Origin of the sequence: Lewinella sp. W8 (assembly GCF_004375085.3) — a bacterium.
Classification (GTDB): domain Bacteria; phylum Bacteroidota; class Bacteroidia; order Chitinophagales; family Saprospiraceae; genus Neolewinella.
Window position 1 is genome coordinate 115343 of record NZ_SNAQ03000003.1, and the last position, 57671, is coordinate 173013.

Genomic DNA, 57671 nt, shown 5'->3' on the forward strand with positions numbered 1-57671 from the left:
GCAGATCGCGGAGCACGTTTTCCCTCCGCTCGGCAATGTCGCTGAAGATGTCGTGGTCATTCTTGAGGATGGTTTCACTCGACCGGATTTTCAGGTCAATGACCTTGACCATCTGTTGAATGGTCTCCGCCAGGTCCACCACGTTGTCGTTCAGTCTGGCCTTCAGCTTGGTGTTCAGTTCCTCTTCCAGGGAAGAGGCCAGTCCCTCCAGCCAGTCTTTGGCCCCGGGCGTACTGCCAAAAGTGCTGGCAATGCTGCGGCGCATCAGCCCCAGAATGCTCAGTCCATTCCGGACTTCATTGACCCGTTCACGGGTGATGCCGTCGTAGGTGAGCAGTAGGTTTTCTACCATCAGGTCAACCTGCTTGTTGCTCTGGCCAACCTGTTCTTCCAGGGTTTCCTGGATGTCCTTGCGAAAATGAGTATCCGCCTCAAACTGCGTCCTTCTGATCATGAGGCCGTCGGCGATCCTGCCGTTGATGGTTTGGGCGGTGGTCACACTGTTGATGAGCTTCAGGCGGGGGGCACGCCCCCCGGTAATGTTCTGGCTGATGTAGTCCCGCAGCGGCGCAAAACCGGTATCCGCTCCTCCCTCCTGTTCCGCCTTGGCGCTGACGGCGAATACCTGCGGGGTCTCAATACCTTCCTTACGGGCCTTCTCGGCCACCCCTTCCAGGTTGACGCGCAGTTCCTCTGCGGTGGCCAGGTCCTTCTGTTGCAGCACGAAGACGATTTTCTTCCGCCAGTCGCCGTGAATAAACTGAAAGAAATCCCAGGCCGACTGCCGGTAAGGGTTCTTGGCCTCAAAGACGAAGACGATCAGGTCACTGGCGGGAATGAATTGTTCGGTGATCTCCTGGTGCTTTTCGACGATCGTATTGGTGCCCGGCGTATCGACGATGGCAATTTCACGCAGAATGTCGACGGGGAGGAAGATCTTTTTGAGGAAGGGATTGACCATCACTTCCCGCTTTTCCTCTCCGTAGATGATTTGCTGGATGGTGTCCGTCATGGGCTGAGGGGCCGCCTTGGCAATTTCCTCCCCAGTTGCGAGCAGGGCGTTGACGAAGCTGGATTTTCCCGCTTTCACCTCCCCGACGATGACGAACATAAAGGGCTCAAAGATGCGGTTTCGCAGCTCGCTGACCGTCTGGGCCATCTCTTCGTGTCCGATCCGGATGGTGAGCTCGTGGAGATTTTTGATGATCTCCTCTAATCTGGCCCGTGTGGCCTGAAGTTTCGCGTCGATTAATTGCGACATGGTGCTGTTTTATCTACCGCCCGAATTAGGGTGGTGACTCGGTATTTCCTTCGCCGTAAGGTAAGCATTTGCCCAACGACCTTCGCGAAGGTAGGCGGTTACGGAAGCTAGGACGATGAAATGAGCGCGGAGTAACATCGAAGTGTTTGCCGGTGACTTCAACGGAATAGCCGTTTATCTTTGACCACAAATTATTCCCGCATGTCACTCGTCCATCATTTTGTCATTAATACCAGGAACATAGCCTTATTGGTGTTCCTTTTCGTGCTCTTCCTCCCCCTCACCGCACAAGACGCCGAGCAGTTCCGGGAAGGCGCCCGCCAGGCTCTCGAGGCTTTTGACGCCCCCGGTTTTGCGGTGGGTATCATTAAGGATGGGGAGGTCGTCCTCTCCGAGGGCTTCGGCACCAGAACGATCCGCAAGGAGGAGCCGGTGGACGGCCAGACTCTATTCGCCATTGCCTCCAATACCAAGGCCTTCATCGCTACGGCCATCACTAAGTTGCACGAGGAAGGGCAGTTGGACCTGGATGCACCAGTGCAGACCTACTTGCCCTATTTTCAATTGTACGACGAGTACGTAAGTCAGCACACTACCGTCCGGGATTTACTCTGTCACCGGGTCGGTCTGGGTACCTTCAGCGGTGACGCCATCTGGTATAAATCCGAGAAGAGCGCCGAGGAAATCGTGCGCCAGATCCGTCATTTGCCGCAGGCCTACGAATGGCGGGGCGGCTACGGATACACAAATCTGATGTTCATCACGGCCGGTGAGGTGATTCGGGCGGTGACGGGCAAAAGTTGGGCGGAATACGTGCGCGATAATTTCCTCGATCCGCTCGAGATGGCACGTACCCAAACCAGTGTCTTGCCGTTGAGCAACATGGACAACGTCGCCACTCCGCACATCACCCAACGAAACAATTTGCCGATCAACATGGCTCCCTGGGAAGCCTCCGGAGCGGCGGGCGGCCTCATCTCGTGTACCGACGACATGCTGAAGTGGCTGGGTGCTCAGTTGGACCCTCTGCGGTCCGAGGCTGAGGGTATTTTTCCCGCCGAAGCGCGCCATACCTGCATGCGGCCCCACAATCCGACCGGAAGGGATAATTTTTACAGTGCTGGCCTGGGGTGGTTCCTCTACGTCCATGGCGGCGAAATCATCGTGACCCACGGCGGGGGATACGACGGGATGTATTCCAACGTGATCATGATCCCGAGTCGTAAAATCGGCATCGTGGTGTTGTCCAACAGCATGACGGGGGTTGCCTCGACCCTGGCCCGCTACATTCGGGATAGCTACCTCGGCCTGGACACAGAAGGCTGGTTGGAGACCGCCGTGAAACGCGAAGCGAGGGGCCGCGAAGCCTGGCAAAAGAAGGTCAGCGCCCCCGCTGAACATCGCGTGATGGGCACCAGGCCGAGCCTTGCCCCGGAAGAACTCGTGGGCATTTATCAAGACCCGCTCTACGGCGAAATCTTGATCGGTACCGGTGAGGATGGCCGCTTGACGCTGTCTTTCCAAGGCGCACCTGCGCTGAGCGCACGGCTCGATCACTGGCATTACGACACCTACTGGCTAGACTGGGAGGAAGAACACGCCTGGTTCAAGGAGGGCACCGTGCGCTTTGACGTTGACAATAATCGGCAAGTAACGGGCATCCGGTTCGACGTGCCAAACGACGACATCTTTTTCGAGGAGATTAAGATGGAGAAGGTGGGGGAGGAGTAGATGCCAAATGATGCATCGTAGGAAGTCGAACATTCTTTTATCAAGCAATAGAGCATTCTCCTCCTAGGCGTCGAGTCAAGGGGCGGACGCAGTCGCCTATTGACGAGCTCCTCGGAGGTGTAATGCAGGATCAAGGATCAATTTTATTTGGGCGCGCAGCGCAGGTGCAAAGAAGTTGCTATTGGCGCATTATTTATTTCGGTTTGTTAAGCGATATGCTGTCCATCCGGTTGATCGTTCCCATAATGAGTCAACGACTCGTAAATAAGATAACCATACACCTTAAGCGTAGATATGTTCCAGATGGGTTCCTCCCAATTTATTTTCGGTGCCCTCACCGTAATCATTATGGGAATATTTTTAAGGTCGCCTACTTCTACGACCTCTATGTGTTACACCGTAAAGGGCTTCAATCTTTACGCATACGATACAACCCCCAATATTTTCGAGGCAAAGGTCCTCGCGGAAGGAAAGGAAGTATACCAACTGGTGGACACTACGGGAACTAAAAATCTTGTGGAAGAAAATGTGGTTTATTTGTGCCAGGTTGAGCGTGTCTTCAAGGGGAAATCCATCCGTGACACCATAGTGCTTTACTGGAAAATTGATTTTCAAGTGTGGTGGATACCAAGAGTAGGTAAAGAATATATCCTTTACCTGGATTTCGCTCGGGAAATTACCAACGGGGGGAAGAGCATTTACGAATTTGGCTCTTGCCACCCCGATTTGTTGGCGGGAACTGATGAATACGCAGAGTACGTGATGGCGCTTAACCATTTGAGCAGGAAGGAATCGACTCGGTTTACTTCAAGAACATCTTTTGTAGAATACTATGATGACCCTTCGGCCCCAAATATCAGGACCCTGACCGGCGGATTCAGGAACGGGCGGCGACACGGAACGTGGATATTTTACAAACCCTACATCAATTTTTTGAGCGATTCTATCCCGGAGCCGAAGGAGGCGCTAACCCTTACTTACGAACGGGGGCGATTATTGGACGTAAAGGCCCAGATTGACGATGACCTTACCGCGCCTTTTGTGTCGGGTTGGTATAACCATTATCGGAGTAAGTTAAACAAGGAATGATTTTATTTGGGCGCGTAGCGCAGGTGCCAGGTACGCCCGAATTACATCCTTTTACATTCATTTACGGTGGAAAGTAGGACACCCGGTGACCCCAGGTGACTTTAGCGAAAAATCTGACCACCCATGATCATTTCGCTTTCCCGTAGATGCCTTACCCTGACCCTGCTCTGCTTTTCTTTCCTGTTCTCGGCTTGCCACGGACAGGAAGTGCCCGACCCCGGTGCTGCGGACGCCCCCCAGCTCCAGCAAATCCGCGAGCTGGTGAGCACCTACGCCGACTACGGCGAATTTAACGGCGCGGTGCTGGTTGCCCACCGGGGTAAAGTAGTATTTCAAGAGGCCTACGGCCAGGCCAACATGGAATGGGATATTCCCAATACCACCGATACCCGATTCCGGATTGGCTCCATTTCCAAGCAATTTGCGGCGGTGGTGGTCCTGCAACTGGCCGCAGAAGGAAAACTCGATTTGCACGTTCCAATCAACACCTACCTGCCGGACTATCCGGCGAACAACGGCCAGCAAGTAACCCTACACCACCTGTTGACGCATACGGCCGGTATTCCCAATAACTACCCCTCCACTAAGCCAGCCATGAATCGACCGGATGCCTACACGGCCCACATGCTAGTGGAGGAATTCGCCGCCCTTCCGCTGGAGTTCACCCCCGGCGAGCGCTTCGAGTATTCCAACGCAGGATACAACCTGATCGGTTACCTGCTGGAAATCGTGAGCGGTTCGTCCTACGAAGAGCTTCTCCAGGAGCGGATCTTCACTCCGCTGGGTATGAAAAACTCTGGCTTCGAGCGGCACCGCGCACTGTCCGATCGCCGGGCTTCGGGATACTTTCAGGCGTGGGGAGAATACTACAACGCCAACCACGTGGATATGTCCACCGTCTTTGCGGCCGGTGCCCTGTATTCGACCGTGGAGGATTTATTCCTCTGGGATCGGGCACTGTACTCCGGGGACCTGCTCCCCGAAGCCTACCGTGACCTCATGTTTGAGCGCCACGTCCCGGACCCGAGTTACGATGCGCACTACGGCTACGGCTGGAGCGTCAAAGAAAAACCCCTCGGCGATTCGGGGGAGGAGGTGCTGACCCTCAGTCATGATGGCGTGATTGACGGATTTTGTGCCCTTCTCACCAGGATTCCCTCCCGGGAGGCCATCGTAATCCTGCTCAGCAACGTGCGGCGGGCACCCCTGAATACCATGACCAAAGGGCTCATGGGCATTCTCTACGATCAGCCCTACAGTTTCCCCCGTCGGTCCGTGGCCTATTCCACCCTGGAGGTAATCAATGCGGAGGGAATAGAGGCAGGAATTCGGTATTTCCATTCGGTTAAGGACGACGAAGGCCACTACCTGATCGAAGACGAGCTCAACATCATCAGCTACCGGCTGCTGAACGCGGACCGGGCGGACCTGGCCGCCCGGGTCCTGGAACTCGGCATCGAGCAGTACCCCGAGGCCTTTAACCTGTACGATAGCTACGGGGAAGTCCTCCGTAAACTGGGCCGGATCGATGGCTCGATTGCCAACTACCGGAAGTCACTAGAGCTCAATCCAGAGAATACGAATGCGGTGGAGATGCTAAAGGAAATGGGTGTTACTCCAGATTAGGATGTTTAGATGGTCGAGGAAGGTTATTTACTTAAATAGTTGCCGCCATCGGCCCCAAACAAAACAGCGCATCCAGCACCGACAAACCCCCCAGAAAACCGTGCCGCTCGGTGAAGACCTGGGGGTATTCCGGCGGCTGAAACTCCCGGAGGCGTTGCGCTGATTCCCGCAGGAGCGTAAGCGAGAATGCTTCACTGGGCTCCGGGACGACCGGCCACTGGAGGAGGCGACAAACGGTGGCCGTCAGGCTTTCGTTGAGCGCCCACAGGGTGGGGGGGCGCTGGCGGGCGGCGGCGAATACCTCCTCGGCGTAGTACTCGAAGTAAGGGGCGCGGCCGTAGGCCGTGCGGATGGACTGCTCGTGCTCCCGCCACCAGTCGCGGCGGTAGCTGATGCGGACCTCCCGGATGGGCATCTTCTGGTGCTTTCCCTTCTCCAGGGGGACGCTCAGTGGCATCCGGCCGTTGGGGCCGGCGATGTGGCACCGGTTGCGGAGGCCGCCCTTCTGGTAATTTTCTTGCGCTTCCCAGGTCCAGGCACCTGCGCTTGCGCCCAAAAGAAACCACGAAAATGGGGGAAAGTACGCCGTGGTGGTGTGAAGTGAATTTGACATAACAAAATGGCCGCTATCGTGTTAGAAGGCAAAGCTAACGCAATGGACGAGTCCTCCACCTCAATATTCGAACGCAACGTTGATCCCATTCACCAGGCACTCTTTACCCTGGGGGCGGTGTTGGTGGTGGACATCCTCGGTTCCGGGGTGGCGGCGGCCACGGAAGACGTCGAGACTAACCTTTTTCCCTGGCTCTGTGCGGCGAGCTTCCTCCTGTTTTTTGCCCTGTTTAACGCCATTCTCTCGGCCTCCGCGCCCAATATGCTGCGCTACTGGCAGCGAAGCATTTACTCCTTCATGGGACTGGCCCTGGGATCGGGCCTCCTGGCCTGGGCCTTCAGCTCCCTGACCATTTCCGAAGCGGGCTCCTACCGGTGGATTTTCATTGTGGTTACAGTGGGCTACTTGGTGTTTCTCTCCATGATTGCCTTCCTGAAAAAGATCGTCACTTTCGCGCAAAAGGAGGAGTGGAACAAACCCAAATTCCGGCAGAAGAAGCGGCGGTAAGGTTGTTGACCACGCAGCGACGGATGAACGGTGATAAACTTCCCGTTCCCCGGGGGCGTTAGCTTGCCATTCAAGTTACCCCCTAATTACCTCCGACCATGATCGTGAATTTGCGCCGCATTGACGATGACTACAATATTGAAGCCACCAATGAAGACGGCCTGACCGTGCAGACCGACGGATCACCGGACATCGGTGGCCACAACGCCGCTTTTCGCCCCATGCAAATGCTGCTGGCCTCCCTGGGGGGCTGTTCCTCCATTGACGTCATTTACCTGCTACGCAAGCAACGGCAGCAGCTGGACGACCTCCAGGTTCAGGTAAGCGCCCAACGCCGGGACGAAGAACCGCGGATTTTTACCGACATCCACGTTGCCTACAAACTGTACGGCGACCTGGACGATAAGAAAGCCGAACGCGCCTGCCGCTTGAGTATGGAAAAGATGTGCTCGGTCAGCCTCATGCTTAAGGCCGGTGGGGTGAAGTTTACCTGGGACTACGAAGTCCTCCCCGCCGAGAAATAGTAGTCCATGTTGGTGCGGGAATTAAGGACCGAGCGTTTGATTCTCCGGCCGTTCCGGCCGGAAGACGCCGAGGCGCTGTACCGCCTGAATGGCGACCCCGAAGTCATGCGCTGGCTACCCAAAGACGAAATATTCGCTTCCCTAGAGGAGGCGGAAAATTTCCTCCGGGATTACCTGCGGGCCGCGGAGACCTGGCCCTTTGCCCGCTGGGCCGTAACCGCGAAAGTTTCCGGTGATTTTCTGGGCTGGTGCGGTCTGCGGGAGCAGGCTAACGGACGGGTGGACCTGGGCTACCGCTTGCTGCGGGAACACTGGGGGAAGGGCTACGCCACGGAATCCAGTCAGGCTTGGCTGGCCTACGGTTTCGACCAGGGAGGGCTTACGTCTATCATCGCGCGTACGGCTGCCGGCAACGCCCGCAGTCAGCGCACCCTGGAGAAGCTGGGCTTCCGCCTGGAGGGATCGTTTACGGACGAGGACGAGGGTTGGGAAGGATTGCTTTACCGGTGTGATCGATTGATCAACCCCTAGCGTAATGCGATTCCTTGGGAATCGCAGCCGATAAAGATGATGCACCGTAGGGACAAGGCATGTGTTGGTTAGCACAAAGTTGTAACCCATGTAGTGGCGTTGAGTTACGACTGTATATTGCATTGTACTCTGTGCTCCATGAAGTATTTCCTTTGCTACCTTCAGGTGTGTCGGATCGTCAGTGAACCGTAGCCATTAGTCTAATGAGTTAATCACCTATTCTGAATTATTCCTCTTGAGGAAATTAGCAAATAATTGAGGTTAAATGGTGTTTCCTTTCCCCGAAAGGAAACCGAATCAGACTGGGATAACTAAAGGACCTTCCGCAAAAGAATGTGACAAATCGATCTTGTCTAATCTTACTTTCTTTGCTGGTGTGGTCGCCTTTCGGGGAAAGGCGACCACACCAAGATTTTCCAAAGGGTGGGTGATTTCGACCTTCAGATGATCATACCTATCAAGACGCCCGGAACCTAAAAATTTAGACTACAATATTACTGGACACAATTTAGCCTCTAGAAGGTGTATAACTCTACGCCATCCCACACATACCTTGTCCCTACTGTGGCGGAAGATGTGCCTTGTCCCGATTGTGGCGGAAGATATGCCTTGTCCCGATTATAGTGAAAGGCCCTGCAAAAAAGAATATCGATCTAAGATCACCAGAAGCAGGACCAAAGGTGCTGCGTACCCTTTGAAGAACGTAGGAGTGATCCCTACTTCCCCAACCGGTCTACCGCGGCGGACAGTCGATTGATCAGCTTGGTCTGGGCCGCAATGGTTTCCTTGAGGTCCTTCATTTCGTCCTGCACGTAGCGCTGGATGTTCTGGGGGGAGGGGAGGAAGGGCGTGATTCTTGCCCGGACGTACCAGATTTCGCGGAGGTCAGACAGCGATACCCGGTAGGGTTCGTAGAAGTTGTTGTCCGCAAACAGCTCCAGCTCCTTGCTTTCGGCGATGAAGTTGTGCACCCGCCGGATGGCCACGTCGCTGCGCGTAACGATGATGTAGGCGTAGTTATCCTTGATTCCGCTTTCCCACAGGGTCGGTTCCAGGAAGGAGCACACCACTTTGTCGCCCTCGAAGAGCGTGGGCTCCATACTGTCTCCCGGAACGTCAAAGCTCCGGTGGGTGCCGACCTTATACTTATAGTCGGGCAGGCTGTAGGTGGGCAGATCCTGAACGAAGGAAGGATCCCCTAATTCAGAAGCGTAGACGGACTGGGCGGGCAGTGGCACGTGCACGATGAGTTCGTCGTCGTTGGGGGTCTGGATGGTGGTCAGAACCCGGAAACTCTGGTTGGTTTCCTCGGTCATGAACATGGGGCCATCACCGGTCATGATGTAGACCGGGTTCATTTTGTAGGTGGCGATGGCCTTGCGGAGGAGCTCGATGGTAACGTCGCGCCGCCCCTTGAGGATTTCCGAAAGGGACTGGGGGAGGTAATCCAACGAGAGGGCAAACTGCCGACTGGAACGAACGCGTTTCTCTTCCCGCAGCTTGTTGTGGCACTTGATGAATCGCTGCGAGACGACGTTATTCATAATCGGTGAGTAGTTGGTTAGCCCTGAGTGTGATTCAAATATAAACGCAAAGAACGTTACTCCAATAGTGACGAAAGAAAAAAATCGCACTTTTTTGCGAATAAGATGAAAACAATGATTTTTCTTTTCCCAATTCCCGAATTCCGGCTGGGTTTTATCTTGCCCTCATGACCATCCGTTCCAAACTTCCTACCGTCGGGACCACCATTTTCACCGTCATGAGCAGACTGGCGGCGGAACACGGTGCCATCAACCTGTCTCAGGGCTTCCCGAACTATGAAGTAGATCAGCGACTGAAGGATCTGGTCAACCACTACGTACAACGGGGCTTCAATCAGTACGCCCCCATGACCGGGGTACCCGAACTGCGGGAGGCCATTGCCCGTAAAAAAGAAATCGTCTACGGCGCCTCCTTGGACCCCGACCGGGAAATCACGGTGACCAACGGCGCCACGGAGGCCATCTACGGTGCGATTGCGGCCCTGATCCATCCCGGTGACGAGGTCATCATCTTCGAGCCGGCCTACGACAGCTATGGCCCGGCCATCCGCCTCAGTGGGGGGAAGGTGGTACCCTTTCGGTTGCTCAGTCCGGATTACCGCATCGACTGGGCGGCCGTACGCCAAAGGGTAACCGACCGCACCCGGATGATCATCATCAATTCCCCCCATAATCCGACCGGAACCACCCTAAAGTCCGCCGATCTGGAAGCCCTGCGGACAATCGTGGCGGGAACCGATATACTGATTTTGTCCGACGAGGTCTACCAGCACCTGATTTTCGACGGCGAACGGCACGAGAGCATTCTGCGGTATCCGGATTTGTACCAACGGGCCATCGTAACGATGTCGTTCGGGAAAACCTTCCACGCTACGGGATGGCGGATTGGCTACGCCATCGCCCCGCCGGTCCTGACGGAGGAGATACGAAAGGTCCATCAGTTCAATACCTTCAGCATCAACCGACCGCTCCAACACGCCCTGGCGGATTACCTGGCGGAGCCCGATCACTACCTCCAACTGGCGGACTTCTTCCAGCGCAAACGCGACCTGTTTGCGGCCGCCATGCAGGACACCCCCTTTGAGATGCTGCATTCGTCCGGAACCTACTTCATGCTGGCCCGTTACCGCGACCTGCCCGCGCTGGATGATCAGGCCTTTGCCCGGTGGCTGACCCGGGAACGAGGCGTGGCCGTGATTCCGATGTCTTCTTTTTACTCTGATGAAACCGACGAAAAAATCATCCGTTTCTGTTTCGCCAAGACGGATGACTTACTCCTGGAGGCGGCCAATCAACTGAAGCGTCGCTCATAACTTCCTCCCACAAAAAACGTTGCCCTTCCATGAAAGACCTCACGGTAAGCCTCCTACAATCTAAACTCGTATGGCACGACCCGGCCGCCAATCGCGCTCGTTTTGATGCACTCATTGGCCGGATTGCGGTCCCCACTGATTTGATCATCTTGCCCGAGATGTTCACTACCGGCTTTACCATGGACGCAGCGGCGAATGCGGAACCCATGGACGGGCCGTCGATGCAGTGGATGCGGGAAAAGGCCGGGGAAACCAGGGCGGTGGTCACGGGTAGCCTGATCATTAGCGAGAACGGTAAGTATTTCAACCGCCTCGTGTGGATGACGCCCTCGGGAGCCTACCAAACCTACGATAAACGCCATCTGTTCGCCATGGCGGGGGAACACGAGCACTACGAGATGGGGCAGAAGCGGTTAACCGTCGAATTATCGGGTTGGAAAATTTGCCCCCTCATCTGCTACGATCTGCGCTTTCCCGTCTGGGCGCGGAATACGGACGCTTACGACCTGCTGATCTATACGGCAAACTGGCCCGACCGTCGGGCCTACGACTGGCGCACGCTGTTGCGCGCGCGGGCCATCGAAAATCAATGCTATGTGGTCGGAGTTAATCGGGTAGGGGAAGACGACAGTGGTCATCACTACCGGGGAGACAGCTGTATTGTGGACCCGGGGTGGCGTCACGTTCTCTTTCAGGCGGCAGAGGAGGAAGTCGTGCATACGCAAACCCTGTCCGCAGCTCACCTGCAGGATGTGAGGGCAAAGTTGCCCTTTCTGATTGATCGGGACGACTTCACGATTAGCTGATCGTATCAGCCTACGAGTAAAGTAGCGGTTTCCCCGCGCTGCCCGAGGCGCATCTTGTGTTCCGCCTCTTGTTTCTCCTCTTCCTGCACGGAAGACTTAATGGGAGCAACGTCTTTTTCCAAAAGCCCCAATTCAATGAGGATTGGGAAATGATCGGACCCAATAGACTCTAGCCGCTGCAGGCGGCCCACGCCCAGGTCGTGAGAATGAAAAATATGGTCGAGCGGCCAGCGGGCCCACCAGTGATCAGCGTGGAAGGTGGAATATAATCCCCGACCCAGTCGCGGGTCGGAAAGACCACTGATTTTACGGAACAGTCGGGTGCTGTGTGACCAGGCAACGTCGTTCAGGTCACCGGCGACGATGGCCGTCCGCCCCGCTTCCTTTACTTTCTTGCCTACCATGATGAGTTCGGCGTCCCGACTCGTGCTGGCGTAGGCTTCCGTGGGGCTGGGCGGCATCGGGTGGACGAAATAAAGATCAATTTCTTTACCACTTGCGAGCTGGATGGTGGTCTCAATGCCCGGGATGTCGTCCTTCACCCGGTAAGTGACCTGCGGATCCTCCAGTTCCATCCGGCTGTAGAGATGCATGCCATAGAGGTTATCGAGGGGTACCCGGACGGCGTGTGGGTAATCTTCCCCCAGTGCTTCGTCGAGTTGTTTCTCCCACCACTCGTTGGTTTCTACGGTAAGCAGTAAATCCGGTTGCTCACGGCGCACCAGATTAATGAGCAATTCACTTTTGTCGTTGGTCTGCAGCACGTTACTGACCATCAATCGCAGTTCGGCCCGGTCCCGGGGCAGCCCAATGGATGATTTCGCCCAGATGCTGGTGTAGGGAAGAATACGGTAGAACTGGTATAGAGTGGCGGAAAGTAGCAGCAGACCGATCGTCCAGTGGTACCAGTCTCCTTGTTCGTTGGCGTACCACCAACAACCACCGGCCAGCGCCAGAATGACGACCATTTGGAGGCGGGGATAATCAAATCCCCGAATCCACCAGTCGTCCCGGGGGACGAGGGGTAGTAGGGTTCCGACGAAGCCGAAAATTCCGAGGGCGTAGGCTAATATGGTGATGACTAATGAGATGGCGGTTTGCTTTATTACTGATAAGGGAAAGCGGAATTAAATTGTTCGTTTTTGGTGATTTGGTCGCTTTGGGGGAGACAAAGTGAACACCAGTAGGGTCCGGGCAATTAATTAGGGGAGATTCACCGGCATCCCCGAAAGTAGCCCGGTAACTGATTATCTTCACCTTCGTTCTTCCATCTACACCCCACCTATTATGCGGCATTCCTTTTTCCTGGTTTTTCTCCTGATGATTTGCTCTTTCTCCCTGCTGGGACAGCGCTCCGACGAACAGCTTCGGGAACTGGTGCAGCAATTCCGGGAGGATCCCCGTGGTCCCTATCAGGACATTCGCTGGTTTTGTTCCGACGGAACGACCCGGGAAGCGCGGGATCCCTGTCCCGATGACCCGGACGCTCACCAGCACGCGCGCTACAAGACCCTGGTCAAGGATATTGCCGCGTCTCAACAGTTGTACTTCGGGCAGATTCTGACCAACTCCAGTGAGCGCGCCTTTTGGGACGCCGACGATGACCACAGCCGCATTAAGCAGTACCTGCTTGGGAATTATCTGGTGGCGGTAGACGACGGGTGGATTCTGGAAAAGGCCCGTTTTTACCGCGGAGCCTTTCAGGTGGAGGACGAAGAAGCCTGGGGACAAAATTTCTTCCGGTGGCTGCTTCGTGACCGGAAGCGGCTGGCCGAGCATTATTTCCTGATCGCTCAGGCCGCCCGCGACGTACCGCACCGGGGGGAAACGGACGTCACCCAGCGCGTTCGCTCCGTCTCCCGCGTCATCGCCGATAAGTATCCCGAGTTCATGGATTTGCGAATCAAAATTCACGGCAGACCATCGGGCGAGGACGCAGGTGCCGTGTCCGACTTTTTGGCCGAGCACCGGGAAGCGCTCGCCGAGCTGGACCTCGTAGATGACGCCGAACTCCTCATCAACGACATCCGGGAAACCTACGGGGGCAACGGACTGAGCCGGATTGCCGGCCTCCAGAAACTCCTCCGCCTGAACGAGGAAGAAGCCCAGCCGGTCAAAGAACGTCTCGCCGCCTTTTTATCCACCCAGGAGAAAAGTGGCATTATCGACCGGCTTACCGCCGCCACCGAGTTAAGCCTCTACCTCCGGGAACAGTTGGTCAACAATGCATCGATCGGTTCCACTGACCGCATGTATCTGGTGGACATCAACAACGAGCTGGGGGATCTGGCCTTCCGGGAAGCTCCCAAGTGGGAGCCGGGCAACGCCCGGGAGCGGATGGAAAAAATCTGTTACCTGTCCCAGGCCGCCGCCGGAGCCGGACTGGTGGAGCTCTGGGAATACGACGAAGCCAGCCAGCAGCTGGCCGATCTTAACTATCAGTACGTCTTTCCCGCCACCATGGCTACCTACGTGGACAATGCCCGGCGAGTAGTCGAGTGGGGCACGGCCACCAACCGGGCCACCTTTGGCGAGGTAGTGGAAAAATACGCCGCCTTTGAGCCCAAGGCCTACGGCTTTCTGGACAGCCGCATCCGGGCCTCGGTTCTCCTGCCCCTCGGCGACGAGGTGAGCAAGCTCGGTGCCTGGCTGGCCAACCACCAGGAACAGGGTAACGCCCTGCTGGACCTCCCCAGCCAGGCCCAGGCCCGCGGACTGAACCCGGGCTTTGCGCGGGGAAAACTGCGGGTAATTGACGGTAATCCCGAAGCGGTGGAAGTCAACCCCGACGATATCTTCGTCTTCAGCCGGCCACCGGCGGACCTCAAACCCGTCGGGGGCATCCTGACCGTCAGCGAGGGGAATATGGTGAGCCACGTGCAACTCCTGGCCCGCAACCTGGGCATACCCAACGCCGTTTTGACCAGCGATCAGTTTGAAGCCCTGGGCGACTACGACGGGGAGGAAGTGTTCTACGCCGTATCCAACGCCGGCACCGTCCTGATGAAGATGACCGACGAAATGACGGATACGGAAAAAGACCTCTTTGCGCAGCGGGAGAGAAGCCAGGAACGCATCAGCGTTCCGGTGGATCGCATCGACCTGAATACGCGCTCGGTACTGAACATGCGGGACGTCAGCTCCGTGGATTCCGGCGTCCGCTGCGGCCCTAAGGCCGCGAACCTGGGGCAGCTCAAACGCCTGTTTCCCGATAAGGTAGTGGAGGGACTCGTCATTCCCTTCGGCATCTTCCGCGAGCACCTGAACCAGCCCATGCCGGGGCAGTCCGGTAAGTCCTACTGGGCCTTCCTGAACGAAGGCTTTGCGGAGGCAAAAGCCATGGAAGAGGATGGCGCTTCGGCCACGGAGGTAGAAAACTTCACGCTGGGTCGCCTGGCCACCCTGCGGGAGGCCATCGATGAGATTACCATTTCGCCCGAGCTGGTGGCCCAGCTCGAAGAAGGATTCCGTTCCGTGCTCGGGGGTAATCTTGGCAAGGTGCCCGTCTTCCTGCGCTCCGACACCAACATGGAGGACCTGGCGGACTTCACCGGGGCGGGCCTCAATAAAACGGTGTTTAACGCCGTGGACCGCGACCGTATCCTGCGGGGCATCAAGGAAGTATGGGCCAGTCCGTACACGGAGCGGAGTTACCGTTGGCGGCAACGCTACCTCCTCAATCCGGAGAACGTCTTCCCGAGCATCCTCATCATTCCCACGGTGGACGTGGATTATTCTGGGGTCATGATCACCAAAGGAATCACTTCCGGGCACCCGGGTGACGTGACGGTGGCCTTCAGCCGGGGTGCCGGTGGTGCCGTGGACGGCCAGGCCGCCGAATCTTATTTACTGGATCACACCGGCCGCTTTACCTTGCTGGCACCTGCGCGCGAGCGCCTGCACCGCAGACTGCCCGTAACGGGGGGAAGCGTAATGCTACCGGCCACCTTTGAGGAGCGCGTGTTGAAACCCCAAAACCTCGTGGACCTCTGGCAACTTAGCCAGGAGGTGGAAAGGGTGATGCCTTCCTCCCCCGGGGTGGAAACGGAAGGTCCCTTTGACGTGGAGTTGGGTTTTCAGGACGATAAGATATGGTTGTTTCAAATCCGACCCTTCGTGGAAAATGATAACGCCATGAGTTCCGAATACCTGGAGAGTATCTCTCCGGCCCAGCGCGATGGCGTTTGGTTGGATTTGGAGGCGGGATAGTCCGGAAAATTTCGTAATTTTTGCGGATGGAGAAGGCAGAAAAGATTTTCTTTTGGGTTTGTAGCGGATTGATTCTCGCCTGCATCATCGTAGGGCTCGTCAGTGGATTCCATTCGGGGCTTTACCTGACGATGTTGAGTCAGGTCCTCCTGATTTCAAGCATCTTCGTGGCCCGCCAGGAGCGCTTGCGTAAGGAAGACTGATGCCGCCGCACTTCCCCGAAGTAGATAATATCTGGGGCGGTGCGCATATTTCCGGCAGGATTCCTAACTTCCCTGCATGGGAGTAAAGCTTAAGGATCGGGTCCTGTCCGTAGACCTGCTGCGCGGACTGACCATTGCGGCGATGATATTGGTGAATAATCCGGGGAGTTGGGGGAGTGTGTACGCTCCGCTGCTGCACGCTGACTGGCACGGGTACACGCCGACCGATCTCGTCTTTCCGTTTTTTCTGTTCATCGTCGGCTGTTCCATCGCCTTTGCCTACCGGGGAAAGGAACCCAGTGGCGCCGTTTACCAGAAAATCGCGGTCCGTTCGCTTAAGTTGATTGCGTTGGGACTGTTCCTGGGCGCCTTCACGCTCACCTTTCCCTTCGTTAAGGAGTGGGAGGAAATACGTTTTCCGGGCGTGCTGCAACGCATCGGCGTTGCCTTTTTCTTCGCGGCCCTCATTGCCCTGCACGCTAACTGGAAGGTCATTCTTGGCGTGACCGTCGCCCTGTTGCTTGGCTACTGGGGGATTATGGGTTACCTGCCCCTGCCCGACGGCAGTGCCCCCACCTACGAGCGGGCCCCGAACAACTGGGCCATGTACGTGGATAAGCTCATTTTGGGCACCCACACCTGGAAACCGGACTACGACCCGGAGGGTATTCTGAGTACCCTGCCGAGTATCGCCACCACGCTGATTGGGGTGATTACCGGACGGTTTTTGAATTCCCGGCAGTCGAATAAATCCCGGGCACTGGTGATTGCCGGGGTGATCATGCTGGCCATCGGAGAATTATGGAACCTCACCTTTCCCATCAATAAGGCGCTGTGGACGAGCTCCTTCGTGCTGGTGACGGCCGGCTGGGCCCTGCTTTTGCTGGCCCTGATCTACTTTCTCAACGACGAAAAAAAGATCAATTTCGGCAGCACTTTCCGGATGGTGGGGGCCAACGCCCTCATCCTGTACTTTCTCAACAGCTTCATCGCCAAAATTTTTGGCCTCATCAGTATCGGGGATACATCCCTGAAGGGCTGGCTCTATCAGAACATTTACGTGCACGACTTCCTGCCTCCGAAGTTGAGCAGTTTGCTGTATGCCCTTACGGTGGTTGCCTTTTACGTGGCGCTCGGCGTATACCTGTACCGTCGGAAAATTTTCATTAAGGTGTAGTGCGGCGTCGGCCGTGCGCGTTTGTCGTCAATACCGTGTTTTCTTTTACCGGGAAAGGAAATTTGCGACGGAATGATGTTAAGACAAGATTTTTACCCGGAATCCACGACTGACCACCGTGTTTTTCCCAATCTTTGTGTCCCTAACCAAACCAAACCATGTCTGAAAAAATTCTTGTGACCGGCGCGAACGGTCAGATAGGCAAGGTGTTGACCGCGGCCTTGCGGGAGAAGTACGGTCGGAAGAACGTGATCGCTTCCGACATCGTCAAAACGCCGGCGGATAACGAGCCTTACCTGTTTCTGGACATCCTCAATAAGACCCGGCTTTACGAGATCGTCGAGGACCACAACATCACCCAGGTCTTCCACCTGGCGGCCATTCTTTCAGCCAACGGGGAGTGGAACCCGCTGAAGACCTGGAACATTAATCTGAACGGACTGATCACCATTCTGGAGTTGGCCAAAGAGAAGAAGCTTAAGAAGGTCTTCTTTCCCAGCACCATTGCCGTTTTTGGCCGCACCACGCCGAGGGTGGATACCCCGCAGGCTGTCCCCCTGGAACCGGAGACGATCTACGGCATCAGTAAGGTATCCGGTGAGTTGCTCTGCAATTATTACCACCAGAAGTACGGCATTGACGTGCGGTCGATCCGCTATCCGGGCATCATCGGCTACCAGTCGATTCCTCACGGCGGGACCACGGATTATGCAGTGGAAATTTTCCATTCCGCGCTCAAGGGGGAAACCTATGAGTGTTTCTTGGCTCCCGATACCCGCCTGCCGATGATGTACATCCCGGATGCCATCCGGGCCACCATCGAACTCATGGAGGCTCCCGTAGAGAACATTAAGACCCGCACCTCCTACAACCTGGCGTCGATGAGTTTTTCTCCGGCGGAGATTTATGCCGAAATCAAGAAGAACCTTCCCGAAGCGCAGATTACCTACCAACCGGATTTCCGTCAGGAGATCGCCGCCAGCTGGACCGAGAGCATTGACGATAGTCAGGCGCGGGCCGACTGGGGCTGGGCCCCCGCCTATGACCTGTCGGCCATGACCAAAGATATGATTGAGCAAATCGAAAAATTATACTTTCAGCATCACTAAGCATTAAAGATGAACAAACAAGAAATGTACGCTGACCTCCAGACCGAACTGGATCAGCTTCGCGCCGAAGGACTTTACAAAGAAGAGCGCATCATCACCTCCCCGCAGGCCGCCGAGATTGTCACGCAGCAGAACCCCTCGGTCCTGAATTTCTGTGCCAATAATTACCTGGGACTTTCTTCCCACCCCGACGTTGTGGCCGCCGGGAAGGAAGCTATTGACGGCCATGGGTTTGGTCTGTCTTCCGTGCGCTTTATTTGCGGCACCCAGGATATCCACAAGGAGTTGGAGGCGAGAATCGCCAAGTTCGTAGGGACCGAAGATGCCATCCTTTATGCGGCGGCCTTTGACGCGAACGGCGGACTCTTTGAGCCCCTGCTCGGGCCCGAAGACGCCATCGTCAGCGACCAGTTGAATCACGCCTCCATCATTGACGGTATCCGCCTCTGTAAGGCCAAGCGCTACCGCTACCTGTCCAATGACATGGACGATCTGCGTGCCAAGCTGAGCGACGCCCGCGCGGCGGGCGCGCGGCGCATCATCGTGGCCACCGATGGGGTGTTCTCCATGGATGGCGTCATTGCTCAGGTGGACAAGATCGTAGCCATCGCCAAAGAGTTTGGTGCCCTGGTCATGGTGGACGATTGCCACGCTACGGGCTTCACCGGTAAAACCGGCCGGGGATCGGCCGAACACTGTGGAGTATTTGGCGAGGTAGACATCATCACCGGCACCTTCGGGAAGGCGCTTGGCGGCGCTTCCGGGGGCTTCACGGCCGCCAAGAAGGAGGTGGTGGACATGCTGCGGCAGAAGTCCCGTCCCTACCTGTTCTCCAACACGCTGGCACCCTCCATCGTGGGCGCCTCGATCAAGGTGCTGGACGTTCTTTCCCACTCCACGGAACTACGCGACAAGCTGGAATCCAACACCCAGCGCTTCCGCGAAGGGATGACGGCCGCCGGTTTTGACATCATTCCGGGCGTGCACCCCATCGTACCGGTTATGCTCTACGATGCGGCGCTGTCGCAGAAGTTTGCCGATGCCCTCCTGGAAGAAGGCATCTACGTCATCGGGTTCTTTTACCCGGTCGTGCCGAAGGGCAAAGCCCGAATCCGGGTGCAGATTTCCGCCGGCCACGAACCCGAGCACATCGACAAGGCCATTGCGGCCTTCACCAAGGTGGGTAAGGACCTGGGGGTAATTTAGGAAGGGGCGACGGTCCCGGGTTTTGCTTCGCAGCTACCTTCGGTGGTCGTTCAGCTCGTCGGGATCACCGATGCTAGTAGCATGCGGCGACGCGCAGGTGCCGGGTGGTGCCGGTATGGCCTCGGACTGAGTTTCCGCGACCGATTGCCCGCCCGGCCGAGGAGCTCTGCTCCGAGAGCATCTTGGGTACGAGTTTATTTCTCCGCTACGTCCTCGGACTGGAAGTCCTCGACCGATTGCCCGCCCGGCCGAGGAGCTCCGCTCCGAGAGCATCTTGGGTAAGTATTTACTTCCCCGCTACATCCTCGGACTGGAAGTCCTCGACCGATTGCCCGCCCGGCCGAGGAGCTCTGCTCCGAGAGCATCTTGGGTACGAGTTTATTTCTCCGCTACGTCCTCGGACTGGAAGTTCTCGACCGATTCCCGCCCGGTCGGGGAGCTCCGCTCCGAGAGCCTTTTGCGAAAGGATTTATTTCTCCGCTACGTCCTCGGACTGGAAGTCCTCGACCGATTCCCGCCCGGTCGGGGAGCTCCGCTCCGAGAGCATCTTGGGTAAGTATTTACTTCCCCGCTACATCCTCGGACTGGAAGTCCTCGACCGGAGGAAGCTAACGCCCTCGGACTGGAAGTCCTCGACCGGAGGAAGCTAACGCCCTCGGACTGGAAGTCCTCGACCGGAGGAAGCTAACGCCCTCGTACTGGAAGTCCTCGGCCGGGGGGAGTTTGTTTATGCAATTTGCGGCGAGGGGGCATCTACCTCTAAAAAAAACATGCCCACCTTACTCAGATTTCTTTGCTTTTCCCTATTGCTTGGCACCTGCGCACCGTCGCCCGCATTCGCGCAGACCGATGATTCTCCAACCCCGAACACCTTCTCCGGCTGTATTCAGGAGGAGTCCGGAGAACCCCTGATTGGTGCTTCCATCGTGGTCAAGGGAACGACCACCGGCACCGTCACCGACATGGAGGGCTGCTTCTCCCTGGAGTACCCCGGGGAAACCGTGACCCTGGAGATTCACTACACGGGCTACCGCACCTTTACCATCGAATGTACGGCCGGCGAAAAGCAAACCTACACGATGGAAGCGGAAGTGGAGACGCTGGAAGAAGTTGTGGTCGTAGGCTACGGAGTCTCCCGAAAGCGATCGGTCTCGGCGGCTGCCGTCAGTATGCCGGCCTCCTCCGTCGCCCGCGAATCGGCCCCAAGCCATCGTGCCTACGAAGACGCGGCTGCAGATACGGAAAGTGTATCCGTGCCGGCGGCTGATCGTCCTGCGGCCGGACAACTCACCGCCGGCGAGGTCAACGATTTCGGCAAGTGGGAAATGTGGCACGACATCAGCCAGGAAGACCTGGCCGAACACCGGGCCGTCTGGCAACTGTACCCCGACCACCGCTACCCGGTGCAGCTGACCTACGATAATGGCAGTCCCGCGATGGACGTGCCGGTGGGATTGTATACGGCATCCGGACAGCTCATCTGGGAAACCCGCACCGATAATCACGGACGTGCCGAGCTGTGGCGTGGCCTACTGGATCAGAATAAGTACGAACAGGACCGGCTGGAAATTCGGGCAGTGGTTAATGGAAGGGAACTTCGGTTTCCTACGGCCCATCCCGTGAAATCCGGCTTCAATTCCCTGGCATTAAAACAACCCTGCTACCGGAACGCCGCCGTGGACGTGGCTCTGGTGGTGGACGCCACCGGAAGCATGGGCGACGAAATCGCCTACCTGTCCAGTGAACTGGAGGACGTGGTGCGTCGGTCCGCTGATTCCCTGGCGGGCGCTGACCTCCGCTTCGGCAGTGTGTTTTACCGCGATGAAGGAGATGACTATCTGACCCGTCACGCCGACTTTACGGATGACGTTGAAAAGGCGGTTTCTTTCGTCCAGGAACAATCAGCCGGCGGCGGTGGCGATACGCCCGAGGCCGTGGACGCCGCGCTGGGGGTGGCCCTTGACAGCCTGAGCTGGAGCGATGAGGCGGCAGCCAGAATCCTGTTTCTGGTGCTGGATGCTCCTCCCCACAGTTCCGATCAGCACGTGGCCCGTATGAAAAAGCTGACCCAGCGAGCCGCCCGCATGGGCGTTCGGATCATTCCGGTGGTGTGCTCCGGCATGGACAAATCCGGAGAGTATCTGCTGCGGAGTATGGCCCTGGCCACGAACGGAACCTACACCTTCCTGACCGACCACAGCGGTATTGGTGGCAAGCACCTGGAGCCCAGCACGGACATCTACAAAGTTGAGCTGCTTAACGATTTGCTGGTCCGTCTGATTCATCAGTTTGGTCGGACGCAGCCCTGCCAGAACGTCGATCCACTTCCCGTAGCGGAGATTGAAAAGGAGGAATCTACTTCCTTCCGGGCGTACCCCAACCCTACGGCTGGCCCGGTGACGATGAATTTGCCCGGTAAAAAGGGGCACGTGGACCTGATCGACCTGCAGGGAAAAATTATCCGCCGGTACGCAGTGAGCGCCCGGCGGATGGACATAAATCTGGCCGCTTTAGCGACCGGAACGTACATTTTACGGCATACCTCCCGCAAGGGAGTTCTGAGCAGTCGGCGAATCATTGTTGATCGCCACCTCGCTCGCTAGGGGAGGCGATTGCACAATTATTGCATGGCCAGCAAGTTGGTCAATTCCGGGTTTTTGCTCGCGGTGACCGTGGCGGCTTCCAGATAGGGGGCTGCCGCGGTTTTTTCGCCCCGTGCCACCAGCAGGCTACCCATCATCAGGTTGACGTCAATATTGGCGGGTCGCTTGTCGTATTCCCGTTTGGCGTATTCGAGGGCTTTGTCGTAATCCTGCACGAGGTCGCGGTAGAAGGCCGCATACTCCAGGTTCATGTTGTGGCCGGAGTCCACGTCGTCCTGTAACATGACCAGGATTTCTTCCTGAATAGCGGCAAGTTCCGCCTTACGATCGGTAGCCGCGTAGATTTCGGCGAGTTGCTCGTAGAAGCCCACTTCGGGAATGATGCTTTTGGCTTCGTGAAGCAGTTTTTCCGCTTCCTGGTAGTCCCCGCGGTCCATGGCCAGCTGGGCCAGGCCGGCGATCGCGAAGGGGTAGTCTTCGCGTTCCGCCAGGATTTTCCGGTATTCCAGTTCCGCGGCCTCGGGGTCGCCGTAGCGATGATGGATTTCGGCCAGCGTCAGGCGGGCCCAGGCGGTGCTTTCGTAACCGGGATAACCGGCCGTTACGGCCATTTCCATGGCTTCAATGGCGCCGGGAATATCGCCGTGAATTTCGCGTAAGTAGGATACCCGCGAGTAGGAACGCAGGTCCGGACGGATTCTAGTCATCTTGTCGGCTGAAGCCACGGCCGCCTCATAATCTCCCAGCTCTACCTGGGCGTCCACCAACGCACCGTATATCTGGGCGTTGTGGGGGTTGAGGGTAATGGCCCGTTTGGCCACGGTCAGGGCTTCAGAAAAGTCGTGCTGCGATAACAGCAAGCTGGCCTTGGTGGAAAGGGCTTCGAATTCTAAATGAGGGTCCAGGCCCTTGTTAATGTCCAGGGCTTCGTTGACCATCTGGAGGGCGGCCGGGTAGTAATGGCCGTGCTCACCGGTGACGCGGGCTTCGTTCGCAAAGATTTGCGCGAGGGTAATCCGGGGTTTTATGGCCAGTGGGTCCTCTAGCCGGAGCTTACTGCTCATTTGCATGTATCCGCTCTGGGTTTTGTCCCATTCCAGGGTTTGCTGCAGTTTGGCCGGACGGGGGAGTAATTCGGGGATGTTTAACGCCAGGGCGGCATCATCCACCGATGATTCTTGACTACCGCACGCCAGTAACAGGCAAAGCAGTAGGTAGCAGTTTAGTTTGAGAATATTGGGTAACATTTGGGTTGATTTTTTGGGTTTTTATGGGAGACCTATAGTATGTAGTATGGTTGATTCAAGTGGACGGTTTCTCCGTTCGGAGAAACCGCCACTTGATAATCAACCCATAATCTAGTTCGATTTGACCATGCGAATGGTCTGGAGGATGTTGCCATTCCCCCCGCTCACTACGGCGATGTAGGTACCCTGGGGCAGGTTGCCTACCTGCACGGGAACGTTATGCTCACCGCTGCCAAAGGTGGTCCGGACCAGGTTCTTGATCTGACGACCGTTGATGTCGAAGAGGTCAATGGACACGGCCGTTGGCTGGCGCACCCTCAGCTTGATGGTGGTCTGCTCCTGGAAGGGGTTCGGGAAGTTCATCCCGACCACGTTCGGGGCATCCATGCCCACACCCTGGTCAAAGAAGTTGGCCGTGGAGGTGGTGATGGCTCCACTACACTCCCCCTTGCCGCTGTTGGGCATGGCCAGGAAGGGGAAGCTGCCGGTAAAGGGCTTATCGTTGGCCTCAACTCCGGTGGTATAGGTCAGCACGTCCAGCAGATCGGTGGTTACCGGGCTATCACTATTGGCGGGGTCGAAATCGTCGTACCAAAGGCCGATGGCGGCCAGTACCACACCACTGACGGCCTGCAGCTCGATGCGCGTTACGTCATCTTCCAGGCGGCGACCGTTGGGGAAACCGTCCATATTGGGAATGAACTGTAACGTATCGCTACCGGCGTAGGCCGGGTCGGTCAGACCAAGCACGGCGGCCTGGACCAGTCCCAGAGAATTGAAGGCTGCGTCGTCGCGGGGCGTGACGGGCACGGCCATGTTAAGCCGCAGCATGTCGCCGCCGTTGGGCAGGAAGTTATTCACGAAGGGCTTACCCGCGGCCAGCGGGTCACCACCCTTGCCGGTGGCGAGCTGGTAGGGGCGCACGTTGGGCACGCCGGTGTGGAAGGCGGGCCACAGGTCGACGGACCGGGGCAGGCCAGGACCGGGAAGCAGCAAGGTGCCAAAAACGGCATCGTCGAGGGCCGTTCCGGCCACGGCTTCGGAGCCCTTCAGGCCCCAGAGGCCATCACTGCCGTTACCGAAGTCAAAGGCACCAAGGCTATTGCGCTGAATCCGGAGCGGCGCAAAGGCCGGTACCGCCGGGCCAAACAGGGAGTCGTCCATATAAAGCGCCAGTTCGGGGTTGTAGAAGAATCCGTCCAGCAGCGTATCGGCCAACTCATCGTAGGGGGAAAGGGCGTTCCAGTAGTCCTTCATCCCCACGGGAATCACGGCCTCGTTGGTCAGCGGCATTCCCAGGCGGGAAACTTGAATCCAGTCGCCGTTTACGGTGGGTTTGCTACCGTCTGCCTGTAGGGTCCGGATGGCCGGACGGCTGGCGGAGGCCCACACGCCGATGACGTAGTCGCCGTCGAGGATGCTGGTCGGTTCGTCGGCAGCTCCCTGCTTCTTCAGCAGGTCAATGGGTACGTTGAGGGCGATGGCGCTGGTGTTGAAGCAGGCCAGACCGTCAATTGGGTCTCCGTTCTGCCGGGGCGCATCCCCGAGGTCGAAAATACCACCCAAATCCACGAAGAAGGGATCGTCAACGGGACCAGCAAATACCCGTTCGCCCGTATTAGCGGTGGTGATTTTACTCATCCAGTATTCGCCGTAGGAGTTTTGTCCCAGACCTACCGCCGATTCAATCGAACGGGGGCCGATGTTGGGAGCCGGCACTTCTCCACCATTAACGATGGTGATAAAGCTGGCACCACCGTCGAGACTGCGTTCGAGGGTGTAGGTGGTCTTCAGGTTTTCCTGCCCCAACCGGATGTTGAAGAAGGTCGTCGGGTCCTGGTTTTCCCGCTGGAAGGTGAAGCGGTAAATGATCTCGTCACCGGGAACGGCGGCGTCATTATCCACGTGAATTTCGTAGCGGATGTCCTCCCCGAAGTGGTAGTAGTTGGGGCCTCCGTGGGGAAGCTGCATCGGGATGTAGGTGGCAATCAGCGTCACCATGCTGGGGTCTTCCGGTGACCGGAAGGCATAGACATCGACGTTGTCCGCCAGGGGGTCATCCGCGATGAGCGGCGCCTCCCGGTGGCTGGAGGCATTCAGCGACATACTCACCCCAAAGAGGAGCATCAGGAGCAGCGCATAAATGCATTTATTTACGGTAGAAGGTTTCATATTATATTTTTGCTCGCTGTTCCGGCGCGCCGGAACAGCGGATTGATTAGATTATGGTTAGTCGTCCAGGTTTACGTGATTCACCTCCGTACCACGCCAGGGGCTGGCTACGTAGGGGAAGGAGGAATTGAAGGGCCGATCATTGGCCTCCACTTCCGTCGAGTAGGTCAGGACGTCCAGTAAATCCTGGGTTACGGGACTGGTGCTCGTGGCGGGATCGTAGTCGTCGTACCACAGTCCGATGGCGGCCAGTACCACCCCGCTTACGGCCTGAAGCTCGATGCGGGTTACGTCATCCTCCAGGCGGCGACCATTGGGGAAGCCATCCATGTTGGGAATGAATTCCAAGTCGGCGGTTCCGGTATAGGTCGGGTCGGTAAGTCCGAGGACGGCAGCCTGGACAAGTCCGAGTGAGCTGAATCCATCGCTGGCTCGGTCCGTGACGGGCACGGCCATGTTCAGCCGCAGCATGTCGCCGCCGTTGGGCAGGAAGTTGTTCACGAAGGGCTTACCCGCGGCCAGCGGATCACCCCCCTTGCCCGTAGCCAGTTGATAGGGACGAACGTTGGGCACACCGGTGTGGAAGGCGGGCCAGAGGTCCACCGAACGGGGTACTCCCGGACCGGGAAGCAGCAGGGTGCCGAATACGGCGTCGTCCAGGGCGGTGCCCGCGACGGCGGCGGAACCCTTCAGGCCAAACAGACCGTCTTGGCCGTTGCCAAAGTCAAAGGCGCCCAGGCTGTTGCGCTGCACGCGCAGCAGGGAAAAGGCCGGTACGGCTCCCCCAAACTGATCGTCGTCCATGTAGAGGGCCAGTTCCGGGTTATAGAAGTATTTATCCAGCAGCGTATCGCCCAGTTCCTGGTAGGGCGTCAGGGCATTCCAGTAGTCCTTCATGCCGATGGGGATGACTGCTTCGTTGGTCAGGGGCATACCCAGGCGCGATACCTGCACCCATTCGCCGGAATACGTGGAAGTGTCACCGGCCGTTAGGGTCCGTACGGCTGGTCGGCTGGCGGAAGCCCACACGCCGATCACGTAGTCGGGGTCGAGGATGGAGGTGGGCGTTGCGGGTGCTCCCTGCTTGAGGAGGGTCGTGATGGGAATTTGCAGGGCAATGGTGTGCACGTTGAACTGCGCTAAGCCGTCGCGGCTTTCCACGTCCTGTCCCTGGCGGGGACTGTCGCCGAGATCAAAAATCCCGCCCAGGTCCACGAAAAAGGGATCATCGGACGGACCGGCCCAGACGGACTCTCCGGTGGAAGCCGTCACGACGGCATCCATCATCAGGTCTTCGTAGCTGGAGTCCAGACCTACGGGACCCTCAATTGAGCGGGGGCCGATGTTGTAGGGGGGCACCGGACCATCGGTGACGATGGTCTCAAAGGTCATTCCACCGTCCAGGCTTCTTTCCAGGGTATAGGTGGCCTTAAGGTTCTCCTGCCCCAGCCGGACGTTAAAGAAAGTGGTGGGGTCTTCGTTGACCCGCTGAAAGGTGAACCGGTAGGTAATTTCATCCCCGGGCACCATGGCGTCGTTGTCTACGTGAATTTCGTAGCGAATGTTTTCGCCGAAAGTGTAGTAGTTCGGTCCACCCTGCGGCAGTTGCATCGGGATGTAGCTGGCCAGGATCGTGATGGTGTTGGGGTTGTCCGGGCTTCGAAAAGCATAGACGTCGGTGTTGTCGGCCAGGGGGTCATCGGCGATCAGCGGAGCTTCCCGGTGGGAAGACGCCAGAAGGCCAGTAGACACCACCAGTACCGCTAGAATGCTTCCGAAAAAGCGTGTAATGGGTGATTGCATTAGATGCAGGTTTTAGTGAAAAAATGAAGTCCAGCGTTCCGGACGTACTTAGGTACGAGGGAAAGGGGTAGGGTGGATTCACCAACCGGCGAGAAATTGTGATTTATTTTAACCGTAAGTGTTTGAGCATAAATAGGAAAGGCCATTTGGCGTGGCCGCAGGTGCCGTGCCATTCAGGAAGCGCATTGTTAGGGTGGGGGAGGTAAGCAGCGTGGGAGAAATGGAATTGGTATCCCGTAGATCAGGAGGAGCAATACGCGATGGTCTTCTTTTGTACTTACTGTCCTTTGAGCTCTCCCGGATTCGCGACGGGAGTAAATGCTCTGTCCGTTGCGCTTTTAATCTCCGAAGTGGCTACCTTTATTCGGTACCCATTACTACAATATCATGGCGATCAGGCAATTGAAACTTGTATTTCTCCTTCCCCTCTTTCTGGTAAGTTTCGCCGCCGGCGGAGCGGCGGTGGCTCCAGCACCGGCCAACCAGACGGCCGGCATCACACTTGCCGATCTGGACAAGGATAGGGTAGAGGCCCGCCTGGGGCGTAAGCTGAAGTTTCGGGAGAAGGTTGGTTTATGGATACTCAAGAAGCGGGTTAAGCGGCAGGAGCGCCGGGCCCGCCGCGCCCAGCGCGGCGCGGGGCCAGTGGATGGCCTGGCCCTGGCCAGCTTCATCTGCGGAATCCTGGGTTTCCTGATCGGCTGGCCGGCCATTGCGGCCTTGGTGTTAGGGATTGTTTCGCTCTCCGGCTTTAACCGAAACCCCGGATTCCGGACGGGTAAAGGATTCGCGATTGCCGGCATTGTCCTGGGCGGGGTAGTCATCCTCGCCGTATTGACGGTCGTGGCGATTTTTGCTTCGGGTGGATTTTTATAACTCAATTACCACGCTGAACATGTTCTTTTCGGCTCCGTTAGGAGATAAAAGTCAAGAACATGAGAGTATTCACTTTATTGCTCCTCACCCTGATGCTGTGCACCTGCGGTGAGCGCCCAACCGAGTCCCAAACCGAGGAGATGCCGGCAACCACCGAGGTGGAGGAAGCCCCGGAGGCCAATGATGATGCCTTCGGCGACGTCACCGTGCACCCCATTTACCACGGTTCCGTCGTCCTGGAAGCTGCGGGGAAAACGATTTTTGTAGACCCCCACGGTGGAGCGGAACGCTACAAGGATTTTGCGGCACCCCAGCTGGTGCTCATCACCCACACCCACGGAGACCATATGGACAAGGAAACGCTGGCGGGAATCGACCTGTCCGGAGCAACCCTGGTGGCCCCCGCCGCCGTGATGGAAGGACTGGAAGACGTTGAGTTCGGTGGCAAAGTTAGCCTGGCCAACGGCGAAAGCGAGCGCGTCCATTCGGTGGGCGTGGAAGCCGTGCCGGCTTACAATTTGCCCAAGGCAGAAGACGGTTTTCACCCCTACGGGAAATTCAACAGCTACCTCGTTACGGTAGACAACCAACGCTTCTATTTCTCCGGAGATACGGAAGATATAGAAGAGATGCGGGCGCTGGAAAACGTCGACGTGGCCTTCATTTGCATGAACCAGCCCTACACCATGACGGTAGAGCAGGCGGCCGATGCCGTCGCGGATTTCAAGCCCCGCGTGGTGTATCCCTATCACTACCGGAACCAGGGAGGCACCAAGAGCGACGTCGAAAAATTCGCCGCCATTCTCAGTGAGTCGGCCCCCACCGTAGACGTTCGCCTGCGGGAATGGTATACGGAGGCGGAAAGTAAGTAGGCCCCGAATTTCCCCTTAGAGCTTGTTTGGAATTTAGTAATCGACCTCCATTTGGCCTTTTTTGGCACTAGCCGCGTTGGGAAAATCCTCATTTAGCGCTGCTAAACTCCGGCTTTCCCGCCTTGCTACTACCAAAAAATTCTCAAATTCGGCCAGACGACCAAAATCCAAACAAGCTCTTAGTTTTTCAAAAAAGGGCGGTATCGAAACGTTTCGATACCGCCCTCGTTATTCCTTCGTTAAAGCGATCAGTACCCCAGAATCTCCAGCATCGATTCGGCGGTTTGTTTCGGGTGCAGGACCCGATCCACGAGATTGCCGGCATCGTCCAGATCAATGATGATGTGCTGCGGACTGGGGATCATGCAGTGCTTGATGCCCCCGTATCCGGAGATGTTGTCCTGATAGGCCCCGGTATGGAAGAAGCCCAGGTAGAGCGGTTCTTCGTCTTCGGGCTTGATCATGGGCAGGTAAACCTGACTTTCGTGGATTTCGCTGTTGTAGTAATCCGAGTTGTCGCACGAAAGTCCGCCGATGTTGACCCGGCGGTAGTTGTTGTACCAGTGGTTGATGGGCAACAGGATGAAGCGCTCGCCGATGCCCCAGGCATCGGGTAGGGTGGTCATGAGCGAATTGTCGATCATGTACCACATCTCACTGTCGTTCTGCTGTTTCTGAGCCAGCACCGAGAAAATGGTTGCACCACTTTCCCCCACGGTGTACTTGCCGAATTCCGTGAAGATGTCCGGCTCGGGAACGTCCATTTCCTCGCAGGCCTCCAGGATGTTGGAGACGATTTCCCGGACCATGTACTTGTAGTCGAACTCGAAGCCGAGGCTGTTGCGGATCGGCATGCCGCCGCCGATGTTCAGGGCGTTCAGGGATTCACTTTCCTGCTTGAGCTCGCCGAAGAGGCGAACCGCTTTTTTCAGTTCTCCCCAGTAATAAAGACTGTCTTTGATGCCCGTATCCACGAAGAAGTGGAGCATCTTTAGGTTAAACTTCTCGTTGTCCCGGATGCGGTCCCGGAAGAGGGGGACAACGTCCGCGCCCCGCAGTCCCAGGCGGCTGGTGTAAAACTCAAAGTTGGGTTCTTCCTCGGTCGCGACCCGGATGCCGATGTTGCAGGTACCCTTTACGTGCTCCTCGTAGTAGTCGAGTTCGTGACCGTTATCGACGACCGCAATCAGGTTTTTGAACCCGTCGTTGATCAGACTGACGATGCCCGCCAGGTAGTTTTCGGGTTTGAAACCGTTGCAGACGATGTAAACGGATTTGTCGATTTTGCCCCGCTTGTGCAGCCGGCGGATCAGGTCCACGTCGTAAGCTGAACTGATTTCCAGTTGCACGTCCTGCTCCAGGGCTTCTTCCAGCACGTGGGCAAAGTGACTGCTCTTGGTGCAGTAGCAGTAATAATATTTCCCCGTGTAGCCCTGGCTGCGCATGGCGCGCCGAAAGAGGTTCCGGGCGGCCTTGATTTTCCGGCTGATGCTGGGCAGGTACGTCAGCTTCAGCGGCGTACCGTATTTCCGGATCAGGTGGATCAGCGGGATGTTGTTAAACGTCAGGTAACCATTATCCAGATCAAAGCCTTCCTGGGGGAAGTAGAAGGTCTGGTCAATCAGGTCAAAATATTTGTTGGCCACGGCGAAATTTTGAGGGCGCAAAAATACGGCGATTCAAAATTTAAATTTTGAAAAAAACGACGCTTGCCCGGGTGGACGCTGTTAGCGGTTGATCCTAAATCAATTGTGAAGCGGGCGGGAAAGAAGGACCTGGATACGTAAGGGAAGTTAACCTTATCGGGAGGTACTGGGCCATCCTTACGGCTTTCCGGTGTTCAGCGTTGGAAAGGTGGTAATTAGTCAGAACCAACCTCGTAGCGTAATCGGGGTCAGTAGAGCACTACGTGCGGGTGCCGGGTTGATCCGGGGCGCCGAATTGTTTGGTTTATTCCCGTGGGGACGCCAGGTTCTTTTTCGTTAAATTGCCCCCGAACCCATACCAACAGCATGCTGCGATTGAGACGACTACTGCCCCTGATGGCCTTACTTTTATCCGGTTTCCTGACCGCCCAGGTGGACCAATTTGAACGGCTGCCCCTGCCGGATAATGAGGCCGACATTCAGTCACCGAAAGACTTCCTGGGCTACCGCCTGGGCGAACGCTTTACCGAATACGCCCGGTCGGTGGAGTACTTCAGGTACCTGGCGGAGGCAAGTCCCCGCATTCAACTGGAACAGTACGGAGAAACCTACGAGAAACGCCCCCTGATCGTCCTGACGGTCAGCGACGTGGCACACATGCAGCGGATTGAAGAAATTCGCCAGAATAACCTGAAGCTGGTGGACGCTTATCGGGCGGACCGGGATGAGGTGGCGGCCCTGGCCGCCGAGCATCCGGTGATTAACTCCTACAGCTACAACATCCACGGAAATGAAGCTAGCAGCACCGAAGCGGCCATGCAGGTGGCCTACGAACTGGCCACCACCAAAGATCCGGAATTGCTGTCCGCTCTCAAGCAGACGGTCAACGTCATGTTCATCTGCATCAACCCGGATGGCCGCGACCGCTACGTCTACTGGGCCAACTCCGTGGCCCGCGCCACGGGCGGAGAGGAACCCCGTGACCTGGAACACTACGCTCCCTGGCCCAATGGCAGAACGAACCACTACTGGTTCGACCTGAACCGCGACTGGATCTGGGGCGTCCACCCCGAAAGCCGGGGCCACACGGCTCACTACCAGAAGTGGATGCCGCAGGTGCACACCGACTACCACGAACAGGGCTACGACGCCAATTATTTCACGGTGCCCGGCACCACCCCGCGCAACCTGCTGTTACCCGAAGCCTACGAAACCTGGGCCGATACCTTTGGCCGGGCCAACATCACGGAATTCAACAAGAAGGGACTGAGCTACTTCACCCGTGATCGCTTCGACTTTTATTACCCCAGCTACGGCTCCAGCTATCCCGCCGTGATGGGCGGCATCGGGATGCTGACCGAACAGGGCGGCATCGGTGGTCACCGGGCCATCGAAACCGAGGATGGCTACGTCCTGACCCTGCGGCAGCGGGTGTACGATCACTATACCACCAGCCTGGCGCAGGTGCGGGCGGCGGCGCGGAATCGCCGCGCCCTGATCGACTACAGTATGATGGCCTGGAACCCCTTGTCTAGCAAGGCGATGGCTACGGCCTACCTCATTGAGGATGACGGAAGCGAGTATTTTGGCGACGTGGTGAATATCCTCCTGGCTAACGGAGTGGAGGTGGAGCGTACCACCGAAGCCCTGACGGCCTCCGGCGCCAGTTACCGGGACGGCGGGCGCGTAGCCCGCCGTACGCACCCCGCGGGAAGCGTGATCGTCTCCACCGAACAGGCCCGCCACCTCTTCGTCAACAGCCTGCTGAGCAAGGATATGCAGATCGAGGATAGCGTGATGTACGACATGAGCACCTGGTCGGCGCCCCTGGCCTATAACCTGGAGGCCTTTTCTTTCCGGGGACCCCTTACGGTGGACACCGAGCCCGTTACCAGCCCGATGTCACCGGAAGGCGGAGTCTTCCGCGTGGACGGCAACGGACCGGCTTATGCCTACGTAATTTCCTGGCACCAGCGCCACGCGCCCAAATTCTTATCGGCCCTCTGGAAGGAAGGCATCCGCGTCAGGAGTGCGGTGGAAGGATTTACCGCCGATGACGGTACGGAATTTTCCGCGGGCAGTCTGGTGGTGCTCGCCGGAAGAAACCTGGAAAAGGAGGCCTCGTTGGACGGCACCATGACCCTCCTGGCCCGTAAGTACGGGGTGCGGGTGCACCGCTTCACTACGGGACGGATGGCCTCGGGCAATGACCTGGCCAGCACCCGTAACTTCCCCGTCAAGATGCCCCGGGCGGCCCTGTTGGTGGAGCCTCCCTTCAACACCTATACGAGCGGACAACTCTACTTCCTCTTTGATCAGGAAACCCAGCTCCCCGTGGAGCGCATCCGGGCTTCCATCCTGAGCCAAACGGATCTGCCGAAATTCGGCACCCGCTACGGCACCGCCGACCTGAACGACTACGACGTACTCATCCTGCCGGACGCCGGCAACCTGGACGCCGTGTTCGGAGAATCCGGGCAGGCGGCCCTCAAACGCTGGCTGACGGCGGGCGGAACGCTGGTGGCCGTTGGCAGCAGCGCGGAATTCTTTACCGAACGCAGCGGCTTCCTCAAGGCTCAGAAACTCGACCGCCCGGATCGCGACACCTCCGAAGAGGCAGCGGGACTGGCCTACGGAGACCGCACCGACTACTACGGAAAAAAACGAATTCCAGGTACGGCCCTGCACGCCTCGGTGGACGTCTCTCACCCGCTGGCCTTCGGGGTTAAAGGAGAGGTGTATACCCTGAAATTTGGGAGCAGCGCCCTGACGCCCGACGCCAGCCTGCAGTCCGTGGGCCGCTACGCCGCGGAGGCCGAAGACCTCCTGGCCGCCGGCTACGCCAGCGCCGACAACCTGGATCACCTGGCCGGCAAGACCTGGGCCGGGATGCGAACCTTCGGCCGGGGAAAAATCGTCTACTTCCTCGACAATCCGCACTACCGGATGTTCTGGCGCGGCCCCAGCCGGATGATGCAGAACGCCGTGATGATCGTGCCGGGAATGTAGGCGTCTTCGCGACACCTAGGTAGTACAGCCGGTCCTCCGAGCAGTCTTTACTGGGCCGTTGGCCTGGTATGCTGCTCGTCGGTCTCGGCGTAGACCTTCCGTGCTAATCCATGTTTTTTACCGAAGCTTTTCGATGAGCTCCTTGGGTTTGAAGGGCTTGGACAGAAAATCGTTCATGCCGGCCTCCATGGCCTTGTGGACGTCCTGCCGCATGGCCGATGCGGTCAGGGCGATTATCCTGGTGTCCCGGTTGGGGTTGGCCGTGGACCGGATCTTTTGTGTTACCTGGTAGCCATTGATTCCCGGAAGCTGAATGTCCATCAGGATGACGTCGAATTTGGTCGCGGCGGCTTTCAGCAATGCGTCCTCCCCGTTCTCGGCCAGCTCCTGTTGCACGCCGAGTTTTTCGAGCAGTTTGATGATGTATTTCTGGTTGATTCGGTTGTCTTCCACCACCAGGATGTTCATGTGCTTAGTGTTTTGCGAAGTAATGGGCGCGGGCCGCTGGTCGGCCCTGGATTCCGGGGCCGCTGATTCCGGGACGACCAGCGGGATCCACACGCTGAAAGTACTTCCCTTGCCCCGCTCACTTTGGGCTTCAATGCGCCCTCCGAGTAGGCCGACGAGTTCCTTGGTGATGGCCAGCCCCAGCCCGCTGCCGCGAATGTTGGCCCGTTCGTGGGCGTCGATCTGTTTGAATTTCAGAAAAACCTGATCCAGCTTATCGGCCGGGATGCCTTCGCCGGTATCCCAGACGGAAAGTTGGAGCATGGCCTGATCCTTGCCGTTCACCACCCTGGCCGATAATCCGATTTCCCCCTGCCGGGTGAACTTCTCGGCGTTACTGAGCAGGTTGTTGAGGATTTGCTGCAGGATTACCGGATCGGTGAGCACGATGTCCGGAAGCGCGGCGTCCTTCTGCAGCATCACGGAGACGGGCTTGGACAGTACCTTATTGCGGTAGGTGGCCAGCAGGTTCTCCATCAGGTTGTGCAGTCGGACCTCCCGGACGACGACATCAATGGAGCCACTCTGAATCTTGGCGATGTCCAGGACGTTGGAAATCAGTCCGTGGAGGAAATTCGCCGAGTGATCGAGGGTCGTCACGTAGTCCAGCTGCTCCTCACTGAGTTCGGTGTCGTACAGGAGGTTTACCATGCCGATGACGGCATTCAGGGGGGTGCGGATTTCGTGACTCATGTTGGCCAGAAAGGCCTCCTCGGCCTGCTGGGCGTTTTCGGCGAGTTGCTTGGCGGCCAGAATCTCTTGCTCATTCTCCTTCCTGAGCGTAATGTCGGATTCGATGGCCATGAACCCCTGGACCTTGCCCTCCTCGTCGAGCATGGGGTTGCAAATGATCTTAATCCAGTAGGGCTCCCGTTGCTTATTGTAGTTCAGGACCTCCACGTCAAAACCCCGGTGTTCCTGGATGGCCTTCCGCATGATCTCGACCACCTCCTGGTCGGTTTCCGGACCCTGAAGGAAATCTCCGGGCCGCTTGCCGATGACCTCCTCCAGCGTGAAGCCGGAGATTTTGGTGAAGCCTTCGTTGACCCACTCCAGGTATCCTTCCTTGTCGGTAATGATGACTCCGTTGGTGGTTTGACTGGCGACGAGGGAAAGGCGTTCCAACTCCTTGTTCAGTTCCCGTTGCCGGGTGATGTCCCGACTGATGCCCACGATGCCGGTAATTTTCCCCTTACCGTCAAGGAAGGGGAATTTGCTGGTGAGCATCCAGGCCTCTTTGCCGAAATCATTGTGGAGTATTTCCACGCGATTCTCCACGGGAATGCCGGTCGACAAAATTTCTTCCTCAATCAGCTTAGAGTTCTTTCCCGTGATGGAAAAGACTTCTTCGTCCGTCTTCCCGAGAATGTCTTCCGGAGCCGTGAAGCCCGTATGCTTCAGGTCCGCCGCATTCGTCAGGACCTTTCTTCGCTGCCCATCCTTTAGGTAGATGGCGTCGGGGAGGTAGTCAAGGACGGTTTTCAGCAACCGCCGGTCGGCTTCCGATTCCTGCTCCGCGGCCAGGCGTCGGTCCTTTTCCCGTAGGTTCTGGTAGGTATTGATCAGCAGGCATACGATCGGACGCAACTCCTTGATCTGAATGTCCGCAAAAGGCACGCTGCGTCTGAGAATCAGGGTCTGATCCGGGGCCGGGGAAAATACGTAGATCCACTGGTCGTCCAGCGGAACGACCTGATACCCACCCGATGTTTCCAGAAGGTGCTTAGAGGATAGAATTTCCTTCCCGACGGAGGACCGGGGGAACATCCCGGGAACGGCAAAAGTGTACTGATGCTGGCCATCCGAAGCGGCGCTGGAGATTAACCCACAGGCATTGCATTCCAATCTTTTTAACAGCAGCGGGACCGTTTTACGGACCAGCAGCCGCTCGGAAGTTTGGTTGCCGATGGCCAGCGCAATTTCCAGCAGGATATCGCTGAGAATCGGAGAATGCTTATTGCTCGAGGAGTCCAACTACGGCCGTTTTGTTGTAGACGTCAAGATACGAATCTCCGTTATTGGCAATTTCTCCCAGGGTGAGGGCTCCGAAGGCGTTGGCTTCGGGGTCGAGGGCCAGCAGCTCCCGTTCGAAGTGATCGCCCATGAACAGCACTCGCGAAATACAGTCAATGATCAGCGTTCCTCCCCCCAGGTTTCCGGAGTCGGTGGCCGCCTGCCGGGCCTGGCCCGCCCCGGCGATGAGGCTCTCCAAATCGCCGTACAGGATTTGGACGAAGGAACCCTCCTCGATGTCGTCCAGCAAAAAGATGCGCTCGTTTTCGGTCTGAAAGGGGTCGCGCACGATCATTTCGTCGTTGAGCTTTTGAATGCCGAAGGGATAGGATTTGGTGGCGTTGAAAAAATCGCCAAAATCAAAGGCTTTACCGGCGTGCTCTTCCACGATTTTCTGGTAAGTGCTCATGGCCGGTTGCCAGTTCAGGCTGATGACCTGATTGCCCTCCGCCTCGGTTACCTTCATGGGCTCACTGATGGGTTTCCACCCGTGGGCGATCCCCAGCGTAATGGGTTTTGGCATGAGGGCCACCACCGCACTGCCGTGGGTAACCCCCGCATTGCTGATGATGCAGGGAAACGGACGAAAGGCCAGGGAGCCCGCTCCTCCGCCAAGGTAATTGGGGAGAGATCCGTACAGGTTATACAGGGTATCCAGTAGTTGGCTTTTTCCCCGAACCAGCGCATCGATGAAAATGAAGATGGAGGCGTTCTCGATTTCGGGGACGTCAAAGGCAGTGGTGATCTTATCCTCAATCGCTACTTCGTCGAAGTCGAGAATGGTCACACTGGCCATCTCTTCCCGTAGCCCCAGGATGATACTCTTGTCGCTAAAGCGCTGCCCGTCGATGATCACCTCCGGGAAGACCGCTCCGATGACGGTGGTTTTCATTTGGCGCAATTGCTCCTGCAGGGTGGCTACGTCGAGATTCACGTCTGCGCCGACGTACATCAGGATGGAGTTGACCGAGGTAGTGGCCTCAAGCTCTCGCAGCACCTCCGTTAATTGATGAGCTTCCTCCTGGGAAACAATGCGCTTTAACATAGTGAACAGCTTTCTAACTAAGGGTAAGGTCCCGGATGGGCACCAAATCATACAATTCCCGACCAAAGTATTCAATTTTGGCGGGACTTTCGTCCCTAAGCCACCCAACGGGATGACAAGTCCTTTTAGGATGCACTTTTTCGGTGATGAACGGATAAAACCCCGTTGGCCGCCGTGCAAAATTATCCGGTAGGGGATTCAGAGGTTGGGTAGGGGTTGGAATAGTTAGGGGCCTGCCGGCCGGGTGCAAGGTGGAACCTTCCGGCGCAGTGGTTCCGGGTTGTTTGGTTGCCGGGTGGTCTACCGGTGACTGAGGGAGCATCTTTTGCATACCGGACGTAGGGTAATAACAATCCAGTCTTCTGGCCAGAGGTAACCCGTGGTCGGCGCTGTTTCGCGAAGGCGTAGCCGAGCGAAATGGCGTCCGAACTCTATTTGATGACAAAATTTTTCTCACCCTACAATGCATGGGTGGCCGTCGGGAGGATTAACGGGGGAGGAACCACGCACCCCTTCCCTCAAACTCCTCACTCCGGGTAAGGCGCGTCTGATCGCTTCCGTCCGGGCGCATGAGGTAGAGTTCTCCGTCGTAGCCGTGGCGGGGATGAAATAGTATCTGGTGCGTGATTTTTCAATTTTAATCGATTCCTGGCCAATAAGTTGGTTCCGCTGGACCTGGTTGGCCGGACTACCTGGGTGAACGGTATCTTCCTCGGGGGCTGGCTGTATGTGGGGAAATTACCGGTGGTTGAACAGGAAATACTTGTCGGCGGGGACAATCGTGACGAATCAGTATGCGTCCGTGGTCTACCAAAAAGTATACAACTCCCGTAATCGTGTATACGCCATTCAGCTCCCCAACCCTCCACCTTTGCAGTATTCCTAACTTAAACAAGTTCCCAATAATGAGTGCAAATTCTCAATTCGGTAAACAGGGCTGGACCCCCGCCCGCATCGATTCCCTTGCCGGGAAAACTTACCTCATCACCGGTACCACCTCCGGCACCGGATTCGAGGCGGCCAGGATCCTACTCGGTAAAGGCGCCGAGGTCGTCATGCTGAACCGCAACGAGCAGAAAGCGGCCGGGGTGATCGCTGATCTGAAGCAACGGGTGGGAGCGGGCTCAAAGGTGTCTAACGTAAAAATGGACCTGGCGGACCTGGCTTCCGTACGCGCGGCCGCTGAAGAAATTCTGACGAAAGTGCCCAAAATCGACGCGCTGATCTGCAACGCCGCCATCGCGCAGGTGCCCCAACAGCAGCTGACCAAAGATGGCTTCGAAAGTCAGCTAGGCGTGAATCACTACGGCCACTTTTTGCTCTGTAGTTTGCTGTTTGACCGCTTGAACGAATCCCGCGGACGCATCGTCGTCGTGGCCAGCGAAGGCTACAAGATGGGGAGTAAAACTATTCAGTTCGACGACATGAACTGGGACAAAAATTACAGTCCCAATGCCGTCTACTCCCAGAGTAAACTGGCGCAGATGATGTTCGCCTACGAACTACAAGACCGCGTAAAAGCAGCCGGTAAGCAGGTGACCGCCTACGTTTGCCACCCCGGTGCCTCGGCAACTTCGCTGATCGAGAACAGTGGCAGCCGGATGTCGAAAATTATCTTCGGGCTGATGGCGAAGACGCCGCTCGTGCAGTCGGCCGAAAAGGGTGCGTATGGCCAGGTGATGCTCGCCACCGAGCCGACAGAAAACCTGGACCAAAAAGCGTACTACGGCCCGACGGGCTTTCAGAACTTTACCGGTCCGGTTCGGGCCAGCGAGGTGGCGCCCCACGCCCAGGATAAGGTGACGATGGAGCGGCTTTGGTCGGTTTCCGAGAAGGCCGTAGGTTTTACCTGGAATATTTAAGCTAAAACATATAATATGGATATCTTGAAAGCAGCCACCGACTGGGCTAAAGCCGAACTCGTTTCCACCCCCTTCTTCGTCCTCGCCGGCCTCCTCTTCCTCGGGGCAAGCATCGGTTTTTGGCAGCTGGGCAAGACCGAACTGGCCCGGGCCTACATCATTCCCACGCTGGTAGCTGGCGTTCTGCTGGTCATCATCGGGACGGGGCTGTACTTCACCAACCGCGCCCGGCTGGCCGATTTTCCCGTCGCCTACGAGCGGGATGCCCCGGCCTTCGTGGCCGCCGAAAGCGAGCGTGCCGCGGCGACCCTGAAGGAGTATAGCACTATCGTATTCACTGCCATACCTCTTATCATTGCATCCTGCGCCCTCGCCCTTATGTTTCTAAGCGGCCCTAACTGGCGAGCGGCTTTGATCACGACCATCGCGATGCTGACGGTCATCTTGCTGATCGACGGCACGGCCTACGCCCGGATCGCCGCTTATTACGAACAACTCAAAGTCGCGGGCGAAACGCTGTAATCAAATTTCTCAACATGCAACACTTCAAAACCCTTGCTGCCTACTTCGCGTACATGGGGATGCCCCGCCCGGAGCACCCCATGCTGAGCGTGCTGACGGCGGGGGCGGATGATTTTCTGCCCTGCCCCAAAACCAGTTCCCAACCGATCACCACGGGCTGCTATTCCATCAGCCTGAAAAAAATCGTCAGGGGAAACCTCACCTACGGCAGGACGAAGTACGACTTTTCCGGCGGGGCCCTGATCTTCATCGCTCCGGGTCAAATTTTGCAGTGGGACGAAAGCGTGGTCTTTGAACGGCAAAAGGGTTTTTCCATCAACTTCCACGAAGATTTTCTGCGGGGAACGGAACTGGCCCGTCAAATCAAACGATACGGTTTCTTTTCCTATTCCGTCAACGAAGCACTCCATCTTTCCCCCCGGGAAGAACGGCAACTGGAAGCCATTGTCGGGAGCATCGAACTGGAGTACCACAACAACCAGGATGCCTTCAGTAAGGACATCATCATCTCCCAGCTGAGCACCCTGCTGAAGTACGCCGATAGGTTCTACAATCGGCAGTTTCTCGACCGGAAGGCGTTGTCAAACGACCTGCTTACCCGGTTCAACCAACGGCTTAGGGCCTACTTCGAGTCGGGGCAATTGGAGGGGCAGGGAATTCCGAGTATCGAGCGAATGGCGGCGGAGCTAGCGGTTTCCCAGCGTTACCTGAGCGATACACTGAAGAAGGAGACGGGGAAGACGACCACCGAACATCTGCAATTGTACCTGATCGATGAAGCCAAAGAAATGCTGTTGCAACCGGACAGAAGTATCGCGGAGGTGGCGTATGCCCTCGGCTTTGAGTACCCGCAGTACTTCTCGCGTTTATTTAAGCAGAAGGAAGGTTTGAGTCCGTCGGCTTACCGGGATAAGTACCGGTTGAATTGAACTAAAGGGTGAATTTGCCGGTACGTCAGCCCCCCTGTAACCGACGCTTCTTTACTAATTATGCTCGTCCAGCCGCACTACTTCGTCTTCTGGCTACCATAATGCGAACGATTTTGAATACTACTGGGATAAGTGTTCCACCAAAGTCCCCGAAGGGGCGGGCAGTGGGCCGGCCCTCATCCTTTCTGAACGCTCCAATTGAACGTTAGATCAATCACCTTCCAACCTCCCCCTCGCTCCCCATCCCCCGCAACTTTCCACCTCCCCACTACCGTTCCTCCACCAACATTAAGCCAGTAAATGAAGGATTCTCACTATTCGGTAAGGCGTTTGCGCCCCGGTCGCCGACGGCGACGCCGCCGCTGAACCGGCCTTTGACGGTCGGTCGGATCGCCCGGGCGTGCCCGTGGACGGACCGCGAAAAAAATGGTCTGACTAGTCTCCCAATCCTTATTTACTCCTTAATTTTGCGCCCCTTATGGCACATTCCCTTCCCGAAATTTTGACGTCCGGCGTGCAGGCCGCCCTCACGGCCCTTTATGACGTTGACGGATCCGCACAAGACATTACCCTGCAAACCACCCGGAAGGAGTTTGAGGGAGAGTTCACCGTGGTTACTTTTCCCCTCACCCGCCTAGCCCGGAAAAAACCGGACGAGATCGCCGGTGACCTGGGTAACTACCTGAAGGAAAAGCTCGCCGAAGTCAGTGACTTTAACGTCATCAAGGGGTTCCTCAACCTGGTCATTGCGCCCACTTACTGGCGGGACTTCCTCCTGAACGGACCCCAAAAGGCCGATTTTGGGCGGGGCGAACGGAAGGGAGAAACCGTGGTCGTGGAGTTTTCGAGCCCCAACACCAACAAGCCCCTGCACCTGGGCCACGTGCGGAACATCCTGCTGGGGTGGTCCAGCAGTCAGTTGCTGGAGGCCGCCGGGTACGACGTGAAGAAGGTGCAGATCATCAACGACCGGGGAATCGCCATCTGCAAATCCATGCTGGCCTGGGAACGCTTTGGCGAAGGCGCGACCCCGGAAAGCACCGGGGTGAAGTCCGATCACTTCGTGGGCGATTTCTACGTCCTTTTTGAGAAGAAGTTCCGGGAGGAATACGCTGCCTGGCAGGAAAGCGCGGAGGCCCAGCGCATCCTGCAAGAAAAGAAGAAAGCGGATCAGGAGGCCAGCGCCTTCTGGAAGGGCTTCAAGAACCAGTACTTCAACGAGCACAGCAAGCTCGGCGCGGAGGCCCAACAGATGCTTCTACGGTGGGAAGCCGGCGACGAGTCGGTGGTCAAGCTGTGGAAAAAGATGAACGCCTGGGTCTACGCCGGTTTCGACGAAACCTACGACCGGCTGGGCGTGAGCTTTGATAAGCTCTACTACGAATCCAACACCTACCTGTTAGGTAAGGATATGGTGGACAAGGGCTTGAGCACCGACGTATTCCAGAAGCGGGACGATGGTTCGGTATTTGCCGACCTGACCGACGCCAAGCTCTCCGAAAAAACGCTCATGCGGGCGGACGGTACGAGCATCTACGTCACCCAGGATTTGGGTACGGCCCGTTTGCGGTACGACGACTTTGGCGCCAAGCGGATGGTCTACGTGGTCGCCGACGAGCAGAACCACCACTTCCGGACCCTCTTCGAGTTACTGAAGCGGCTGGAGGAACCCTACGCCGACGGCCTCTTCCACCTGAGCTACGGCATGGTGGACCTGCCGTCCGGCCGGATGAAGAGCCGGGAAGGCACCGTGGTGGACGCCGATGACCTGATGAATGAGGTCATCCATGAGGCGCGCCTGGCGAGCCAGGAACGGTCCGCCACCGAAGGACTCAGCGAAGCGGAGCAGGAGGACATCATCCGGCAGATCGGCATGGCAGCCCTGAAGTTTCACATCATCAAGGTCGGCCCCCAGAAACGGATGGTCTTTGACCCCAAGGAGAGTGTAGACATGCAGGGGCAAACCGGCCCCTACGTGCAGAACGCTTACGTCCGGACGCAGGCCGTCTGGCGGAAAGCCGGTGCGGACCGGGACGTATCCGCCGCCGGGGACTACCGGGATTTGGCTCCCGCGGAGCGGGATCTGATCGCCCAGCTCTACGCTTACCCGAACCTGATTCAGGAGGCCGCCGAGCAGTACGACCCGAGTTTGATCGCTATGTACTGTTACGAACTGGCCAAAAACCTACACAAGTTCTGGCACGACCACAGCATCCTCAACGCCGAAACCGAAGCCGCCGTAGCCTTCCGCCTGCAACTCTGCCGGGCCGTGGGCAACGTGCTGAAGTCGGGGATGTTGCTGCTGGGCATTGAGGTGCCGGAGCGGATGTAGGAGTAGGAGACGTAATGGCCTAGGCTGTTCCGTGAATTAACCCTTTGGCCATCAAGTCATTGAATTTTCCAGTAGCGACAAGGCATGCCTTGTCGCTACCGTTTGCCCCTCTGAACTGCCGCGATTCCGCAGGAATCGCTGATGAAACCTCACGGAACAGCCTACCTAATGGCCTCACCGCTATTTTCCTTAAAAACAAACTGTTAAATCCCGGAAACCCTTCTTTAGGCTCGTTAAGCTGGGCTTAAAGGAGGGTTTTTGCGTGGGTCCTGCGGGGTGGGATGGTAGCTTTATTGCAACCGGACGAAGCGATTTTCGTCCCTTTCCCCACAAAAACCCATCAAAATGCCTGTATCTCTACGTTCATTATTCCTTGGCCTGCTGTTGCTCCTGCTGGCCTTCCCCGCACAGGGTGCCATGTTGGCCATCGCCACGCCCGTCACCCCCGCCGAGGCACCCGCCGCTACGGAGCAGCTTCTCAACCTGAACCGGCAGGCCCTGGAACAACAACTGGGGCGTAAACTGACCTTCAAGGAACGCCTGGCGCTGGGCGCCACCAAACGAAAACTGCGCCAGGAACAACGGCGCGCGCAGAAAGGAAAGGCCAAAAAGGGAAAGAAGAAAGGCTTCGGCATCTTTGGCTTCGTCCTCGGACTGGTGGGCCTGATCCTGGCCGGCATCCTCCTGAGCGTCATCCTGATCGGTTCGCTGGCCATTGTTGGCGTGATCTTCGTCTTTGCCCTGCTGTTTTAGGGAAGAGATCAAATGTACCTTAAGTAGGAGGTTGTGGTCGGAAGCCTGTTTTGCGAAGGCGTAGCCGAGTGAAATGGCGTCCGAACACTAATTGATGTATAGCTCAAGCGTGAAATTTTTATCACCCTACATCAAATTCGTCTTCTCCCAACAAATTCAACGGGAATCCTTGCCGTTTTCAGATTAGGACCTATCTTAGCGCCATGCAAACGATGACCAACAAAAACTGGTGGTGGCTGCAGCGTACTTTCCGAGTAACCTGATGCGGTCCGTTTGCCAATTGCAAAGAAACTTTAAGCCCGTCGGTTACTCCGGCGGGCTTTTTTTATTCCCGTAGGAGTAGTCGAGTAAATTCTCTTCATTTTGTCTTTTCCCCTTACAACTTCCCGGACGATGAACATCAAGGTCAACAGCAGACGACTGACCGCCGATCAGCTGACGCCGGTCATGCTGTACCTGTCCGTCCGTGACGAATTTTCGGACCCGGTATTGCTGGAGTCCAACGAAACCCGCGACAACGAGCATTATTACTCCATCGTCGGTCTGGAAACCCTCGCCAGTTTTCGGGTCACCGAAGGCGTCATTAAGCGTAATATTCTGGGGGAAGCCCTACCCGGAGAGACGGTCAGCGACGTAGATGCGGTGTCCCAAAGCCTGCACACCTTCCTGTCGGACTTTAAACTCGACTACACCCACGCTGACCCCCTGGTCAAGTCCTTCAACGGCCTGATTGGTCACACCAACTTTGAGGGCGTGCAGTATTTCGATACCCTGAAGTTCAGTAACGACCAGGTTCTGCGGTCGCCGGACCTACGGTACCACCTCTACCGCTTCATCCTCGTCTTTCACCACTACCGCGATGAGCTCCTGATCACCGAAAATTTACCGGAGGGCGAGGAGAGCAGGATGGAAGAAGTCATTGCGGCCATTCGTCGGGGTGGGGGAGTTCACCCCTTCCGGCGCCACGGCGCGGAGAGTAGCAACCTGACTGACGAGGAGTACAAGGAACTGGTGGCCCGTGGCAAACACCACTGCCAGGTGGGCGACGTGTTCCAAATCGTCCTGAGCCGGCAGTTTCAGCAGGGATTCCGCGGCGATGAGTTTCAGGTGTACCGGGCGTTGAGGAGTATTAACCCCTCACCGTATCTTTTCTACTTCGATTACGGAGATTACCGTATCATGGGCTCCAGTCCGGAGGCCCAGATGGTGATCCGGGAGGGCGTGGCCCGCCTCAACCCCATCGCGGGAACCTACCGCCGGACCGGAGACGACGCCAAGGACCGGGCCGCCACGAAGGCCCTGCTGGAAGACCCCAAAGAAAACGCCGAGCACGTCATGCTGGTCGATCTGGCGCGCAACGACCTGAGTCGGCACACCAAAAACGTGCGGGTGAAGAGCCTGCGGGACGTCCACTACTACAGCCACGTCATTCACCTGGTGAGCACCGTAGAGGGCGAATTGCACGAGGAGGGACAGGCCGTCAGAATCTTCGGCGACACCTTCCCGGCGGGAACCCTTTCGGGAGCCCCCAAGTACCGGGCCATTGAGCTGATCAACGAATACGAGAACCAGCAACGCGGTTTTTACGGCGGCGCGATCGGGTTCATCGACTTTGCGGGGGGCATGAACCAGGCCATCCTCATCCGGTCCTTCTTTAGCCAGGACAACCAGCTGTTCTATCAGGCGGGCGCCGGCATCGTGGCGGCCTCTAACGCGGACAGCGAATGCCAGGAGGTCTACAACAAACTCGGCGCACTGACCAAGGCCATCGACAAGGCCGAAACCTTCCTGTAATCACATTTTACTCATTTAAAATTTTCTTGCTATGAAGGTTTTAATCCTTGATAATTACGACAGCTTCACCTACAACCTGGTGCAGTACGTCGAAGAAGAACTGGGCCACTCGATTGACGTTTTCCGCAACGACGAAATTGATCTTGATCGGGTGGGGGAATACGATTTGATTATCCTCAGTCCCGGTCCGGGAGTGCCCAGCGAAGCGGGCATCATGCCCGCCCTCATCAAGCAGTACGCCCGGGAGAAGGTGATTTTCGGGGTGTGCCTCGGGCACCAGGCCATTGGGGAAGCCTTCGGGGCCTCGCTGATTAACCTCGACCAGGTGCACCACGGCATCGAAACGGAAATGCAGCGCACGGACGGTGACGATCCGATTTTTTCGGAGGTCCCGGACCACTTCAACGCCGGGCGCTACCACAGCTGGGTCATTGATCCGGCAACCATGCCCGAGGAACTACTCGTCACCGCCACGGGAGAATTCGGGGGAATCATGGCCCTGCGCCACCGGGAGTACCCCGTTTTTGGGGTACAGTTTCATCCCGAAAGCATCATGACGGAACACGGACGCCTCATGATCAGGAATTTGCTGAACTTTGCCCGGCAACGGAGCACCACGGCTGCTGCCTGATGACTTTGCACCTGCCGTGATGGCCATCGTGACGTCCCCTGACTTCGTCCAGCGTGCCGTCGCGTGATCGCGAAACTTTACCGTTTAGAAATAGGCTATTCCATGAATGAATCATTTGGCCATCAATCCCTTGAATTTTCTAGTAGCGGCAAGGCATGCCTTGCCGCTACCGGTTGCCCCACTGAACTGCCGCGATTCCGCAGGAATCGCTGATGAAACCTCAAGGAACAACCTACGTTTAGAAAGACCTTTTGTCGCTTACAACTTCTGCTCCATGCACACAAAAGAAACTATCATGAAAAATCCAGGCATCGACGTCGATGAGCGGGGATATTACGGCCGCTTTGGCGGGGCCTACATTCCCGAAATGCTGCACCCGAACATTGAAGAATTGAGGGCCAACTACCGGGAAATGACCGCCGATCCTGCCTTCAAAAAAGAGTTTGATGCGCTGTTGCGCGACTACGTGGGTCGGCCCAGTCCGCTTTACTACGCCAAGCGGCTCAGTGAGCATTATGGGGCGAAGGTCTACCTGAAGCGCGAGGATCTGAACCACACCGGTGCGCACAAAATCAACAACACCATCGGCCAGATCCTGCTGGCCCAGCGACTGGGGAAAACCCGGATCATCGCCGAGACCGGTGCGGGGCAACACGGCGTGGCCACGGCCACCGTTTGCGCCCTCGTCGGACTGGAGTGCATCGTCTACATGGGGGAAGTGGACATCGAGCGCCAGGCCCCGAACGTGGCCCGGATGCGGATGCTCGGCGCCGAGGTGCGCCCCGCCCGCAGCGGCTCCAAAACCCTGAAGGACGCCACCAACGAAGCGATTCGCGACTGGATCAATAATCCCGAAAACACCCACTACATCATCGGCTCCGTGGTCGGCCCCCATCCCTATCCGGATATGGTGGCCCGCTTTCAGTCGGTGATCTCGGAGGAAACCAAATGGCAGCTTAAAGAAAAGGAGGGACGGGAGCACCCCGATGCCGTCATCGCCTGCGTGGGCGGGGGCAGTAACGCCGCCGGTGCTTTCTACCACTACCTGAACGACGAGCGCGTCCGGCTCATCGCCGTCGAGGCCGCCGGACTCGGAGTGGATTCCGGAGAATCGGCCGCCACCAGCGTGCTGGGCACGGAAGGCATCATCCACGGAAGTCGTACGTTGTTGATGCAAACCGACGACGGGCAAATCGTGGAGCCCTACAGCATTTCCGCCGGACTGGATTACCCGGGCATCGGACCACTCCACGCCTTCCTGATCGACTCCAAACGAGCGGAAGCCATCAGCGTCACCGACGAGAAAGCCCTGGAGGCGGCCCTCTTCGTCACCCGCACGGAGGGCATCATTCCCGCCCTGGAAACGGCCCACGCCTTTGCGGCCTTCGAGCAGCTGGAATACGGTCCGGAGGACGTCATCGTCGTTTGCCTGAGCGGCCGGGGAGACAAGGACCTGGCCACCTTCACCAAATATCTTGACCAACTAAAGGACCGCGATCATGAATAGACTCACCCAACTCTTTCGGTCCGGCACCCCCGACCTGCTCAACGTGTACTTCACGGCGGGTTACCCCCGGCTGGACAGTACCGTGCCCATCATCACCAGTCTGGCGGCGGCCGGGGCCAACCTCATCGAAATCGGCATGCCCTATTCCGATCCGATGGCCGACGGCGAAACCATCCAGCGGAGCAGCATGCGGGCCCTGAAGAACGGAATGACGCTCGACCTCCTGTTCGAGCAGATCACCGAAGCCCGTCGGCAGACGGAAATTCCCCTCGTCATGATGGGCTACTACAATCAGGTGATGCAGTACGGTCCGGAGCGCTTCGTATCCGCCGCCGCGAAGGCCGGCGTGGACGGACTCATCCTCCCGGATTTGCCCCTGCACGAGTACCGGCAGGACTTCCGCCAGCTGGCCGAGGCCGCCGATCTGCAGGTCAGCTTCCTGATCACGCCCCAGACCAGCGAGGCCAGGGTGCGGGAGATCGGCGCGGTGAGCACTGGTTTCATTTACGTGGTGAGCAGCAGCAGCATTACGGGCAAGAGCGGCGGAATCACCGACGCGCAACAAGCTTATTTTGCCCGCATCAACGCCCTGGATTTGCCCCAGCCAAAACTCATCGGGTTCGGCATCAGCGACGCGGCCAGTTTCCGCACGGCCTGCGCCTACGCCGACGGAGCCATCATCGGCAGCGCCTTCATCCGGGCGCTGGCCGGACGCGAGGATGACGTAGAAAAAGCCACGCGGGAATTCGTGGAGGGCATCCTGCAACCGGTGGCCTGATGCCGGATGCGAAGCCCCTCCTGATCGTGGTCGGCGGACCGACCGCCAGTGGCAAAACCGGCCTGGCCATCGACCTGGCCCGGCATTTTTCCACGGAGATCATCAGTGGAGACAGTCGACAGTTTTATCGTGAAATGCGCATCGGCAACGCCCGTCCGAGTGAGGAGGAGCTTGCCGCCGTGCCCCATCACTTCGTGGCCGACCGCAGCATCACCGAGCCCCTCACGGCGGGGCGCTTCGCCGAAGAGGCCCTGGCCCGGCTGGCGGATATCCACGCAAGACACCGGGTGGCGGTGCTCGTCGGGGGCAGCGGGCTGTACCTCCGCGCACTCTGTGCGGGACTGGACGAGTTCCCCGAGGTGACGGAAGCGGCGCGGACGCAGGTGCAAAGACTCTACGAAAGCGCGGGCCTCCCGGCCCTCCAGCAACGATTAGCGGAGCTGGATCCCGCATATTTTGCGGAAGTGGACCGGCAAAATCCCCGACGGCTGATCCGGGCCCTGGAGGTGAGCCTCTCGGCCGGGAAAGCCTACTCCTCCTTCCGGGGCCAACAAAAGCCCCGGCCCTTTCAACCCCTCTACCTCAAGCTTCACCCCGACCGGGAAGTGCTCTACGCCCGCATCAATCAGCGGGTGGACGAGATGCTGGCCGAGGGCCTGGAAGCCGAAGCCCAGCGACTCCGGGACTATCGTCACCTGCCGGTGATGCAAACCGTCGGCTATCAGGAATGGTGGCCCTATTTCGACGGGGAATACGACCGCAGCACCGCCGTGGAATTGATCAAACGGAACAGTCGTCGCTACGCGAAGCGGCAGGTAACCTGGTTCGGTAAGGGGGAAACCTACCGGGCGGTGAGCAATCTGGAAGATGCCCTTCGGATCGTTGGTGTCCACTGGTCTTGAAGGTCTTGCTTAAGTAGCGCTCCAGGTAAGGCAGTATCGCCGGTCCTCCTAGCTGTCTTTACTGGGCCGGAGGCCCGGATTGCTGCTCGGAGGTCTCGGCATCCTGAACAATAGTCTCTTAATGCTTACTAACTGAACAGCCTACGTCTGCCCCCCCGGGGAGAGCCTGGTGTCACCATTCCCCGAAAGGCGACCACACCCGGTTTCCCGAAGCAGTAAATAAGTCTCACTTCCCGAGAAGGGAAGGGTGATTGCCGTACTGAAGCCGTTGAGCGAGCATCTTTCGCCGGATAAATCCGGCGCTACTGAATTGAGAACGCGTGGGAACCGCAAGCGGGGAGCGGTCGGCGGCCGAAACGCGAGGTACGAGGGGAGAGTTGGCTGACCGTTAGTGACGGCACGAGATGAACAGCCTCAGTCTAACGCCCCCTTGTGAGAGCTTGGTGTCGCCTTTCCCCGAAAGGCGACCACACCCGGTTTTCCGAACCCGGAAATCAGTCTCACTTCACGAGAAGGGAAGGGGGATTGCCGTACTGAAGCCGTTGAGCGAGCATCCTTCGCCGGATAAATCCGGCGCTACTGAATTGAGAACGTGTGGGAACCGCAAGAGGATAGCGTTTGGCGGCCGAAATACTTATCATCAACTGGTTGCCCGCTAAAATATCCCGATTTACCGCAGGGATTTCCCCCTGAGCTTCTTGTCGAATACATTCGTGGTTTCCTTCACGAACTGGACCACTTCGTAGTAGAAGTCGGGGTTGATTTCGGAGAAGTCGTCGCTCGGCTGGTGGTATCCGGGGTGGTCTTCCACGCCAAAGTAGAGGTAGGGGATACCCCGCTTGAGGAACATACCGTGATCACTGGACATGGTCCAGTTGTTGGCCCCCGTGTACTCCGGGCCCTCGTGCATCTGGGTGACGGTGAGGTCCGTTTTTTTCTTCGCCTTCTTCAGGAATTTTGCCAGTTCCGGGAAGTCGTACTGGCCGCAGATGTTGATCGTCCGGTCGGGATTGCGACTGACCATGTCCATGTTGATGTTGAGGAGGATTTTGTCCCGGTCTACGGGGGGATCTTCCACGAAGCGGTCGGCGCCCTTAAGGCCCATTTCCTCCGCGTCAAAAAAGGCGAAGATGATGGAGTGTTTTGGTGGGTTATTCCGGTAGTGCCGGGCCAGCGCCAGCAGCGCACAGGTTCCGGAGGCGTTATCGTCGGCGCCGTTGTACACCACGCCGTCACGGGTGCCCACGTGGTCGTAGTGGGCAGACAGTACGATGTAGCGGTCGGGATATTTTGTGCCGGGCACCGTGACCGTAATATTGTGACCGGTGTACTGTTTTCTCAATCGGTTCAGAAAGCCGAAGGTATCCACCATGGTGGGGTAGGAGGAAATGAACTCGGAAAGGGCGTCGAGGAGGTAGGTACGGGCCAGTTCGTTTTCTCCGGTTTGGCGACCGCCGTACTCGTCTGAGGACAGAGTTTTCAGGTCGGCGAGTAGTTGCCCGCGATCAATTTGGGCGAAGGCCCACTGGTGACCGGCCAGCAGGAGGAGAATAAGGAGGGGGCGAAGGGCTTTTTTCATAAGGACAAAAGTACGGTACCGTGGAAGGATAGTTACGAACAAAGCGGGAAACAAAGACATTTCAGGAGTAGTCAAAATCTGGGGTAGTTGGCTACCTTCCCCGACAACCATACCACCTTCCATGCAGCTTTCCGACCCAACTTTACTGCGTTCATCGGCTTACGTCAACGGTGACTGGCATCCCGCCGGGGCATCCTTTCCCGTCCTTAACCCCTTTAACGGTGAATTGCTGGCGGAAGTGGCCGACGCGACCGCAGCGGATACCGAAGCGGCCGTCACGGCGGCCTCCGCGGCCTTCCCGGAGTGGAGTGCCCGGACGGCAGCCGAACGATCAAAAATTTTACGGCGCTGGAATGACCTGATCCTGGAGAACCTGGAGGATCTGGCGCAGCTATTAACCGCCGAGCAGGGTAAGCCCATCAACGAGGCCCAGGGTGAGGTGCGCTACGGAGCCTCCTTCATTGAATGGTTTGCCGAGGAGGGAAAGCGTGCCTACGGGGACGTCATCCCGGGCCACGGCCGGGACAAGCGCATCACGGTCGTCAAGCAGCCCGTAGGGGTGGTGGCGGCCATCACGCCCTGGAACTTTCCCATCGCCATGATTACCCGCAAGGTGGCTCCGGCCCTGGCCGTCGGGTGCACGGTGGTGGTGAAGCCCGCCGAGGATACGCCCCTGAGTGCGCTGGCCCTGGCGGAACTGGCGTCGCGAGCGGGCTTTCCGCCCGGAGTATTCAACGTGCTCCCCACCAGCAACCCTAAGGCGGTCGGCGCCGTACTGACCGGTGACGAGCGGGTGAAAAAGCTGAGCTTTACCGGCTCAACGGCCGTGGGTAAGCAGTTGATGGCGGACTGCGCGGGAACCGTCAAGAAAGTATCCCTGGAACTCGGGGGCAATGCCCCCTTCATCGTGTTTGATGACGCCGATCTGGCGGCGGCGGTGGAGGGAGCCATGGCCAGCAAGTACCGGAACGCCGGGCAGACCTGCGTGTGTGCCAACCGTATTTTCGTCCAGAACGGCATCTACGAAGACTTTATCGCGGCCTTCACCAGGGCGACCCAGGCGCTTACCGTGGGAGACGGTAGCCAGGAAGCCACCGAGATCGGACCACTGATCAACGAGGCTGCGCTGGAGAAAGTCCAACGCTTGCTTGTGGAGGCCGAGCGCAACGGGGCGGAAATCCTGACGGGTGGCGGGCCAGTTGAGGGCCAGGAATTATTGTTTCAACCAACGGTGGTCGGGGGAGCAAGTACAGACATGCAGATGAGTAAGGAGGAGATCTTTGGCCCGGTAGCGGCCGTGTACCGTTTTGAGACCGAGGCGGAAGCCGTTGAATTAGCCAACGCGACACCCTTCGGGCTGGCGGCCTACTTCTACGGGCGCGATTACGCCCGCTGCTGGCGAGTGGCCGAACGCCTGGAATACGGTATGGTGGGCATCAATACGGGCATGATCTCAACCGCCGTTGCGCCGTTCGGCGGGGTTAAGGAAAGTGGTTTCGGCCGGGAGGGCAGTAAGTACGGCCTGGAGGATTACCTCATGACCAAATACCTCTGCTGGGGCGGGGTGGAGTAGGGCGTTTCGCGCTGCCGGAAGGAGCATAGTGGATTAGTTCATTACCTTCATGCCATGACTAAGGAAGATGCGTTGGATTATCTGGGGCCCACCGAATTTGCGGTCTACCAGCAATTCAATCGTAAAGCGGACCTGGAGGAATTGCTGTCCCTCTTTCGGGAACACCAGATTCCCTTCACCACCCACGATCGGGAGCAAAGCCCGGGAGTGGGAGCCGTCATTGTGGGGGATCCGCTGCAGCCCCGATTCTGGGTGGAGATTCCGAGTAACCTCTTCCAGAAGGCCAACTTCCTGCTGGAGGAGCACGCCGAGGCAAGTCTGACGGAAGAAGACCTGAGCCACCATCCTTTCGCTGAGTACCGCCAGGAAGAACTGGAGGAGGTCATCATTAACGCCTCCAGCTGGAGCCCCGAAGCCGTGGCGGTGGCCCGGGTGCTGCTGCAGCGGGAAGGCAAGTCGGTTGACCTGGCGGCCCTCCGCCAGGCTTATCGGGAACGACTGGCGGAAAAATACCGGGCCCGATCCCTTCCCGTTGGCTACGTAATCCTGGCTTCCATAATCGCTGCGGTCGGTGGCTTTACCTTGTCCTTTATGCTGTTTTTAGGCGCCTTGGGGATGCTGCTGTATTACCGTTTCGGCCGCCGAATTGACCCCAACGGAACCCCCCACGCCATATTTGACGTGCCGACCCGGCGGAGAAGCGGCTACGGTATCCTGCTGGCGCTGGTCGGATTGCCCCTGGGGCTGCTGAATTACTTTACGCTGCACTGGTACGATATTCCGACCATTGATCCCTGGCTTTGGCTGTGGTTCTGAGGAGGTTAGGCGTTGTTTGCGCCCCTGACGCATTACGGAATACGGCGAATTATTGTTAGAATCATTTGCTTGTGTGACAAACGTCACACGCTGCCGGAGGATTGATGCCTAGCTTTAGCCTGCTTAAAGCGATATACAACATGCAAAATCACCATAAAGTACTCATCATCGGCGGCGGAACGGCCGGCATCATGGTTGCCGCCCAGCTCATCGAGCAGAAGAATTTTACTGACGTCGCCATCATCGAACCGGCGGACACCCATTACTACCAGCCCGCCTGGACCCTGGTGGGAGCGGGTACCTACGACTACGAGAAAACGGCTCGCCCCATGGCCTCCGTAATCCCGAAGCAGGCTACCTGGGTGAAGGATAAAGCGACTGGCTTTGATCCGGAAAATAATACCGTGCATACCGCAAATAGTGGTGACCTGACCTACGACTTTCTCGTCGTTGCCCCCGGCCTGACCTACGATATGAGCATGGTGCCCGGCCTGGGAGATGCCCTCGATAAGGGAGTGGTTTGTAGTAACTACACCGACCCCGAGCATACCTGGAAGGTCATCCAGAACTTCAAGGGAGGAACGGCTCTATTTACCCAGCCCGCGACGCCCATCAAGTGTGGTGGTGCGCCCCAAAAGATTATGTATCTGGCCGAAAGCCACTGGCGGAAAACCGGCGTGACCGATAAGACGGACATCGTGTTCGCCACCCCGGGTACCGTGATTTTTGGGGTGCCGGAAATCAAGAAAACGTTGATGGAGGTAGTAGACCGCAAAGACATCAACCTGCGGTTCTTCCATAAACTTGTCGAGCTGGACGCCGAAAACCAGATCGCCTGGTACGAACTAACCAAGGACCCCGCCGGGGAAGGGGTAAGCCTCACTTCCGGAGAAGATTTTAAAGACCTTGAAGGGACCTTTGTCCACAACTTCAAAAACGTGAAGGTCACGGTGAAGGACGGTCGTTTCGGAATTCACTACGATATGCTCCACACCGCTCCTCCTTCGGTAGCGCCGGAGTTTATCCGCAACTCGTCCCTGGTGAATGATGCCAAGTGGCTGGAGGTAGATCAGTACACCATGCAGCACAAGAGGTTCAGCAACATCTTCGGCCTCGGAGACGTCGCCGGACTACCCACGGCCAAGACCGGGGCGGCAATTCGCAAGCAGGTTCCCGTGGTAGTGGACAACATCATCACGCTCATGCAGCATCAGCAAACGGGCAACAAGGAATACAACGGTTATTCCTCTTGCCCCCTGGTCACCGATTACGGAAAGATGGTGCTCGCCGAGTTTGATTACGACAACAAATTCACGCCCGATCCCAAACTGAAACAGATGCTGGTCTTCAACAGCGATAAGGAACACTGGCGGCTGTGGATGCTGAAAAAATACATGCTGCCGTACCTGTACTGGAACAAAATGATGCGCGGACAGGATGTGTAGCGGGAGCGTATTAGTAAACCATCAGCGAGGATATCAGTGGCGGGGCTTCCTGTTGGGAGCCCTTCTGCTGGTGTTACTTGGCTGTGAGGTCAGGGATACTCCGGAGACCAAGTCATGGGAGCCGGCCAAAGCCTTGGTTTCCGCTGAGGTACTGGATTCCCTACTGCGGACCGGTGAGCCTCATTTGCGCATTATTGAGGTCAGTAAGGCTAGGGACTACCTGGCCGGACATCTCCCCGGAGCAGTCAATCTTTGGCGCCCGGATTATGAAAGCCAGGGCGAATACCCCTACGAGGGGATGATGGCTTCCCGGGAAGCCATGGAAAAACTCCTGGGAAAGCTGGGGGTGTTACCCGAAGACCGCCTGGTGTTGTACGACCAGAAGGGGTGTGCGGATGCCTCCCGCTTGCGGTGGATACTCCGGCAGTACGGCCACCCGAAGGTGTTCCTGCTGGACGGTGAAGAGTACCGATGGAAGCAGCTAGGCTTCTCTTTGGACACCAGCACTGTAGCCATGACGGAGTCCTCTAACTACAGGTTCCCGGAAAGTCCCCGATTAAGCAGCGCGCACTTTGGCGACATCCTGTTGGCCCTGGCGGACACCAACCACTTACTGCTGGACGTGCGGGAAAACTATGAATTTGGGGGACTTCCCTTCCGGAGTGGTGAGAAAATCCACCACTTCAAGGCCGGAGCCTCCGACGCGGGCAGTATTCCCGGCGCCATTCACCTGAATTGGTCAGACGCCGTGGATCTGGCGGGTGATCACCGCTTCAAATCCCCGGAGGATTTGCGGCAATTGTACGAGGGGGTCGGGGTTCGTCCGGACAAGGACATCATCGTATACTGCCAGTCTGGCGTCCGGTCCGCGAATACTACTTTCGTGCTGGCGGAATTGCTGGGGTACCCGCGGGTCAGAAATTATGACGGTTCCTGGATTGAATGGAGCTATTACGGTAAACACGGGTTTCATTTCCCGATTGAACGCCACAGCGACTCCACGGCCGTGGCGCTCGCTTACCGTGCGTTGAGTGAACAGTAAATCTATCTCCTTATACTTAAATTGATGACATGGAAAAGTATTGGAACTTATTTGTTGAAGGATATCGGGGGTACGCGGACTACTTCTGGCAGGAAATTACCAGTCCGGCCTGGAACAACTACTTCTACTGGTTGATCGGGGTTTCGCTGTTCTTTCTGCTGCTGGAGGTCGTCATTCCCTGGCGGAGAAATCAGCCGGTATTTCGGCGGGATTTCTGGCTCGATGCCTTCTACATGTTCTTTAACTTCTTTCTCTTCTCGTTGATCATCTACGCGGCTGCTTCCAACGTGGTGGTGAACCTGTTCAACGACATTATTATGTGGGCCACGGGAGGATTCAACCTCCAGGCCAACAATCCGCTGAACACCTTCCCGATGTGGGCCGTCTTGTTGATCGGCTTCGTGGTGCGGGATTTTGTCCAGTGGTGGATTCACCGCTTACTGCACCGTTCCGATCGCCTGTGGGAGTTCCACAAAGTGCACCACTCGGTGCAGGAAATGGGGTTTGCGGCCCACTTGCGGTACCACTGGATGGAGAACATCGTGTACCGGACCCTGGAGTACATTCCTCTGGCCCTGCTCGGCATTGGTCTGTACGACTTCTTCATCATTCATATTTTCACGCTGGCCTGGGGGCACTATAACCATTCCAACATCAGCGTGAGCGGTCGGCTGACCGGCGGTATTCTGGGCGGACTGATTGGCCTGTTGATCGCTAATAGCTTACTGGACATCAATCTGCTGACGGATCCTTCCTTCCTGACCAAAGTGACCGTAGTGGCGGGTTCCGCCGGATTGGGGGCACTCTTGCTGGGGGGCATCATGAAGTATGTCTTCAACAGTCCGGAGATGCACCTGTGGCACCATTCCTACGAATTGCCCAAAGAACGGAGATACGGGGTTAATTTTGGCCTCACGCTGGCCCTGTGGGATTATATTTTTGGCACGGCCTACATTCCCCACAACGAGGGCGACATTCGTCTGGGCTTCCCGGGAGTAGAGGAATTTCCGGAGAATTTCGGCAGCCAGTCTGCCCACGGCTTTGGCCCGTTGAAACAATAATTATGGCGACGGAGCGCAGGTGCAATAATAGGATGTAGGATCAAGGTTTTAGGATTTAGGATTACGGCTACTTAACTGAATCCTCAGTCCTTAAACCTCAATCCTAAATCCTGCATTTCCCCGGCACCTGCGCGCCGTCGCCCCATACGCTACCTCACTCATCAATCTACTGGCACGATTAAGTTTTGCCTTATGCACAAGAAAGATAAAAAGGGAATCCATGAATTGTACGCGGAAGACCCCCTGGCCGCCGATAAGCAATTATGGGATCGGGAACCGCTGCCGAACACGCGGCGGGGATTTCTGAAAAAGGGTGCTCTGACGGCCATGAGTCTGGTCCTCGGGGCCAAAATGGTCCACGCAGAGCATTTTCCCGCGGGCATGATCCCGGCCGCGCTGGCCGGTTCGGACCAGCCGTTCGCCCTGCCTGGCAAACACCCCGGCCTGATCGTGCTCAATGACCGGCCCATCAACGCCGAAACCCCGCCGGAACTGCTGGACGATAAGCTGACGCCGAACGACCGCTTTTTCGTGCGGAACAATGGCATTCCCCCCGAGAACGTCGATTTATCCACCTGGACCCTGACCATTGAGGGGGAGTCCGCCGCCCAGACGAAGACGTATACCCTGGCGGAGTTAAAGCAAAAATTTACTCCCGTGACCCTGCAGCTCACCCTGGAATGCGGGGGCAATGGTCGCAAGGAGTTTAATCCTCCGGCCAAGGGCAATCAGTGGTCCACCGGCGCGGTGGGATGCGCGGCCTGGACCGGTATTCGTCTGCGGGACGTGCTGGAGGACGTGGGCGTAAAGTCCGATGCCGTTTACGTGGGCTACTACGGAAAGGATACCCACATTTCGGGGCAGGCCGACAAGGTGGTGATTTCCCGTGGCGTACCGATTGAC

At 57.2% G+C, this 57671-nt stretch carries 44 protein-coding genes (2 of these 44 running past the window's edge); 33 read left to right on the plus strand and 11 right to left on the minus strand.

The annotated features are described in order from the left end of the window. Positions 1–1261, minus strand: the 5' portion of a protein-coding gene (locus tag E1J53_RS04860; protein WP_134271828.1) for a dynamin family protein. It extends 464 nt beyond the left edge of the window; 1261 of the gene's 1725 nt are visible here — the first part of the coding sequence; the start codon lies at positions 1259–1261; the stop codon falls past the left edge of the window. A 201-nt stretch (positions 1262–1462) separates the two neighbouring features. Here E1J53_RS04860 and E1J53_RS04865 point away from each other — a divergent pair, with 201 nt between their 5' ends. The 3 genes from E1J53_RS04865 (at position 1463) to E1J53_RS04875 (ending at position 5707) form a co-directional block, all read left to right on the plus strand. Next, entirely contained in the window at positions 1463–2992 is a 1530-nt protein-coding gene (locus E1J53_RS04865) for a serine hydrolase (RefSeq protein WP_134271829.1), read from the plus strand. Between the two features lie 387 nt (positions 2993–3379). Further along, positions 3380–4081 carry a hypothetical protein gene (locus E1J53_RS04870; protein ID WP_134271830.1) on the plus strand — a complete coding sequence of 234 codons (702 nt, stop codon included), beginning with the start codon at positions 3380–3382 and terminating at the stop codon, positions 4079–4081. A 123-nt stretch (positions 4082–4204) separates the two neighbouring features. Beyond that, positions 4205–5707, plus strand: coding sequence for a serine hydrolase (locus E1J53_RS04875; protein WP_134271831.1), 1503 nt, complete (start codon positions 4205–4207; stop codon positions 5705–5707). Between the two features lie 31 nt (positions 5708–5738). Here E1J53_RS04875 and E1J53_RS04880 read toward each other — a convergent pair whose 3' ends face one another. Next, positions 5739–6320 (minus strand): WbqC family protein, encoded by a 582-nt coding sequence (locus E1J53_RS04880; protein ID WP_134271832.1) that lies wholly within the window; start codon positions 6318–6320, stop codon positions 5739–5741. A 42-nt stretch (positions 6321–6362) separates the two neighbouring features. Here E1J53_RS04880 and E1J53_RS04885 point away from each other — a divergent pair, with 42 nt between their 5' ends. The 3 genes from E1J53_RS04885 (at position 6363) to E1J53_RS04895 (ending at position 7882) form a co-directional block, all read left to right on the plus strand. Next, entirely contained in the window at positions 6363–6827 is a 465-nt protein-coding gene (locus tag E1J53_RS04885; protein ID WP_134271833.1) for a hypothetical protein, read from the plus strand. Between the two features lie 98 nt (positions 6828–6925). Then, positions 6926–7351 carry an OsmC family protein gene (locus E1J53_RS04890; RefSeq protein ID WP_134271834.1) on the plus strand — a complete coding sequence of 142 codons (426 nt, stop codon included), beginning with the start codon at positions 6926–6928 and terminating at the stop codon, positions 7349–7351. Positions 7352–7357: 6 nt separating this feature from the next. After that, entirely contained in the window at positions 7358–7882 is a 525-nt protein-coding gene (locus E1J53_RS04895) for a GNAT family N-acetyltransferase (protein WP_134271835.1), read from the plus strand. A gap of 716 nt (positions 7883–8598) precedes the next feature. Here E1J53_RS04895 and E1J53_RS04900 read toward each other — a convergent pair. Beyond that, complete coding sequence (locus tag E1J53_RS04900) at positions 8599–9426, minus strand: helix-turn-helix transcriptional regulator (protein ID WP_173021363.1); 828 nt, start codon at positions 9424–9426, stop codon at positions 8599–8601. Positions 9427–9593: 167 nt separating this feature from the next. Between E1J53_RS04900 and E1J53_RS04905 the strand changes: the two genes are divergently transcribed. After that, positions 9594–10739 (plus strand): methionine aminotransferase, encoded by a 1146-nt coding sequence (locus E1J53_RS04905; protein ID WP_134271836.1) that lies wholly within the window; start codon positions 9594–9596, stop codon positions 10737–10739. Positions 10740–10768: 29 nt separating this feature from the next. After that, the gene (locus E1J53_RS04910; protein WP_134271837.1) at positions 10769–11545 is read left to right on the plus strand and encodes an amidohydrolase; all 777 of its coding nucleotides are present in this window, start codon (positions 10769–10771) and stop codon (positions 11543–11545) included. A 5-nt stretch (positions 11546–11550) separates the two neighbouring features. Here the strand turns inward: E1J53_RS04910 and E1J53_RS04915 are convergent, their stop codons facing one another. Continuing rightward, positions 11551–12513, minus strand: coding sequence for an endonuclease/exonuclease/phosphatase family protein (locus tag E1J53_RS04915; RefSeq protein WP_134271838.1), 963 nt, complete (start codon positions 12511–12513; stop codon positions 11551–11553). A 319-nt stretch (positions 12514–12832) separates the two neighbouring features. Here E1J53_RS04915 and E1J53_RS04920 point away from each other — a divergent pair, with 319 nt between their 5' ends. From E1J53_RS04920 to E1J53_RS04945, 6 genes are all read left to right on the plus strand, one after another. Beyond that, positions 12833–15754, plus strand: coding sequence for a PEP/pyruvate-binding domain-containing protein (locus tag E1J53_RS04920; protein ID WP_134271839.1), 2922 nt, complete (start codon positions 12833–12835; stop codon positions 15752–15754). Positions 15755–15780: 26 nt separating this feature from the next. After that, complete coding sequence (locus tag E1J53_RS04925; RefSeq protein WP_154640138.1) at positions 15781–15957, plus strand: hypothetical protein; 177 nt, start codon at positions 15781–15783, stop codon at positions 15955–15957. Between the two features lie 76 nt (positions 15958–16033). After that, on the plus strand, positions 16034–17134 hold the full coding sequence (locus E1J53_RS04930) for an acyltransferase family protein (RefSeq protein ID WP_134271840.1): 1101 nt from the start codon (positions 16034–16036) through the stop codon (positions 17132–17134). A 158-nt stretch (positions 17135–17292) separates the two neighbouring features. After that, on the plus strand, positions 17293–18243 hold the full coding sequence (locus E1J53_RS04935; protein ID WP_134271841.1) for an NAD-dependent epimerase/dehydratase family protein: 951 nt from the start codon (positions 17293–17295) through the stop codon (positions 18241–18243). A 9-nt stretch (positions 18244–18252) separates the two neighbouring features. Then, positions 18253–19449: a glycine C-acetyltransferase gene (gene kbl, locus E1J53_RS04940; protein ID WP_253930513.1), complete on the plus strand. Its 1197-nt coding sequence runs from the start codon at positions 18253–18255 to the stop codon at positions 19447–19449. Positions 19450–20219: 770 nt separating this feature from the next. Then, a complete protein-coding gene (locus E1J53_RS04945; RefSeq protein ID WP_134271842.1) occupies positions 20220–22052 on the plus strand; it encodes a carboxypeptidase-like regulatory domain-containing protein in 1833 nt (610 codons plus the stop codon). 17 nt (positions 22053–22069) lie between these two features. Here E1J53_RS04945 and E1J53_RS04950 read toward each other — a convergent pair whose 3' ends face one another. The 3 genes from E1J53_RS04950 to E1J53_RS04960 form a co-directional block, all read right to left on the minus strand. Beyond that, positions 22070–23299, minus strand: a complete 1230-nt coding sequence (locus E1J53_RS04950) for a lipopolysaccharide assembly protein LapB (RefSeq protein ID WP_134271843.1) — start codon at positions 23297–23299, stop codon at positions 22070–22072. Positions 23300–23410: 111 nt separating this feature from the next. Next, positions 23411–25471, minus strand: coding sequence for a DUF4331 family protein (locus E1J53_RS04955; RefSeq protein ID WP_134271844.1), 2061 nt, complete (start codon positions 25469–25471; stop codon positions 23411–23413). 57 nt (positions 25472–25528) lie between these two features. Beyond that, positions 25529–27274 (minus strand): DUF4331 domain-containing protein, encoded by a 1746-nt coding sequence (locus E1J53_RS04960; protein ID WP_134271845.1) that lies wholly within the window; start codon positions 27272–27274, stop codon positions 25529–25531. A 402-nt stretch (positions 27275–27676) separates the two neighbouring features. Here E1J53_RS04960 and E1J53_RS04965 point away from each other — a divergent pair, with 402 nt between their 5' ends. Both E1J53_RS04965 and E1J53_RS04970 read left to right on the plus strand, forming a co-directional pair. After that, the gene (locus E1J53_RS04965; protein WP_216650004.1) at positions 27677–28150 is read left to right on the plus strand and encodes a DUF4190 domain-containing protein; all 474 of its coding nucleotides are present in this window, start codon (positions 27677–27679) and stop codon (positions 28148–28150) included. A 59-nt stretch (positions 28151–28209) separates the two neighbouring features. Beyond that, positions 28210–29022, plus strand: coding sequence for an MBL fold metallo-hydrolase (locus E1J53_RS04970; RefSeq protein WP_134271847.1), 813 nt, complete (start codon positions 28210–28212; stop codon positions 29020–29022). A 248-nt stretch (positions 29023–29270) separates the two neighbouring features. Here the strand turns inward: E1J53_RS04970 and E1J53_RS04975 are convergent, their stop codons facing one another. Beyond that, positions 29271–30668, minus strand: coding sequence for an arginine decarboxylase (locus E1J53_RS04975; protein ID WP_134271848.1), 1398 nt, complete (start codon positions 30666–30668; stop codon positions 29271–29273). Positions 30669–31034: 366 nt separating this feature from the next. Between E1J53_RS04975 and E1J53_RS04980 the strand changes: the two genes are divergently transcribed. Further along, complete coding sequence (locus E1J53_RS04980) at positions 31035–33677, plus strand: M14 family metallopeptidase (protein WP_253930517.1); 2643 nt, start codon at positions 31035–31037, stop codon at positions 33675–33677. Positions 33678–33794: 117 nt separating this feature from the next. On the opposite strand, the gene E1J53_RS04985 is transcribed toward E1J53_RS04980, so the two are convergent. Next, the gene (locus E1J53_RS04985; protein WP_134271849.1) at positions 33795–36158 is read right to left on the minus strand and encodes a PAS domain-containing hybrid sensor histidine kinase/response regulator; all 2364 of its coding nucleotides are present in this window, start codon (positions 36156–36158) and stop codon (positions 33795–33797) included. Beyond that, positions 36139–37242 carry an FIST signal transduction protein gene (locus E1J53_RS04990; RefSeq protein ID WP_173021364.1) on the minus strand — a complete coding sequence of 368 codons (1104 nt, stop codon included), beginning with the start codon at positions 37240–37242 and terminating at the stop codon, positions 36139–36141. The genes E1J53_RS04985 and E1J53_RS04990 overlap by 20 nt, the downstream gene beginning before the upstream one ends. A gap of 905 nt (positions 37243–38147) precedes the next feature. Here E1J53_RS04990 and E1J53_RS04995 point away from each other — a divergent pair. From E1J53_RS04995 to miaA, 10 genes are all read left to right on the plus strand, one after another. Further along, positions 38148–39104 (plus strand): SDR family oxidoreductase, encoded by a 957-nt coding sequence (locus E1J53_RS04995; protein WP_134271851.1) that lies wholly within the window; start codon positions 38148–38150, stop codon positions 39102–39104. A gap of 15 nt (positions 39105–39119) precedes the next feature. Then, the gene (locus E1J53_RS05000; protein ID WP_134271852.1) at positions 39120–39626 is read left to right on the plus strand and encodes a hypothetical protein; all 507 of its coding nucleotides are present in this window, start codon (positions 39120–39122) and stop codon (positions 39624–39626) included. A 14-nt stretch (positions 39627–39640) separates the two neighbouring features. Next, positions 39641–40555: an AraC family transcriptional regulator gene (locus E1J53_RS05005; RefSeq protein WP_134271853.1), complete on the plus strand. Its 915-nt coding sequence runs from the start codon at positions 39641–39643 to the stop codon at positions 40553–40555. Between the two features lie 478 nt (positions 40556–41033). Then, positions 41034–42887, plus strand: a complete 1854-nt coding sequence (gene argS, locus E1J53_RS05010; RefSeq protein ID WP_134271854.1) for an arginine--tRNA ligase — start codon at positions 41034–41036, stop codon at positions 42885–42887. 345 nt (positions 42888–43232) lie between these two features. Then, a complete protein-coding gene (locus tag E1J53_RS05015) occupies positions 43233–43640 on the plus strand; it encodes a hypothetical protein (protein ID WP_134271855.1) in 408 nt (135 codons plus the stop codon). 363 nt (positions 43641–44003) lie between these two features. Next, positions 44004–45434 carry an anthranilate synthase component I family protein gene (locus E1J53_RS05020; RefSeq protein WP_253930523.1) on the plus strand — a complete coding sequence of 477 codons (1431 nt, stop codon included), beginning with the start codon at positions 44004–44006 and terminating at the stop codon, positions 45432–45434. A 31-nt stretch (positions 45435–45465) separates the two neighbouring features. Further along, positions 45466–46065, plus strand: a complete 600-nt coding sequence (locus tag E1J53_RS05025; RefSeq protein ID WP_134271856.1) for an aminodeoxychorismate/anthranilate synthase component II — start codon at positions 45466–45468, stop codon at positions 46063–46065. A 295-nt stretch (positions 46066–46360) separates the two neighbouring features. Next, positions 46361–47572 (plus strand): tryptophan synthase subunit beta, encoded by a 1212-nt coding sequence (gene trpB / locus E1J53_RS05030; protein ID WP_134271857.1) that lies wholly within the window; start codon positions 46361–46363, stop codon positions 47570–47572. Then, the gene (gene trpA, locus E1J53_RS05035) at positions 47565–48350 is read left to right on the plus strand and encodes a tryptophan synthase subunit alpha (RefSeq protein WP_134271858.1); all 786 of its coding nucleotides are present in this window, start codon (positions 47565–47567) and stop codon (positions 48348–48350) included. Before trpB ends, trpA begins: the two co-directional genes overlap by 8 nt. Next, positions 48350–49252, plus strand: coding sequence for a tRNA (adenosine(37)-N6)-dimethylallyltransferase MiaA (miaA, locus tag E1J53_RS05040; protein ID WP_134271859.1), 903 nt, complete (start codon positions 48350–48352; stop codon positions 49250–49252). Before trpA ends, miaA begins: the two co-directional genes overlap by 1 nt. Before the next feature lie 670 nt (positions 49253–49922). Here the strand turns inward: miaA and E1J53_RS05045 are convergent. Then, positions 49923–50831 (minus strand): M20/M25/M40 family metallo-hydrolase, encoded by a 909-nt coding sequence (locus tag E1J53_RS05045; protein ID WP_173021365.1) that lies wholly within the window; start codon positions 50829–50831, stop codon positions 49923–49925. Positions 50832–50952: 121 nt separating this feature from the next. On the opposite strand from E1J53_RS05045, the gene E1J53_RS05050 reads away from it, so the two are divergent. The 6 genes from E1J53_RS05050 to E1J53_RS05075 all read left to right on the plus strand — a co-directional run. Beyond that, positions 50953–52404: an NAD-dependent succinate-semialdehyde dehydrogenase gene (locus E1J53_RS05050; RefSeq protein ID WP_134271861.1), complete on the plus strand. Its 1452-nt coding sequence runs from the start codon at positions 50953–50955 to the stop codon at positions 52402–52404. Positions 52405–52458: 54 nt separating this feature from the next. Further along, positions 52459–53220 (plus strand): hypothetical protein, encoded by a 762-nt coding sequence (locus tag E1J53_RS05055; RefSeq protein WP_134271862.1) that lies wholly within the window; start codon positions 52459–52461, stop codon positions 53218–53220. A gap of 140 nt (positions 53221–53360) precedes the next feature. Then, positions 53361–54665, plus strand: coding sequence for an FAD/NAD(P)-binding oxidoreductase (locus E1J53_RS05060; protein ID WP_134271863.1), 1305 nt, complete (start codon positions 53361–53363; stop codon positions 54663–54665). Positions 54666–54717: 52 nt separating this feature from the next. After that, the gene (locus E1J53_RS05065; RefSeq protein ID WP_173021366.1) at positions 54718–55707 is read left to right on the plus strand and encodes a sulfurtransferase; all 990 of its coding nucleotides are present in this window, start codon (positions 54718–54720) and stop codon (positions 55705–55707) included. Between the two features lie 29 nt (positions 55708–55736). Next, positions 55737–56768, plus strand: coding sequence for a sterol desaturase family protein (locus tag E1J53_RS05070; RefSeq protein ID WP_134271865.1), 1032 nt, complete (start codon positions 55737–55739; stop codon positions 56766–56768). 192 nt (positions 56769–56960) lie between these two features. Next, a protein-coding gene (locus E1J53_RS05075) for a sulfite oxidase (RefSeq protein ID WP_134271866.1) crosses the window boundary here: on the plus strand, positions 56961–57671 show its 5' portion. Its footprint extends 609 nt past the window's final position; only the first 711 of its 1320 coding nucleotides appear in the window; the start codon lies at positions 56961–56963; its stop codon lies beyond the right edge, outside the window.

Coding starts and splice junctions, on each gene's coding strand:
- E1J53_RS04865 (WP_134271829.1), top strand. CDS start 1,463: ATGTCACTCGTCCATCATTTTGTCATTAATACCAGGAACATAGCCTTA.
- E1J53_RS04870 (WP_134271830.1), top strand. CDS start 3,380: ATGTGTTACACCGTAAAGGGCTTCAATCTTTACGCATACGATACAACC.
- E1J53_RS04875 (WP_134271831.1), top strand. CDS start 4,205: ATGATCATTTCGCTTTCCCGTAGATGCCTTACCCTGACCCTGCTCTGC.
- E1J53_RS04880 (WP_134271832.1), bottom strand. CDS start 6,320: ATGTCAAATTCACTTCACACCACCACGGCGTACTTTCCCCCATTTTCG.
- E1J53_RS04885 (WP_134271833.1), top strand. CDS start 6,363: ATGGACGAGTCCTCCACCTCAATATTCGAACGCAACGTTGATCCCATT.
- E1J53_RS04890 (WP_134271834.1), top strand. CDS start 6,926: ATGATCGTGAATTTGCGCCGCATTGACGATGACTACAATATTGAAGCC.
- E1J53_RS04895 (WP_134271835.1), top strand. CDS start 7,358: ATGTTGGTGCGGGAATTAAGGACCGAGCGTTTGATTCTCCGGCCGTTC.
- E1J53_RS04900 (WP_173021363.1), bottom strand. CDS start 9,426: ATGAATAACGTCGTCTCGCAGCGATTCATCAAGTGCCACAACAAGCTG.
- E1J53_RS04905 (WP_134271836.1), top strand. CDS start 9,594: ATGACCATCCGTTCCAAACTTCCTACCGTCGGGACCACCATTTTCACC.
- E1J53_RS04910 (WP_134271837.1), top strand. CDS start 10,769: ATGAAAGACCTCACGGTAAGCCTCCTACAATCTAAACTCGTATGGCAC.
- E1J53_RS04915 (WP_134271838.1), bottom strand. CDS start 12,513: ATGGTCGTCATTCTGGCGCTGGCCGGTGGTTGTTGGTGGTACGCCAAC.
- E1J53_RS04920 (WP_134271839.1), top strand. CDS start 12,833: ATGCGGCATTCCTTTTTCCTGGTTTTTCTCCTGATGATTTGCTCTTTC.
- E1J53_RS04925 (WP_154640138.1), top strand. CDS start 15,781: ATGGAGAAGGCAGAAAAGATTTTCTTTTGGGTTTGTAGCGGATTGATT.
- E1J53_RS04930 (WP_134271840.1), top strand. CDS start 16,034: ATGGGAGTAAAGCTTAAGGATCGGGTCCTGTCCGTAGACCTGCTGCGC.
- E1J53_RS04935 (WP_134271841.1), top strand. CDS start 17,293: ATGTCTGAAAAAATTCTTGTGACCGGCGCGAACGGTCAGATAGGCAAG.
- kbl (WP_253930513.1), top strand. CDS start 18,253: ATGAACAAACAAGAAATGTACGCTGACCTCCAGACCGAACTGGATCAG.
- E1J53_RS04945 (WP_134271842.1), top strand. CDS start 20,220: ATGCCCACCTTACTCAGATTTCTTTGCTTTTCCCTATTGCTTGGCACC.
- E1J53_RS04950 (WP_134271843.1), bottom strand. CDS start 23,299: ATGTTACCCAATATTCTCAAACTAAACTGCTACCTACTGCTTTGCCTG.
- E1J53_RS04955 (WP_134271844.1), bottom strand. CDS start 25,471: ATGAAACCTTCTACCGTAAATAAATGCATTTATGCGCTGCTCCTGATG.
- E1J53_RS04960 (WP_134271845.1), bottom strand. CDS start 27,274: ATGCAATCACCCATTACACGCTTTTTCGGAAGCATTCTAGCGGTACTG.
- E1J53_RS04970 (WP_134271847.1), top strand. CDS start 28,210: ATGAGAGTATTCACTTTATTGCTCCTCACCCTGATGCTGTGCACCTGC.
- E1J53_RS04980 (WP_253930517.1), top strand. CDS start 31,035: ATGCTGCGATTGAGACGACTACTGCCCCTGATGGCCTTACTTTTATCC.
- E1J53_RS04990 (WP_173021364.1), bottom strand. CDS start 37,242: ATGTTAAAGCGCATTGTTTCCCAGGAGGAAGCTCATCAATTAACGGAG.
- E1J53_RS04995 (WP_134271851.1), top strand. CDS start 38,148: ATGAGTGCAAATTCTCAATTCGGTAAACAGGGCTGGACCCCCGCCCGC.
- E1J53_RS05000 (WP_134271852.1), top strand. CDS start 39,120: ATGGATATCTTGAAAGCAGCCACCGACTGGGCTAAAGCCGAACTCGTT.
- E1J53_RS05005 (WP_134271853.1), top strand. CDS start 39,641: ATGCAACACTTCAAAACCCTTGCTGCCTACTTCGCGTACATGGGGATG.
- argS (WP_134271854.1), top strand. CDS start 41,034: ATGGCACATTCCCTTCCCGAAATTTTGACGTCCGGCGTGCAGGCCGCC.
- E1J53_RS05015 (WP_134271855.1), top strand. CDS start 43,233: ATGCCTGTATCTCTACGTTCATTATTCCTTGGCCTGCTGTTGCTCCTG.
- E1J53_RS05025 (WP_134271856.1), top strand. CDS start 45,466: ATGAAGGTTTTAATCCTTGATAATTACGACAGCTTCACCTACAACCTG.
- trpB (WP_134271857.1), top strand. CDS start 46,361: ATGAAAAATCCAGGCATCGACGTCGATGAGCGGGGATATTACGGCCGC.
- trpA (WP_134271858.1), top strand. CDS start 47,565: ATGAATAGACTCACCCAACTCTTTCGGTCCGGCACCCCCGACCTGCTC.
- miaA (WP_134271859.1), top strand. CDS start 48,350: ATGCCGGATGCGAAGCCCCTCCTGATCGTGGTCGGCGGACCGACCGCC.
- E1J53_RS05045 (WP_173021365.1), bottom strand. CDS start 50,831: ATGAAAAAAGCCCTTCGCCCCCTCCTTATTCTCCTCCTGCTGGCCGGT.
- E1J53_RS05050 (WP_134271861.1), top strand. CDS start 50,953: ATGCAGCTTTCCGACCCAACTTTACTGCGTTCATCGGCTTACGTCAAC.
- E1J53_RS05055 (WP_134271862.1), top strand. CDS start 52,459: ATGACTAAGGAAGATGCGTTGGATTATCTGGGGCCCACCGAATTTGCG.
- E1J53_RS05060 (WP_134271863.1), top strand. CDS start 53,361: ATGCAAAATCACCATAAAGTACTCATCATCGGCGGCGGAACGGCCGGC.
- E1J53_RS05070 (WP_134271865.1), top strand. CDS start 55,737: ATGGAAAAGTATTGGAACTTATTTGTTGAAGGATATCGGGGGTACGCG.